The organism is Streptomyces sp. NPDC002306, assembly GCF_053593435.1.
In genome coordinates, this window is the sequence record NZ_JBSFCK010000017.1 from 57,672 (window position 1) to 113,873 (window position 56,202).

General features: G+C 71.0%; 54 protein-coding genes and 1 pseudogene (1 of these 55 cut by a window edge). 32 read left to right on the forward strand and 23 right to left on the reverse strand.

Translation table 11 applies throughout. The annotated features are described in order from the left end of the window. Positions 1-238 precede the first annotated feature (238 nt). Complete coding sequence (locus ACWCQK_RS27725; protein WP_451159415.1) at positions 239-754, forward strand: CGNR zinc finger domain-containing protein; 516 nt, start codon at positions 239-241, stop codon at positions 752-754. An 81-nt stretch (positions 755-835) separates the two neighbouring features. Here the strand turns inward: ACWCQK_RS27725 and ACWCQK_RS27730 are convergent, their stop codons facing one another. Beyond that, positions 836-1,240 carry a TMEM175 family protein gene (locus tag ACWCQK_RS27730; RefSeq protein ID WP_451159417.1) on the reverse strand — a complete coding sequence of 135 codons (405 nt, stop codon included), beginning with the start codon at positions 1,238-1,240 and terminating at the stop codon, positions 836-838. 68 nt (positions 1,241-1,308) lie between these two features. Here ACWCQK_RS27730 and ACWCQK_RS27735 point away from each other — a divergent pair, with 68 nt between their 5' ends. Further along, positions 1,309-1,875: a hypothetical protein gene (locus tag ACWCQK_RS27735; protein ID WP_451159419.1), complete on the forward strand. Its 567-nt coding sequence runs from the start codon at positions 1,309-1,311 to the stop codon at positions 1,873-1,875. A 155-nt stretch (positions 1,876-2,030) separates the two neighbouring features. Here ACWCQK_RS27735 and ACWCQK_RS27740 read toward each other — a convergent pair whose 3' ends face one another. Together ACWCQK_RS27740 and ACWCQK_RS27745 are read right to left on the reverse strand one after the other, a co-directional pair. Beyond that, positions 2,031-2,723, reverse strand: coding sequence for a GAF and ANTAR domain-containing protein (locus ACWCQK_RS27740; protein ID WP_451159421.1), 693 nt, complete (start codon positions 2,721-2,723; stop codon positions 2,031-2,033). Positions 2,724-3,396: 673 nt separating this feature from the next. Beyond that, positions 3,397-4,299, reverse strand: coding sequence for an NmrA family NAD(P)-binding protein (locus ACWCQK_RS27745; RefSeq protein WP_451159423.1), 903 nt, complete (start codon positions 4,297-4,299; stop codon positions 3,397-3,399). A gap of 306 nt (positions 4,300-4,605) precedes the next feature. On the opposite strand from ACWCQK_RS27745, the gene ACWCQK_RS27750 reads away from it, so the two are divergent. After that, on the forward strand, positions 4,606-5,187 hold the full coding sequence (locus ACWCQK_RS27750) for a TetR/AcrR family transcriptional regulator (protein WP_451159425.1): 582 nt from the start codon (positions 4,606-4,608) through the stop codon (positions 5,185-5,187). A 531-nt stretch (positions 5,188-5,718) separates the two neighbouring features. Continuing rightward, entirely contained in the window at positions 5,719-7,353 is a 1,635-nt protein-coding gene (locus ACWCQK_RS27755; RefSeq protein ID WP_451159427.1) for an MFS transporter, read from the forward strand. A 157-nt stretch (positions 7,354-7,510) separates the two neighbouring features. On the opposite strand, the gene ACWCQK_RS27760 is transcribed toward ACWCQK_RS27755, so the two are convergent. Both ACWCQK_RS27760 and ACWCQK_RS27765 read right to left on the reverse strand, forming a co-directional pair. Then, positions 7,511-8,353 (reverse strand): MBL fold metallo-hydrolase, encoded by an 843-nt coding sequence (locus ACWCQK_RS27760; RefSeq protein WP_451159429.1) that lies wholly within the window; start codon positions 8,351-8,353, stop codon positions 7,511-7,513. A 106-nt stretch (positions 8,354-8,459) separates the two neighbouring features. Further along, positions 8,460-9,341: a helix-turn-helix domain-containing protein gene (locus ACWCQK_RS27765; protein ID WP_451159431.1), complete on the reverse strand. Its 882-nt coding sequence runs from the start codon at positions 9,339-9,341 to the stop codon at positions 8,460-8,462. Positions 9,342-9,665: 324 nt separating this feature from the next. Between ACWCQK_RS27765 and ACWCQK_RS27770 the strand changes: the two genes are divergently transcribed. Continuing rightward, complete coding sequence (locus tag ACWCQK_RS27770) at positions 9,666-10,649, forward strand: aldo/keto reductase (protein ID WP_451159545.1); 984 nt, start codon at positions 9,666-9,668, stop codon at positions 10,647-10,649. A gap of 141 nt (positions 10,650-10,790) precedes the next feature. On the opposite strand, the gene ACWCQK_RS27775 is transcribed toward ACWCQK_RS27770, so the two are convergent. After that, complete coding sequence (locus tag ACWCQK_RS27775) at positions 10,791-11,825, reverse strand: NlpC/P60 family protein (protein WP_451159433.1); 1,035 nt, start codon at positions 11,823-11,825, stop codon at positions 10,791-10,793. A gap of 890 nt (positions 11,826-12,715) precedes the next feature. Between ACWCQK_RS27775 and ACWCQK_RS27780 the strand changes: the two genes are divergently transcribed. After that, the gene (locus ACWCQK_RS27780) at positions 12,716-12,907 is read left to right on the forward strand and encodes a hypothetical protein (protein ID WP_451159435.1); all 192 of its coding nucleotides are present in this window, start codon (positions 12,716-12,718) and stop codon (positions 12,905-12,907) included. 50 nt (positions 12,908-12,957) lie between these two features. Then, a complete protein-coding gene (locus ACWCQK_RS27785) occupies positions 12,958-13,491 on the forward strand; it encodes a hypothetical protein (protein WP_451159437.1) in 534 nt (177 codons plus the stop codon). Between the two features lie 87 nt (positions 13,492-13,578). Here ACWCQK_RS27785 and ACWCQK_RS27790 read toward each other — a convergent pair whose 3' ends face one another. The 6 genes from ACWCQK_RS27790 to ACWCQK_RS27815 all read right to left on the reverse strand — a co-directional run bounded on the left by ACWCQK_RS27790 (position 13,579) and on the right by ACWCQK_RS27815 (position 18,034). Then, on the reverse strand, positions 13,579-13,896 hold the full coding sequence (locus ACWCQK_RS27790; RefSeq protein ID WP_451159439.1) for a hypothetical protein: 318 nt from the start codon (positions 13,894-13,896) through the stop codon (positions 13,579-13,581). A 316-nt stretch (positions 13,897-14,212) separates the two neighbouring features. Further along, positions 14,213-15,412, reverse strand: coding sequence for a cytochrome P450 (locus tag ACWCQK_RS27795; protein ID WP_451159441.1), 1,200 nt, complete (start codon positions 15,410-15,412; stop codon positions 14,213-14,215). Then, positions 15,409-16,002 carry a GTP-binding protein gene (locus ACWCQK_RS27800; protein WP_451159443.1) on the reverse strand — a complete coding sequence of 198 codons (594 nt, stop codon included), beginning with the start codon at positions 16,000-16,002 and terminating at the stop codon, positions 15,409-15,411. The genes ACWCQK_RS27795 and ACWCQK_RS27800 overlap by 4 nt, the downstream gene beginning before the upstream one ends. Continuing rightward, entirely contained in the window at positions 15,980-16,333 is a 354-nt protein-coding gene (locus ACWCQK_RS27805; RefSeq protein ID WP_451159445.1) for a DUF742 domain-containing protein, read from the reverse strand. Before ACWCQK_RS27805 ends, ACWCQK_RS27800 begins: the two co-directional genes overlap by 23 nt. Beyond that, positions 16,330-16,743: a roadblock/LC7 domain-containing protein gene (locus tag ACWCQK_RS27810; protein ID WP_451159447.1), complete on the reverse strand. Its 414-nt coding sequence runs from the start codon at positions 16,741-16,743 to the stop codon at positions 16,330-16,332. The genes ACWCQK_RS27805 and ACWCQK_RS27810 overlap by 4 nt, the downstream gene beginning before the upstream one ends. A 16-nt stretch (positions 16,744-16,759) precedes the next feature. Beyond that, positions 16,760-18,034 (reverse strand): ATP-binding protein, encoded by a 1,275-nt coding sequence (locus ACWCQK_RS27815; protein WP_451159449.1) that lies wholly within the window; start codon positions 18,032-18,034, stop codon positions 16,760-16,762. 392 nt (positions 18,035-18,426) lie between these two features. Between ACWCQK_RS27815 and ACWCQK_RS27820 the strand changes: the two genes are divergently transcribed. The 3 genes from ACWCQK_RS27820 (at position 18,427) to ACWCQK_RS27830 (ending at position 20,295) form a co-directional block, all read left to right on the forward strand. Continuing rightward, positions 18,427-18,630 carry a hypothetical protein gene (locus ACWCQK_RS27820; RefSeq protein WP_451159451.1) on the forward strand — a complete coding sequence of 68 codons (204 nt, stop codon included), beginning with the start codon at positions 18,427-18,429 and terminating at the stop codon, positions 18,628-18,630. A gap of 99 nt (positions 18,631-18,729) precedes the next feature. Continuing rightward, positions 18,730-19,470 (forward strand): TetR family transcriptional regulator, encoded by a 741-nt coding sequence (locus ACWCQK_RS27825; RefSeq protein WP_451159453.1) that lies wholly within the window; start codon positions 18,730-18,732, stop codon positions 19,468-19,470. 222 nt (positions 19,471-19,692) lie between these two features. Beyond that, the gene (locus ACWCQK_RS27830) at positions 19,693-20,295 is read left to right on the forward strand and encodes a TetR/AcrR family transcriptional regulator (RefSeq protein ID WP_451159455.1); all 603 of its coding nucleotides are present in this window, start codon (positions 19,693-19,695) and stop codon (positions 20,293-20,295) included. Between the two features lie 382 nt (positions 20,296-20,677). Here the strand turns inward: ACWCQK_RS27830 and ACWCQK_RS27835 are convergent, their stop codons facing one another. Continuing rightward, positions 20,678-21,340, reverse strand: coding sequence for a TetR/AcrR family transcriptional regulator (locus tag ACWCQK_RS27835; RefSeq protein WP_451159457.1), 663 nt, complete (start codon positions 21,338-21,340; stop codon positions 20,678-20,680). Between the two features lie 217 nt (positions 21,341-21,557). Here ACWCQK_RS27835 and ACWCQK_RS27840 point away from each other — a divergent pair, with 217 nt between their 5' ends. The 7 genes from ACWCQK_RS27840 (at position 21,558) to ACWCQK_RS27870 (ending at position 28,674) form a co-directional block, all read left to right on the forward strand. Beyond that, positions 21,558-22,361: a patatin-like phospholipase family protein gene (locus ACWCQK_RS27840; protein ID WP_451159459.1), complete on the forward strand. Its 804-nt coding sequence runs from the start codon at positions 21,558-21,560 to the stop codon at positions 22,359-22,361. A gap of 9 nt (positions 22,362-22,370) precedes the next feature. Next, positions 22,371-23,261 carry a phosphatase PAP2 family protein gene (locus ACWCQK_RS27845; RefSeq protein ID WP_451159461.1) on the forward strand — a complete coding sequence of 297 codons (891 nt, stop codon included), beginning with the start codon at positions 22,371-22,373 and terminating at the stop codon, positions 23,259-23,261. 68 nt (positions 23,262-23,329) lie between these two features. Next, a complete protein-coding gene (locus ACWCQK_RS27850; protein WP_451159463.1) occupies positions 23,330-23,860 on the forward strand; it encodes a hypothetical protein in 531 nt (176 codons plus the stop codon). Between the two features lie 95 nt (positions 23,861-23,955). After that, the gene (locus ACWCQK_RS27855) at positions 23,956-25,032 is read left to right on the forward strand and encodes a lysylphosphatidylglycerol synthase transmembrane domain-containing protein (RefSeq protein WP_451159465.1); all 1,077 of its coding nucleotides are present in this window, start codon (positions 23,956-23,958) and stop codon (positions 25,030-25,032) included. Positions 25,033-25,238: 206 nt separating this feature from the next. After that, positions 25,239-26,564 (forward strand): ABC transporter permease, encoded by a 1,326-nt coding sequence (locus ACWCQK_RS27860; RefSeq protein ID WP_451159467.1) that lies wholly within the window; start codon positions 25,239-25,241, stop codon positions 26,562-26,564. Positions 26,565-26,821: 257 nt separating this feature from the next. Further along, positions 26,822-27,307: a MarR family winged helix-turn-helix transcriptional regulator gene (locus tag ACWCQK_RS27865; protein WP_451159469.1), complete on the forward strand. Its 486-nt coding sequence runs from the start codon at positions 26,822-26,824 to the stop codon at positions 27,305-27,307. 701 nt (positions 27,308-28,008) lie between these two features. Next, complete coding sequence (locus tag ACWCQK_RS27870) at positions 28,009-28,674, forward strand: nitroreductase (protein ID WP_451159471.1); 666 nt, start codon at positions 28,009-28,011, stop codon at positions 28,672-28,674. A 116-nt stretch (positions 28,675-28,790) separates the two neighbouring features. Here ACWCQK_RS27870 and ACWCQK_RS27875 read toward each other — a convergent pair whose 3' ends face one another. Further along, entirely contained in the window at positions 28,791-29,174 is a 384-nt protein-coding gene (locus ACWCQK_RS27875) for a barstar family protein (RefSeq protein ID WP_451159473.1), read from the reverse strand. A 99-nt stretch (positions 29,175-29,273) separates the two neighbouring features. On the opposite strand from ACWCQK_RS27875, the gene ACWCQK_RS27880 reads away from it, so the two are divergent. From ACWCQK_RS27880 to ACWCQK_RS27890, 3 genes are all read left to right on the forward strand, one after another. Then, positions 29,274-30,119, forward strand: coding sequence for a DinB family protein (locus tag ACWCQK_RS27880; protein WP_451159475.1), 846 nt, complete (start codon positions 29,274-29,276; stop codon positions 30,117-30,119). A 378-nt stretch (positions 30,120-30,497) separates the two neighbouring features. After that, positions 30,498-30,677: a hypothetical protein gene (locus tag ACWCQK_RS27885; RefSeq protein ID WP_451159477.1), complete on the forward strand. Its 180-nt coding sequence runs from the start codon at positions 30,498-30,500 to the stop codon at positions 30,675-30,677. Positions 30,678-31,014: 337 nt separating this feature from the next. Continuing rightward, positions 31,015-32,253, forward strand: a complete 1,239-nt coding sequence (locus tag ACWCQK_RS27890; RefSeq protein ID WP_451159479.1) for a hypothetical protein — start codon at positions 31,015-31,017, stop codon at positions 32,251-32,253. Between the two features lie 177 nt (positions 32,254-32,430). Here ACWCQK_RS27890 and ACWCQK_RS27895 read toward each other — a convergent pair. From ACWCQK_RS27895 to kdpB, 5 genes and pseudogenes are all read right to left on the reverse strand, one after another. Next, positions 32,431-33,509 (reverse strand): annotated as a pseudogene (locus ACWCQK_RS27895) (sensor histidine kinase). Next, positions 33,502-34,218, reverse strand: a complete 717-nt coding sequence (locus tag ACWCQK_RS27900; protein ID WP_451159481.1) for a response regulator transcription factor — start codon at positions 34,216-34,218, stop codon at positions 33,502-33,504. Before ACWCQK_RS27900 ends, ACWCQK_RS27895 begins: the two are co-directional and overlap by 8 nt. 9 nt (positions 34,219-34,227) lie before the next feature. Next, positions 34,228-34,902 carry a VanZ family protein gene (locus ACWCQK_RS27905; RefSeq protein ID WP_451159483.1) on the reverse strand — a complete coding sequence of 225 codons (675 nt, stop codon included), beginning with the start codon at positions 34,900-34,902 and terminating at the stop codon, positions 34,228-34,230. Positions 34,903-35,119: 217 nt separating this feature from the next. Continuing rightward, on the reverse strand, positions 35,120-35,662 hold the full coding sequence (locus ACWCQK_RS27910; protein WP_451159485.1) for a GNAT family N-acetyltransferase: 543 nt from the start codon (positions 35,660-35,662) through the stop codon (positions 35,120-35,122). 91 nt (positions 35,663-35,753) lie between these two features. Further along, positions 35,754-37,907: a potassium-transporting ATPase subunit KdpB gene (gene kdpB / locus ACWCQK_RS27915; RefSeq protein ID WP_451159487.1), complete on the reverse strand. Its 2,154-nt coding sequence runs from the start codon at positions 37,905-37,907 to the stop codon at positions 35,754-35,756. Between the two features lie 581 nt (positions 37,908-38,488). On the opposite strand from kdpB, the gene ACWCQK_RS27920 reads away from it, so the two are divergent. Next, positions 38,489-39,004, forward strand: coding sequence for a putative immunity protein (locus ACWCQK_RS27920; RefSeq protein WP_451159489.1), 516 nt, complete (start codon positions 38,489-38,491; stop codon positions 39,002-39,004). 139 nt (positions 39,005-39,143) lie between these two features. Here the strand turns inward: ACWCQK_RS27920 and htpG are convergent, their stop codons facing one another. Continuing rightward, positions 39,144-41,063 carry a molecular chaperone HtpG gene (gene htpG, locus ACWCQK_RS27925; RefSeq protein WP_451159491.1) on the reverse strand — a complete coding sequence of 640 codons (1,920 nt, stop codon included), beginning with the start codon at positions 41,061-41,063 and terminating at the stop codon, positions 39,144-39,146. Positions 41,064-41,353: 290 nt separating this feature from the next. After that, positions 41,354-42,259 (reverse strand): SCO6745 family protein, encoded by a 906-nt coding sequence (locus tag ACWCQK_RS27930; protein WP_451159547.1) that lies wholly within the window; start codon positions 42,257-42,259, stop codon positions 41,354-41,356. Between the two features lie 498 nt (positions 42,260-42,757). On the opposite strand from ACWCQK_RS27930, the gene ACWCQK_RS27935 reads away from it, so the two are divergent. The 6 genes from ACWCQK_RS27935 (at position 42,758) to ACWCQK_RS27960 (ending at position 50,463) form a co-directional block, all read left to right on the forward strand. Then, the gene (locus ACWCQK_RS27935; protein WP_451159493.1) at positions 42,758-43,984 is read left to right on the forward strand and encodes a Glu/Leu/Phe/Val dehydrogenase dimerization domain-containing protein; all 1,227 of its coding nucleotides are present in this window, start codon (positions 42,758-42,760) and stop codon (positions 43,982-43,984) included. Further along, positions 43,981-44,832 carry an EamA family transporter gene (locus tag ACWCQK_RS27940; RefSeq protein ID WP_451159495.1) on the forward strand — a complete coding sequence of 284 codons (852 nt, stop codon included), beginning with the start codon at positions 43,981-43,983 and terminating at the stop codon, positions 44,830-44,832. Before ACWCQK_RS27935 ends, ACWCQK_RS27940 begins: the two co-directional genes overlap by 4 nt. 60 nt (positions 44,833-44,892) lie before the next feature. Further along, positions 44,893-45,420, forward strand: coding sequence for a nuclear transport factor 2 family protein (locus tag ACWCQK_RS27945; protein ID WP_451159497.1), 528 nt, complete (start codon positions 44,893-44,895; stop codon positions 45,418-45,420). 209 nt (positions 45,421-45,629) lie between these two features. Beyond that, the gene (locus tag ACWCQK_RS27950) at positions 45,630-47,885 is read left to right on the forward strand and encodes a hypothetical protein (RefSeq protein ID WP_451159499.1); all 2,256 of its coding nucleotides are present in this window, start codon (positions 45,630-45,632) and stop codon (positions 47,883-47,885) included. Between the two features lie 146 nt (positions 47,886-48,031). Next, positions 48,032-50,143 carry a hypothetical protein gene (locus tag ACWCQK_RS27955; protein WP_451159501.1) on the forward strand — a complete coding sequence of 704 codons (2,112 nt, stop codon included), beginning with the start codon at positions 48,032-48,034 and terminating at the stop codon, positions 50,141-50,143. Between the two features lie 146 nt (positions 50,144-50,289). Then, complete coding sequence (locus ACWCQK_RS27960) at positions 50,290-50,463, forward strand: hypothetical protein (protein WP_451159503.1); 174 nt, start codon at positions 50,290-50,292, stop codon at positions 50,461-50,463. Between the two features lie 331 nt (positions 50,464-50,794). Here ACWCQK_RS27960 and ACWCQK_RS27965 read toward each other — a convergent pair whose 3' ends face one another. Beyond that, on the reverse strand, positions 50,795-51,748 hold the full coding sequence (locus ACWCQK_RS27965; RefSeq protein WP_451159505.1) for a hypothetical protein: 954 nt from the start codon (positions 51,746-51,748) through the stop codon (positions 50,795-50,797). Positions 51,749-52,076: 328 nt separating this feature from the next. Here ACWCQK_RS27965 and ACWCQK_RS27970 point away from each other — a divergent pair, with 328 nt between their 5' ends. The 3 genes from ACWCQK_RS27970 (at position 52,077) to ACWCQK_RS27980 (ending at position 54,306) form a co-directional block, all read left to right on the forward strand. Beyond that, positions 52,077-52,400 (forward strand): WXG100 family type VII secretion target, encoded by a 324-nt coding sequence (locus ACWCQK_RS27970; RefSeq protein WP_451159507.1) that lies wholly within the window; start codon positions 52,077-52,079, stop codon positions 52,398-52,400. A 137-nt stretch (positions 52,401-52,537) separates the two neighbouring features. Then, entirely contained in the window at positions 52,538-52,861 is a 324-nt protein-coding gene (locus ACWCQK_RS27975; RefSeq protein ID WP_451159509.1) for a WXG100 family type VII secretion target, read from the forward strand. Between the two features lie 50 nt (positions 52,862-52,911). After that, positions 52,912-54,306 (forward strand): EsaB/YukD family protein, encoded by a 1,395-nt coding sequence (locus tag ACWCQK_RS27980; RefSeq protein ID WP_451159511.1) that lies wholly within the window; start codon positions 52,912-52,914, stop codon positions 54,304-54,306. 78 nt (positions 54,307-54,384) lie between these two features. On the opposite strand, the gene ACWCQK_RS27985 is transcribed toward ACWCQK_RS27980, so the two are convergent. Further along, positions 54,385-55,074 (reverse strand): LuxR C-terminal-related transcriptional regulator, encoded by a 690-nt coding sequence (locus ACWCQK_RS27985; protein ID WP_451159513.1) that lies wholly within the window; start codon positions 55,072-55,074, stop codon positions 54,385-54,387. Positions 55,075-55,342: 268 nt separating this feature from the next. Between ACWCQK_RS27985 and ACWCQK_RS27990 the strand changes: the two genes are divergently transcribed. Beyond that, on the forward strand, positions 55,343-56,164 hold the full coding sequence (locus ACWCQK_RS27990) for a hypothetical protein (protein WP_451159515.1): 822 nt from the start codon (positions 55,343-55,345) through the stop codon (positions 56,162-56,164). Beyond that, positions 56,161-56,202: the 5' end (the start) of a right-handed parallel beta-helix repeat-containing protein gene (locus tag ACWCQK_RS27995; protein ID WP_451159517.1), read on the forward strand. Its footprint extends 2,679 nt past the window's final position; only the first 42 of its 2,721 coding nucleotides appear in the window; the start codon lies at positions 56,161-56,163; its stop codon lies off the right edge, out of view. Before ACWCQK_RS27990 ends, ACWCQK_RS27995 begins: the two co-directional genes overlap by 4 nt.

Below are 56,202 nucleotides of genomic sequence, written 5' to 3' on the forward strand. Positions count from 1 at the left end.
GAGGGGTCACCAGCCGGCGGGCGTGAGCCCGGTTCGGGTCTTATGGAGGGCGAGGGTCCGGCTCGCGCCGCGCGGGCCGCCGGGGATGTGTGAGCGTGCGGCGCGTTCATCGGCGGGCGTCACGTGCCGGTCGGCCTGAGGGGTGGCCGAAGCTAACCGGGGAAAATTAGCGATCTGGTTAGAATGGGGTCCTTCGGATAACCCGTGAAGTGCGACGGTCCAGTGAGGTGGTGCGAGGGTGGCCGACCGAGAAGGACAGGACACGCTGCTGGAACTCCTCAACAGCACACCGGTGGTCGAGGGCGTCGCCCAGGACCAGCTGGCGGATCCGGAAGCTGCCAGGTCCTGGCTGCTGGCCCACGGCGGCAGCGGAGCCGCGGACGAGATCCGCGGCCTCGTGCGGGCCCGCGACCTACTTCAGGACGTGGTGCGCGGTGACAGTCCCGCCACGGCACTGGCCCCCTTCTTGAAGGGCCTCACCTCGCGACCACGTCTCTCGCCCGAGGGTGTGTCGTGGGAAATGGACGAGATTCCCGCAGGGCGCCGCATGGCGGCGCAAGCCGTGCTGGCCTGGAGCGACGTACGGCAGACGATGCCCGGCCGGCTGCGGCCGTGCGCCAACCCGGACTGCCGGCTGTTCCTCATCGACCGCAGCAAGACCAACAGGGCCCGCTGGTGTTCGATGGCCGTGTGCGGCAACCGGATGAAGGCGCGGCGCCACTACCAGCGCACCCGCGAGGCCACGGCCGAGTAGACCTTCCGGTGGTGGCCTCGCGTCGATGAGCCGACGGGCCCGCGTGCCTGTCGGACGGCCTCGGGCAAGGGGTCGTCGGCCTCATGACCGACGGCCACGACGACGCCGACGTGTCACCCCCGCGAGCTCGCCCGCCATGGGGAGCCAGTAGTAGGGGACGAAGGCGGCGATCACGGCCAGGCCCAGTGCGGGAACGAAAGCGCCGAGAAGCGTTCCGAGGGCGAGCCACACAAGGGCCAGCCGGAAGCGTCGGCTGACGGCCGTCACACCCGCCGCGTCGATCGTGGTGGAGAGCAGCCGACGGTCCCGACGGACGTATCCCCGGATCACCTGGCCGATCAGCATGAAGGTGAGGACGTAGGCCAGGTAGGACGGCCAGAGGGCGGCGAGGCCGTGCAGCAGGTCGCTGGTGTCGCTCGGAGGACGGATCTCCAGGACGAGGAGCGTGATGGCGATGGCGATGACCGCGTCGCTGAACGCGACCACCCGGGAAGGATCGCGCTCCACCCCGAACGACGGCCGTTGAAGGACGGAACGGCTGGGACGATACCCCGGTGAACAACTTCTCGTATCTCAGCATCGGTCCTGGTCATGACCGGCAGCCTCTCGCGGAGCCCAGGCGAGCCGAGCCCGGTCAGTGGCCGAAGCTGGAAGCCGCACTCGCGGTCGTCAATCGCGACCTGATGGCGACCCTGCCGGGTCAGGACGCGCTGGTACTGATGGTTGACCCGCCCAGGCGGCCTTCGCCCCCGAGCGGAATCGACAGGGGGCAGGTCTACGTGGCGATGCCCGACGGCCGTTGGCGCGGCAACTCGGTGAACGCGTGTGACCTGGAGGAGGGTGACCCGCCGGAGCCGGACGATGCGACAACGGTTCTGGCCGCGGTCGCGGACGCGGCGCAGTCGACCATCATGGAGTTGCTCTGGCAGGCCTGGCCGATCTGCTCGGAACACAGGACCGGAATGCACCTCCGTCCCGCAGGGACCACTGACGACCGGTGCCAGGGCGAAACGGACGAGGCCCGCCTACCGGTGTGGTGGTGGTGCCGGGGCCGCCGGGACGGTGACGGCCACGACGTCTCCCTGGTCGGCGAGTTGGCCGCCACCCTGCCGGGAAAGTAGCGTCTCGCACTGCGGCACTGCGGCACTGCGGCACTGCGGCACTGCGGCACGGCGAGCGTCGACGAAACGGCCGCCGATAGCCGCGCGGCCGGACAGCCGTGCATGGCCGCCGGAATCCACCTGTCACCGCCACCCGCGAAGTGCGAATGCAGAGGCTAGTTGAGGCCGCCGTGTGCACAGATGCGGCGGGCGACCTCGCGCAGTTTGGTGTTGGTCTGCTGGGAGTAGCGGCGCAGGACGTCGAAGGCCTGTTCTTCGGTGAGGTGGCGGCTGCCCATGAGGATGCCCATGGCCTCACCGATGACGTGACGCGTGGCGACGGCTTCTTCCATCTGGGCGTGGGTGCGGGCACTGGAGAAGGCCACCGCGGCGTGGGAGGCCAGCAGCCAGCCGGCGAGCTCGCTGGCGTCGGTGAACGCGCCGGGCTCGTGGGAGTAGAGGTTCAGCGCGCCGAGGTCCTCGTCGTCGGTGAACAGCAGGAAGCCCATCATGCTGCCGACACCGAGCGCGCGGGCCTGGGGGGCGTAGGCGGGCCAGCGCTGGTGCTCGCCGGTGAGGTCGGCGATGCGGAAGACGCGCTCGCCCCGCGAGGTGCGGGCGGCGTCGAAGCACGGACCCTCTTCCACCTGTTCTTGCAGGCGGTCACTGTCGACGACCAGCTGATGGGTGGGAGCGAGGCTCTCCACCTGCTTGCCGTGCAGTACGAGAATGCCGGCCGCGTCACAGCCCTCGACCAGCTCCGTGGCGGAAGCGGTGATCCGTTCCAGCGTGGCGTTCACCGAATCCTGCGCGAGCAGATCGCGTGCCATCGACGCCATCTGCTGCGCGAACCGACCCCAGTCCACCATCACTCCTCCACTCGATGTGCCTGGATCACTCTCATACCCCGCACGGCCTCATACCCCGCACGGCGCGAACACGCGCACCCGCGCTCTGGCCTGCCGCGCGCTGGACCGTCGTGGTCGGACCCATGGGGGGCGGGCCCGGGTCGCTGCGGTTCGGCTCCGCACGTCAAGAGAGGCGGGCCCGCGACACCCGTTCGGCAGGCACCACGTCGTGGACGCCGGGGACGAGCAGGGCTTCGCCCACGTGTCGGCCACCACGGTCGATGACACGGTGATCACCGCTCCCGTGGCGCACACGACGGCCGCCCCGCCGCGGAGGCGGGGCGGCCACGGGCTCCGGGGCCGTCCCCTGGCGCCCGGAATCGCCGGGTGACGCGGCATGCCCCACCTGGTCACCCGGCTGCTCGCAGGGGGCTGATGGGCCCCCTGATTCAGGCCGCCACAGCTGCGCCTGCCGGTGAGCGGCGCCCGCTGTGGCGCGATCGCTGCGACTGGGCCGACTGCGGCCGTGATGGCGTCGGCGACCCGCCGCCTCGACCGGGGCGATGCGCCGACCGCTCAGCGGGCCGCGCGGCGGCCGAGCGGCGGTCGACCATTGAGCCGATCAGCGGGCCGAGCCGCGGCCGATCAGAGCGTCGGCCGGAACCCGAGTCGCCCGGAGCCGAACCGGGGCGGCTCAGCCCAGGTAGAAGTCCTTGCGGGCGGCGACGAACTCCTCGATCGACTGGGCGGGGGTGCCCGTCACGCGCTGGACGCCGTCGGCGGTGCGGTGGTAGCGGTCGTCCCGGTGCAGCTGGGCCATGGTGGCGACGTGCTGTGCGAGATGCGGCGGCATTCCCAGCTTCGGGAGCTGGGCCTCCCACCGCTCGGGAGGCATGTCGACGTAGGTGACCGTTCGTCCCAGCGCCCGAGAGAACTCCTCGGCCAGCTCCTTCATGTCGACCGAGCGGGGCCCGGTCAGCTCGTAGACCTGCCCGAGATGCGGAGCGGGGTCGCGGAGCACGGTGGCGACGGCGCGGGCGACATCGTCCACGGCCACCGGTGAGGTGCGTCCGGAGCCGAAGGGCAGCGTGATCGTGCCGTTCTCCTGAATCGACCGCGCCGCCAGCGCCGTGAACAGTGGAGTGTCAAGGAACGCCGTCGGCCGGATGTGCACCACGGGCAGGCCGGACCAGTCGAAGACCTGCTCGGCCAGCCAGTGCAGCCGCTGCTGGTCCGACTCCTCGGTGCTGGTGGCCGTCATCTGCGACACCGTCATCTGCGACAGGTCGACCAAGGCCTCCAGCTTTCCGTACTCCTTCGCCACGGAGGCCACGACGGTCGCCGCCAGCAGGTGGTCCGGCGACACGCGCATCGCGAAGTACATCCGCGTCACGCCCCGCAACGCGGCCGCGACCGTCTCGGGCCGGGTCAGGTCGCCGATGACGACCTCCGCGCCGAGCGACCGCAGTTCGGCAGCGCGGTCGTCCTCGCGACGGACCATGAAACGCACCGGCACGTCCTGAGCGCGCAAGTGCTCGAAGACGGCGCGGCCTACGCCGCCGCCACCGGGGATGAGGACAAGGTTGCTGGCGACCATCATTGATCTCCTTCGGGTAAGGGAACGGCTGAGTTGTGTGCGCAGAGCACCGGCGGAGCGGTCGGCGAGACGTCCGCCCCGGCGATGCCGCCGAGGATCCCGGTGGCGATGGCACTGGGATCTCCAGCGCTGTGGGTGTTCGTGCGACGGCCGGGCGGCGGCCGGCGGCCCTCGGACCAGGGGAGGCGGAGCGAACTGCCGTCTGACCTGTCGGGTGATCGCACCGGACTCGAATAGATGCTGACACCAATCTAAACAGAGGCTAGGATAGATGGCAAGCGACATCCAACTGAGGGGAGTGACTCCATGGGCCGCGTGTCCCAGGCGCAAGCACAGGAGAACCGGAAGCGCGTGGTGGCGACCGCCTCCCGGATGTTCCGGGAGAAGGGCACCGCGGTCAGCGTCGCCGACCTGATGAAGGCCGCCGGGCTCACTCATGGCGGGTTCTACAAGCAGTTCGCGTCCAAGGAGGACCTGGTCGACGAGGCCATCGCCCATGCCTTCGAGGAGCAGGCGCCGCACTCGGCGGCGCCGCTCGACGAGCATGCCGAGGACCATGAGACCGCCCGCCGGAAGCTGATCGAGGCCTACCTGTCGCTCTGGCACCGCGACCACGAGGGCGAGGGCTGTCCCGTCTCCGGATTCGCCGCGGATCTGGGACGCGAGCCCGACCAGGCCGCCCGCGCCCAGCACGTCTACGTCAACGGGGTGCGCAACCGCGCCGCCCGGCTGGCCACCGGCGACGACGACGGCCTGGCCCAGCTCTGCACCATGGTCGGCGCTCTCGTCCTGGCCCGCGCCACCCGGGGCAACCCGATCTCCGAAGAACTGCTGGAGTCCGCGCGGACGGCTCTCACCGCGAGCGACGCGGGGCGGTCGGAACCGTAGCGGGGCACGCACCGACCGGGGGGTCGGCGGCCGGCGCCGCCCCCACCGTGACCACCCGTCTCTTCGCGGCTGTCATGTCGCCGCACTCTCCAGGCGGATCGCCGGCGTGTGCGCCGCCGGGCCGCGCCACCCGCCGCCTCCGCCGTCGGCGTCGGACTCACGCCGGATTCGACGCGGCTCAACTCTGCTTGACCGGACGGTAGTTATCGCACTCCGGCTCGCTGGACCCGTCCGGTCCTCGGTGATGCCGTACCTCATCGGTGGCGCCGTTCCTCGTCGGCGGCCCTGGTGCTCGTCGCCGGTCATGGACTCCCGTGTTGAACTCCCGGTTCGGCTGACCCGGGGGTCCACGCCTTCTCAATAGATGTCGCTTGACATCTATCTCGTTCCTCGTTTAGATTGTCATCATCATCTATTTTCGGCGGATGAGACCACCCGCCGGATCGGGCGGGGACCGGCGCTGCCTCCCGTAGCGAGGCCGACGGCCTCCGCCCGGCCATCGCTCGACCACCGACAGCACTGGAGACCCCTGTGGCATCACCACCCACCCCCACCGAGTCCTCCTCGCCCGGGGCGTCCACGCCACCCGCGCCGCCCGCTCAGCGACGGGGAGTGTCCGAGGCGGTCCACCGTCGGCGCTGGGCCGTCCTGACCGTGCTCTCGTGCAGTCTCCTGGTGGTGATGCTCGACAACTCGATCCTCAACGTGGCGATGAAGACGATCGCCCAGCCCGCCCCCACCGGACTCGGCTCGTCCCAGAGCCAGTTGGAGTGGGCGGTGAACTCCTACACGCTGGTCTTCGCCGGACTGCTCTTCACCGCGGGCCTGCTCGGTGACCGACTCGGCCGCAAGAAGGTGCTGCTCTTCGGCATGCTGGTGCTCGGCGTGGGATCCGTGCTGTCCGCGCTGTCGGACTCCTCCGGGCAACTCATCGTCTTCCGCGCCGTGATGGGCTTCGGCGGGGCCTTCATCCTGCCCGCGACCCTCGCGATCATCATGAACGTCTTCGAGCCCAAGGAGCAGCCCAAGGCCATCGGCATCTGGACCGGTGTGGTCGGGTTCGCCATCGCCGCCGGCCCCATAGCCGGCGGCCTCCTGCTGCAGCACTTCTGGTGGGGTTCGGTCTTCCTGGTCAATGTGCCGATCGTGGTCGCCGCGATGGCCGCGATGGTGGCGATCGTCCCCGACTCCAAGGATCCCAGGCCCGGCCGACTCGACCCGTTCGGCGTGCTGCTGTCGATCGTCGGTCTGGCGCTGCTGGTCTACGGCATCATCAAGGGCGGCCAGTTGGGCGACTTCACCCGGCCCGAGTCCTGGGCGACGATCCTCGGCGGCCTGGCCGTCCTCGCCGTCTTCGTCCGGTACGAGGCACGCAGCGATCACCCGGCCCTCGACGTCACCTATTTCCGCAACCGGCGGTTCTCCGCGTCCGTCGCCGCCATCGGCCTGGTCTTCTTCGCCCTCATGGGCGTCACGTTCTTCAGCGTCTTCTACAACCAGAGCGTGCGCGGCTACAGCGTCCTGGAGTCCGGTCTGCTGGTGCTGCCGCTGGCCGCCTCCCAGATGTTCTTCGCCCCGCGGGCCCGGCTGGTCGTGGACCGCTTCGGCGCCCGAGCCGTGTGCGCCGGCGGACTCGTCCTGACCGGCGTCGCCTTCGCCGGATTCCTGCTGCTCGGCCAGAACACCCCGATCTGGGTGCTGGAGGTGCTGTTCTTCCTGATGGGCACGGGAATGGCCCATGTGATGCCGCCCGCCACCGTCATGATCATGTCGTCGTTGCCGCGGGAGAAGGCCGGCTCCGGATCCGCGGTCAACAACACCTTCCGGCAGGTCGGCGGGGCCATGGGGGTCGCCGTGCTGGGATCACTGCTGTCCACCACCTACCGCGACGGCATCGACGACCACCTGGGCGCCCTGCCCGCCCCCGCCCGGCACACGGCGGGGGAATCCGTCCAGGCGACTCTGGCCCTCGCCGAGAAGCTGGGGCCGGCCGGCAGAGCTCTGGTGCAGCCCGCGCACGATGCCTTCCTCCACGCCATGCACATCACCGCGATAGGGTCGGCGGCCGTCGCCTTGCTCGGCGCGGTCGTCGTGCTGCTGTTCCTGCCGGGCAAGAACCCCGCCCCGGCCGCCGGTGGTGACAGGCCACAGCGCCGGACCAGCTGATCCGGACCACGTGCTCCGGCCCGCGCCGCTGACGGTGCGGGCCGGTCGGACGGGACTCCGCCGTACTTCGTCGCTCTCCGGCGTACTCCACCACTTTCCGCCGTACTCCGCCGCACTTCGTCGTACTCCGCCGCGCGACATCGTGCTGACGGGCGGATCAGGCCATGACGGATTTCGCGGAGTTCCACAGGGCGCCGCGGTTCACCCTTCGGGGATAGAGGGCGACCATCGCCTCGTAGAGGTCGGCGAAGCCGTCGGCCTTCTCGGCCGCGGCGGTGAAGTCCTCGATGTATCGGCGGGTTTTTGTGATGTCGTCCGGGCTGTCCGCGTCGCCGTCCCGCTTGTGACCGGAGACCACCGCGCGTGGCCGCAGCAGCTCCAGGACGTCCAAGGCGCGCAGCCACTCCCGTCGGCCGCTTCCTGCCGACTCGGCCAGGTACAGGTGGACGTCGCCGTACACCGCGTCACCCGCCACGACCAGTCCGATGGAGGGCACGTGCAGAGCGCTGGTGCCGTCCGTGTCGGTGTGACCCAGTTCGACGGCGTGGAGCTGGTGTCCTTCCAGGTCGATCAGACCGTCGGTCAAGGGTTCTGCCGTGACCCGCCGGTCGGAGATCTGGCCGGGGAAGCGGGGCACCCAGAATCCGTCGAACCAGCGAGGGCCCCGCTGCGCGTCCATGTGCGCGGCGACGCCCGGGGTGGCCACGATCCGGGCGTCCGGAAAGCGTTCGAGCACGGCGGGAGCACCGAAGAAGTGATCGCCGTGTGCGTGGGTGACGAAGACGGTGGTCACGTTCCTGGCCCGCGCGGCCACCCAGTCCACCAGAGCCTCTGACTCGGCCATGGTCAACAGCGGATCCACCAGGACCGCGTCGCGCGCGCCCTGGATGAGCGTCGACGAGGTGGGGGACCACATCCGCCGGTCCTCACCTGGAGGGACATCGTCCGACACCACGGGCTTCGACGGGGCTATGAAGACGGAGTATTCCAGCTCAGCCATGTCCCACTCACTCCTGTGGTCTGCGGGGAGCAGGCACCGCTTCCGACGCTAGCAGCGGCGTAGCGCATACGCCTCTTTCGGGCGGGTCCGCCTACGGCGCCGCTGGTCAGGTGAGGCGCGAGCGGGGGTCGGCTTCCTGCTGGTCCTGGGTGGCGGCCCAGGCGGACAGGAGGCGGAGGGCGTCGGCGCCGGGGGTGCCTGGAGCGGCGGTGTAGATCACGAGCGTGAGGGCGGGGTCGGAGGCCAGTGACATGGTTTCGCAGTTCAGTTCGAGGTCCCCGACGGCAGGATGGCGCAGCTTCTTGAGCGCGGTGCGGTGGTGGCGGACGTTGTGGTCGGCCCAGCGCTTCCGGAAGATCTCACTGCGGGTGGACAGTTCCCCGATGAGGTCGGTGAGGTCTTTGGCGTAGGAGTTTCGGGCGGCTTCGCCACGGAGCATCGCGGCGACGTCGTCGGCGGCCCTGTCCCAGTCGGGGAGGAACGCGCGAGCGGCTGGGTCGAGGTAGATGAACCTGGCGAGGTTGGCCGGGCGGCGCGGGTCGGCGAGAAGGGGTGCGTACAGGGCGCGGGCCAGGTGGTTCGTGGCCAGCAGGTCGTGGCGGTCGTTGTGGATGAAGGCGGGCGCGTCGCTGATGGCGTCCAGCATGTACTGCAGGGCGGGCCGCAGACGTCCGGCGGGGGCGCGCCGGCGCCCCGCCGCGGGGGCAGGGGCGCGGCGGGCGAGATCGAACAAGTACCGGCGTTCGGCGTCGTCGAGGTGCAGGGCGCGGGCCACGCCGTCCAGGACGCTGTCGGAGGCCCCTGAGAGGTTTCCGCGTTCCAGGCGCACGTAGTAGTCGACCGAGACGCCGGCCAGCATCGCGACCTCCTCACGGCGCAGCCCCTTGACCCGCCTGCGGCCGCCGTAGGTGGGCAGGCCGGCCTGCTCGGGGGTGATGCGGGCCCGGCGGGAGGCGAGGAACTCCTTGATCTCGGCGCGGTCGTCCATGGTCTTCACGGTAGGCGAGCGTCCCCGGATGAGGCAGGTACTGGCGTTACCTGGAAGCTCAGGCACTGCCTCCGGCCGGCCGGACCACGTTTGCTGGGGATGGGCCGATCAGGACGGCCGTGCCACCTGGGCGACGTATCCCAGGTGAGGCACCCCGGTGGGCAGCGACGGCGACATGCGGCACAGCTCTACGGCGCCGACGTGGCGCACAGCACTACGACGCCGACATCGAGCACAGCGCTACGGCGCCGACATCGTCCGGCGATGTCGTCCACCCCCGAGTCGCGAGCCGCGACGACCACCTCCGACCATGAGAAGGCGAGCATGAAGCACACGACACTGGGAGATCTGGAAGTCTCCCGCATCGGCCTGGGCACGATGGGCATGTCCTCCTACTACACCGGCGCCCGCAGCGACGACGCCGAGTCCGTCCGCACGATTCAGCGGGCGGTCGACCTGGGGGTCACACTGATCGACACCGCCGAGGTCTACGGGCCGTACGTCAACGAGGAACTCGTCGGCAGGGCCCTGGCGGGCCGCCGTGACGAGGTCGTGCTGGCGACCAAGTTCGGTTTGGTCTCGCACGCGGACGCGGACGGCGGCGTGTACGTCCTCGACAGCGGACCGGCCAACATCCGCGCCGCCGTCGAAGGCTCGCTCAAGCGGCTCGGGACCGACCACATCGACCTGTACTACCAGCACCGCGTCGACCCGGACACGCCGATCGAGGACGTGGCCGGCACGGTGGCGGAGCTGGTGCGGGAGGGCAAGGTCCGGTATCTCGGCCTGTCCGAGGCCGGCCCTGACACGATCCGCCGGGCCCATGCCGTGCACCCGGTGACGGCGGTCCAGTCGTCGTACTCACTGTGGAACCGCGAGGTCGAGGAGCGGGTGCTGCCCACGCTGCACGAGCTCGGTATCGGCTTCGTGCCGTACTCTCCGCTCGGCCACGGCTTCCTCACCGGCACGCTCCGCTCTCCCGAGGAGTTCGACGAAGGCGACTGGCGCCGGACCAGCCCCCGCTTCCAGGGCGAGAACTTCCAGCGCAACCTGGCCCTTGCCGACGAGGTGCGGGCCCTCGCCGACGAGGCCGGCGGCACACCGGCTCAGGTCGCTCTGGCCTGGCTGCTGGCCAAGGGCGAGCACATCGTCCCGATCCCCGGCACCAAGCGGGTCACCCGCGTGGAGGAGAACACCGCCGCCGACACCCTCGGGCTGACCGCCGAGCAGCTGACCAAGCTCGACAGCCTGCCCCCGGCCGCCGGCTCCGACGAGAACGAGGAGGCGAGGCGGCGGATCGAGCGCTGACGCTCCCGTCCGCGGGAACCGGCGATGCCGGAGGCGGCGCGTATTGCGCGTGGCGGGCGGCCGACCGTCCGCCACGTACGTCCTGACCTGTCTCACCACGAGTTCGCCGGCTGTGGTCGGCCGGCCCGCCGGCGGTACGGATCAGATCCGCACCCCGAACTGGAAGGGCATGTTGCCGATCGACTCGTAGCGCACGTACGCGCCGCTGTGCGGGGCGTGCAGCACCTGGCCGCCGCCCGCGTACAGGCCGACGTGGTGCTGGTCGCCGTAGAAGATGACCAGGTCGCCGACCTGCAGAGCGCTCTGCGAGTAGATGCGGGTGCCCGCGTTGGCCTGGGCCTCCGAGGTGCGCGGTATCGCGACGTCGGCCTGGGCGTAGGCCCAGGAGGTGAGGCCTGAGCAGTCGAAGGTGCTGGGGCCCGCGTGACCGTAGTCGTACGGGGCGTCGATCACGCTCTGCGCGGCGGCGAACGCGGCGGCGGCCCGCCCGGAGGCAGCCTTGGTGTTGCCGAGATCGACGCGCTCAGCGGCACGGGTGGCGCGCTCCTTCTCCTGGGACGCGAGGGCCGCCTTCTCCTTGGCCGTCAGCGAGTTCAGCAGTTCGCGCGCGGTACCCAGCTTGCTCTGGACCTCCTTCTTCTGCCTGGCGTAATCGGCCCGCACGTCCGCGAGGTCCTTGAGCTTCCCGGAGGCCTCGGAACGCTGTTGAGCGAGCTCGCGCTGCTTCTCCTGGACCTTCTTCAGCGCCTCGACCTGCTGACCGCTCAGATGGTCCATCGCGGACGCCTGGTCCAGATAGTCGTCCGGGTCCGAGGAGAGGAACAGTGCCACGGAGGGGTCGATGCCGCCGGTGCGGTACTGGGCGCTGGCCATCGAACCGAGGCTGTCGCGCAGCGCGTTGAGGTCTTCCTGGCCGCGGGCCACGCGGTCCTGCAGGGTGCTGATCTGCTTCTCCAGCTTGTGCTGCTGTTCCTGGGCCCCGTTCAGCTTCTCGGTGGCCTTCTCCGCCTGTTCGTACAGTGCGTCCACCTTCGCCTTGACCTCGTCCTTGCCCGGCTTCTCGCCGGGCGCGGCGTTGGCGGCGTTGGCGCTGAGCACCACGGCCGCCGCGGCGGCGGTGGTGAGCACGGTGACACGAGTGCGGCTCGGTTGCTTGGGTCGACGGTGGGACGCCATGAAGGCGGGCTCCTCTTCCTCAGCCGCCTGCCAGGACGCCCACAAGCGGTAACCCTCCGCCGTCACTCCCAACGAGCGAACACCCGCGCAAAGGTTCGGATGCCGACTCTAGTGATCAAGTCGTGATCTGAGCAAGTGACGCTGTGGCGAACAGCGTTGGGCGGCGAGGGTGAGTGTTTCGCGGGGCTGGGAGCGCGGTCACCGGGGCCGCCGCTCCACCCGCTTGCACCGGTCATGGCGGCCGCCCAGTGTCTCGTCGCCTGTAGTCCTCCGGTTGCGGGTGTCGTAGTGCCGGACGAGAGTGGAAGGGGTGCGCGATGGCGGCCGTACACGGCGCAGACGGCGCCGGTGATGCGTCCGCTGCCCCAACTCCCGCCTGCGGCGGCCCTGCGGGGCCGACCGTGCCGTCGCCGACATGACTACGGGTCCGGGTGGCCGACCCGGTACCAGTTCCCTGACCGGGGCGCTGTGCGGCCGCCGGGCTCGACCGGCGAATCAGAGCTCCATGGCACCACGGCCGTGGCGTCGACGCGTCTGCGCGAGGTGACCAGAACATGAGACTGTCCACCGAAACAGTCCCCGTGAACGCCGACGCCACAACCCCGGGCAGTCGTCGGCCTATGCGGCGCAGGTTCCGGTCCTCGCCCTTCGTGCGGCGCGACCGGTGGGTGTGCGCTGTCGCCGGCGTCGTGCTGGCTGTTCCGCTGGCGGGGGCGGGGTTGGCTCACGCACCCGGAGCCTCCGGCCCCGTGCGGCAGGCCGCGGCGGCACCCGCCGCCGACAGCGCCCCGTACACGTGCAACGTCCACCCCGGCCCCTTCGACCGCTGTGACCGGGTCTACGCGAGTCCGGGCGAAACGGTGAGCGTCAGGGTCAATGAGTCAGGGACCGTGACTCAAGGCGACTTCCAGGGTGTCAACCGCAGCACCGGAGAGGTGCTCGGCACGGTCCGCGACGTGACGCCGTCATCGGGCGCCGCCGTCATCTGGAGGAACGACACCGACGCCACCGTCGTCGTGGACCTGTTGGCCACCTCCGCGGACAGCGGCTCGATCCACGGGCTCATGGTCGCCGAAGGCTGACGCACATCGTGCTCGGATCGAGAATCCCCGGAAGGACCCACTCTGCTGTGATGAACGGCTTCCTGCGCAAGGCCGTCTTCGCCGGCGCCGCGATCACCACCGGAGTGCTGATGACGGTATGTCAGAACGGCACCGCCGCCAGCTCGTTCGGCAGGAGCGGAGCGGGAGCGGCGGCGGTCGCGGAGAAGGCGTCGGACGCCAAGGTGCTCATCGATCACGCCCGGGGCAATGACTTCGGCTCCGCCTCCGCCTCTGCCTCAGCCTCCGCCTCCGGCGAGACCGTCATCGATGGCATCAACAAGGGCAACGGTGTCAACGGCACCTGGTTCGGGAACGTTTCCTACCTGGCCCCCGGCACGTACACCGTGTCCGACATGAAGGGTGTCGAGCAGCAATTCCTCATCTCTGAGGACACCAAGATCTGGGGGTACGGCGATATCTGCGGTGACACGAACACGGAGGAAGGCGGGCAGGGCGGCACCCAGTGCACCGAGGCCGAACTGGAGCGAGCCGCCCAGAAGGGCTTCACCGCCGAAGTCGTGATCAGCAACGGCATCGCGAGCACCATCCGGGACGACCACTGAGCCGGTGGTGACCGCGCATTGCGGCACCCGGCGCCTGGGCTCGCCGCTTGCGCAGCCTTCGCGGCCGCGGGAGCGAGCCAGGGATGCCTACGAACCCTCGATGGGCAGCGCCGCCACGAATTCCGAAAGGCCGGATGCCTGAGGCGGCGTCCGGCCGGGCAGGTACCGGCGGTAGTGGTCGGCGACCAGACGACGCAGCTCTGCCTCGGCCGAGCCGTCACCGCTGAGTTCGAGGGTGACCTGATGAGGCTCGCCCTTCATGCGCAAGGGCCTGGCCAGCGCGTCGAATCCGCAGGTGTACTCGTCCGGCATCTCCCACCATGCCTCAGCGAACGCGCGATCCTTCAGCACGTACATGTGGAAGTCGTCATCGAAGAGGATCACCGGGCCGGTCTCTGCAGTCACCTCGGAAGTATGGCGCAGACCGAGCCCCCGTGTCCGCGTCCAGCAGCAGTTTCAGGTGGTGCTCGAAGTACCGTTCGTCGTCCCCGACGAGCTGAGCCGGCACCTCCGGAGCCGACGGCGTGGACTCGGCACGCAGCCGGACCCACTCGTCGGCGCCGGTGCAGGAGACCGTCACATGTGATTCGTAGAGGGAAGCTGACATTCGCGGATCGTGCCAGACCACGGCCACTCGGGGCATCCGGGTTTTCCCGGGCGGTGACCCACCGTTCGCGAGACGGGGTGGGGTCCGTCGATGGCCGAGCCGTGGACGGGGTTCTCAGCCTCGGGTGACGGCGGGGAAGGTCACGGGCAGGCGGGTGAGGGCCCGGTGGAAGGGTCCCGGGCGCCAGGTGAGGTCGTGCGCCGGGCACGCGAGGGTCATCGTGGGCAGCGCGTCCAGGATGTGGGTGATGGCGGTCTCGGCGATGAGGTAGGCGATCGGCCGGGCGGGGCACGCGTGCGGACCGGTGCTCCAGGCCAGGTGGGCGCGGTCGCCGGAGGCGCTCGCCGGCCCGCCCAGGGCGGGGTCGTTGTTGCAGCCGGTCATGGAGATGACCACCGGCTCGCGGGCGGGCAGGAGATAGCCGTCGATCTCCACCGGGTAGGGCGGATAGCTGAAGCAGTAGTTGGCCAGCGGCGGGTCCCGGTACAGGACGATGTCCAGGGCCTCGCGCACGGACGCGCCGCCGGCGTGGACGTCGCCGGAGACCACGGGGTCGGTCAGCAGCTTCAGGAGCGCGTTGGTGATCAGGTTGACCACGGGCTCGATGCCCGCCCCGTACAGGGTGACGACCTGGTGACTCATCTCCGTGTCGGTCAGCCGTGCGGGGTGTTCGAGCAGCCGTGAGGTGATGTCGTATCCGGGCTGGTGCTGCTTGAGCGTGACGAGTTCGGCGACCGCTCGGCCCAGGGTGATGTTGCCGCGGACGGCGTTAACGCCGTCGAACAGTTCGAGCATGCCTTCGGCGATGCGCTGCCCGATGTCGTCGGGGCAGCCCAGGAGTTCGGACAGGGCCTGGAAGGTGACCTGTTGGGCGTACTGGTGCAGCAGGTCGGCCTGGCCGTCGGGAAGGAACTGCTCGATGGCGCGGTCGCAGACCCGCTCGACGAGGGTCCGCAGCCAGTGCTGGTTGACCGTCTGCAGGGCGCTGACGTTCGCTCCCCGGTACCGGGCGTGCTCCTGCCCTTGGGAGCGGATCGCGTTGGGTCGCCACTCCAGCATCGGCTTGACCGGGCAGGAGTCGGGCACCGAGTCCTGCCACTGCCGCGGATCGGCCGGGAAACGGTCCGGGTCATTGAGGATGCGTACGGCCTGGGCGTAGCCGATGACGAGCGTCGCGGGCACGCCCGGGGTCAGCTCGACGGGGACCAGGGGGCCGTAGACGGAGCGCATCTGGGCGTACGCGCGGTGCGGGTCGGCGGCGAAATCCTCACCCCACAGCGGGACATGGGCGGAGGAGAGCAGTGGGTGCGTCACGGCTGGAGCTCCAGGTGAGATGAGGACAGGTGCTCGATGAGGTCGATCAGAGCGGTCAGAGAGGAGACCCGGTCGCGCGCGTCGCACTCGGTGAGCGGTACGTCGTCGGCCAGCGCGAGGGCGCGGCGGATCTCCTCCACCGCATACCTGGGCGCGGTGTCGAAGAGGTTGACCGCGACGCCGTAGGGCACGCCGAGTTCTTCCACCAGGTCCAGGACCTCGTGGGAATCGTCCAGGCTGCGCGTGTCGGCCAGGACGAGCACGCACAGCGCGCCCTCGGTCAGGCTCTTCCACAGCCATCGCCAGCGGGCTTGCCCCGGGGTGCCGAACACGTAGAGCACGAGGTCGTCGTTGATGTGGACGCGCCCGAAGTCCATGGCGACGGTCGTGGTGGTCTTCGCCGGGGTGCGGCGCAGGTCGTCCACGCCGGTGCTGGCCTCGGTGATCTGCTCGTCCATGCGCAGCGGCTCGACCTCGGAGACGGACTCCACCATGGTGGTCTTGCCCACCCCGAACCCACCTGCGATGACGATCTTCGCCGACCGTGTGGCGGTCGTCGGGGCCGGGTCAGAGCTTTGCGCGGAGACCACGCAGCACCTCCTGCAGGATGTTGATGGCGGGCTGGTCGGAGCGGGCACTGACGGGCGTGTCCAGGTGGTGGCTGTCGATCAGGTCGGCCACGAGGATGCGCGCCGTGGACAGGGGCAGGTCCAGGACCGCGGCGATGTCGGCGACCGCGAGCGCGCCCCGCACGCCGCCCACCAGGTCCAGCACCCGGCGCGCGTCGTGGGACAGCGCGCCGGACGCGACGGTGGCGGCGCGTACCAGGGTCTCCAGCCGGACGGTCGCCGGCGGCCGGTCCCGCCCACCGGTACGGACGAACGGCCGCACCAGGTCGGGATCGCGCTGCGGACCGATCATGGCCGCCGGTCGGCGATGCTCAGGTGCTCACCCACGCGCTTCGCGAGCATCTCCATCTGCCCGGCGATGATGGCGACATCGGCGTCGGGGCCGGCCGTCTCCACCAGCAGCAGCATGTTGACTCCGGCCTGACCGAGCAGGCAGAGACGGTTCTCCAGCTCCATCAGGACCTGCCGGCATCCGCCGCCCTCGGAGACGGCCCCGTACTCCCGGGCGATCGCGAGCAGTCCCGAGCCCATGGCCGCGCGCTTCTCCGCCGACTCCTGCGCCAGCGACCGGGTGCGGGAGTGCAGCAGGCCGTCGGCACTGATCAGCACGGCGTGCCGCACGTCACGGAGGCTGCCCAACTGCTCGTCGAGAAGCCATCCGAGAGCATTGGCGTGGCTGGTGGTGTTCGTGAAACGGTCCATGATCACGGTTCCCTCGTCAGTTGTCGTCGCCGGCGTCCCGGCGTCCCTGGCCGATCCCCTGTGCCCAGGCCGCGGCCACGCTCGCCCGGCCCGGCCGGACCGACTCACGCTCGTCCCACCCGGCTTCGGCGGTCGCGCCGTGCCCGGCCGGCCGACGTGGCCTGCGCACCGTCAGGCCGTTCTCGGTGGTGACCGCCGGTCCCGACGCCTCCGACACCGATCCCGCGGAGACGTCCTCGGACGTCGTCAGGATCGCCTTCGGCAGGAACAGCAGAGCCCGGGTCCCGTGCTGGCTGTTGGGCGCCTGCACGTCGGCCTGGAATCCGTAAGCCTTGCCCAGTGCCGCCACCACACGGAAGCCGACACGCGGTTGCGCCTCCAGCGCGATGTCGACCTCCTGCGCGGCCGCCAGCACGTCACGGCCCTCCTTCAACTGCTCCGGACTCATGCAGATCCCGGCGTCGTCGATGGTCACCGTCACGCCGTGGTAACCCTCGTTGAGGCGGACCTCCACACGTGCGGTCGGCGGCGAGTAGCGCAAGGCGTTGTCGAGGAGCAGCGCCAGCGCGTGGATGACCGGGCCCACGGCCCTCGCGGTCACCGCTACACGGCACTCCTCGTGCACGATCCGCTCGAAGCCGTCCAGGTAGCCCATCGCCGCACGCACCACGTCGGTCAGCGTCGAGTCCGGCCACCGCCGCGACAACTTCCCCCCGCTGAGGATCAGATACGACTGGGCCGCGAGCAGCAGCTGCTGGGACTGCCGGTCGATCGCCATCAGCGACGCGTACACCTCGTCATCGGCGTGCTCGCGAACCGCCGTACTGACCTGCCGGTTCAGCCGGGACGCGACGGCGACCATCGAGGAGGCGACGCCGCGTACCACCGCCCGGGTCGCCTCCTGGGCCGCCGCGTGCGCCTCGGCCACCCGCGCGCTCGCGCTCTCGGCTTCCTCGGCCCGAACCTGCTCGACGGCGTAACCCAGCCCCTGCGCCACGGCCGTGAGCCGTTCGGCGAGGGCGGTGCCCTCCAGCGGGATCGGTACCAGTCCCGGAAATCGCATACGGGTCGCGGGGACCGTCCGGGCCGCGACGCCGGGTATGATCTCGTCGGCCAGGCGGCCCAGTGCGACCGCCACCGCCTCCAGCTCCGCGGCGCCCGCGTCGCGCTCCCCGGTCGCCCGCGTCATCCGGCGCTCGTGCTGTTTCGCGCTGCGCCGGTAGTACACCGCCGCCGCCACGGACGCCGCGAGCGGCACTCCCGTGGCACCTGCCTGTATCCAAAGGCTCATCCGCGTCCTCTCGTCGGTCTCAGGCCGTGACGTGGACCGTCCCGCACAGGTCCTGCCCGCGAACCCGGCAACAGACCAGTGGGTCTCCCAAGATCGAGTGCCGCCAGGTAGCGAGCTGCGTCGCCAAGCCTCACAGCTCGGGGCCCAACAGGCGTACAGGCCAGCAATTCCGGGGGAGATCGCACGCGCGCCCACTGGTGCCCGAGCGCGCAGCCCGGCCTGTGCCGAGTCTCGCGAACCTCGCCGGAGAGACCTCCTGGTCTGTCCTCGCGAGGTTTAGTCTGTGACTCACATCACTTTGAGGTCAAGCTCAGGGCGACCACAACAGCACCGAGAGCCACGGTTGTTACCGGACCCGGACATGCGGGGCTGTGGGGAGGAGACGCGAGTCCATGAACGAAGCCAGGACACAGGCCGCAGACCGTACCAAGACGCCTGTCGGCAGGCTCCTGCTCGCCTACAGCGTCTGCGCCGACTGCGGTGGCTGCGATTTCCCGGGGTGGCTGACCGAGGCCGAACTCCCCACTCCGGCACCATGCCTGGAAGGATGCGGGGGCGATCTTGAGTGGGTGGTACTCCGCGATGTCCTGCTCTGATCCCGGGGCGCCCTCGGTCCTGCCGCGATGAGGGAACCGTCAAGTCCCGGGCGCCCGGGCGGCGTTGCCGCGGCAGACGACGAAAGGGTGAGGATGGCGGTGGCAGAACGCGAGCAGCCCGAACCGTCGGCCGCGGCACGCGCCAGGACGACGCGGCAGAGGCTCCTCGACGCGGCCGGCCGGGAGTTCGAGACCGTGGGGTACGAAGGGGCTTCCGTCAACCGCATCATCGCGGCCGCGGGCGCCACCAAGGGTGCCTTCTACCACCACTTCACCTCGAAGCAGCATGTGGCGGCCACCCTGCTGAGGGAGACGCTCGAAGTCGCCCTTCCGCCGCATGACCTCGCTCTCCAGATGATCGTCGACACCGGCATGGTCCTGGCCTACCGCATCACCCGTGAGCCGGCCCTGCGTGCCGCCCTGCGTCTGTCCGTCGCCTACAACGCGCCCGCCACCTACGGCACTCCGTGGCCCGACTGGATCCGCCTGAACCAGCGGCAGTTGAACGACGCCAAAGAGGCGGGGGAGTTGGAGTCCTACACCGACACCGGCATGGCGGCGCACCAGATCGCCGGTGCCTGGGCCGGACTCGCGCTCATCGCGCACGCGGTCGACCAGAGCCTCGAACACTTCGAGACGCGCGTCAGCGCGATGTACAAGAACCTGCTGACGGCGGTCGCGAGGCCCCGGTACGTCCTTCAGGTCGACTTCTCGCGCGATCGCGGACGGTGGCTGTACGAGGCGGTCATGGCCGCGCCGCCCGCGGCCGAGGAGGGGCCGGCCTTCGAGGTCCTGGAGCCGATGGAGCGCGAACCGTCCCGGTCCCCTCAAGCCGGCTGACGGCGGCGGCTCGGGGGAGTGGTCCATGGGTGTCGAGGTGCGACGGGTGCCCTTGGCGCTGTTCGCTCCCGGCCGGGTGCACGCGCCGACCGCCGCGAGGTCGTCACCTGCCCTCATGGCGACGGCCGAGAAGTCACGCAGGGCGAGGAGTGATGACTCTCCTTGACCGTCAGCGTGCTAAATTAACCTGAAGGTTCATTTTTTAGGGTACAGGACGGATCCATGCCGAAGGTCACCCAGCAGTACATGGATGCCCGCCGTGCGCAGATCTTGGACGCGGCCCGGCGCTGCTTCCTGCGGGACGGATTCCATTCGACATCCATGCAGGACCTGTTCGCGGAGTCCGGCCTCTCGGCGGGTGCGGTGTACCGGCACTTCGCGAGCAAGGACGAGATGATCACGGCGATCGTCGAGGAGAACATGCGTGAGGTCCTGAAAATGGTCCACGCCGTCGCCGCGCAGCGGCCCAGCAGCTCCGTCGGCGACACGATGGCCGGCGTCCTCGACATCGTGAAGGTCAAGACCGCCGAGGAGGACATCGCCGGACTGTCCGTACTGGCCTGGTCCGAATCACTGCGAAACCCCTCGCTGGCCGCGAAGTTCAAAGACCTGCTGGCCCAGATGCGGGCCGATCTCTCCGAAGTGATCCGCGAGCACCAGCAGGTCGGCACCCTGCCGAGCGAGGTGTCTCCCGAGGCGATCGCCGCCACACTCCTGTGCATCCTGCCCGGCTACATTCTCCAGTTGGCCATGCGTGACTCCGAGGCTCTGGAGGGTGTGCCCGACGCCCTGCGGGCGCTCTGGCCCGACCTCGCCGCGTCCTGAGACCGGAGGGGGGCCGCCGACGGGCCGACGGCCCGGGCCGGCGCACCGAACGGGCCTGACGGCCGCCCTGGGGTGAGGGCCTCTGTCATTCATGTCTCCTCGCGCGGAACGCGCCCTGACTGAAGGCCGGTTGGCGGCAGCCGCCTGTTCACCGCGCGCCCTGACCGAACTGCCGGTCCGCTTGCGGCCGCAGCCGTGCCCGTAGCCGCATCCGTAGCTATAGCCATGACGGTGGCCGGAAAGCCCGGTGCTCGTCGGTCGGCGCACCGCCCTGCGCGTGCCTGATGGAGACGGCATGCCGCAGGGCACGCCACAGGTCGCCGCGCTACGGCGGCCACAGACGTTCGGGGGCGCGAGTCAGGTTCGGCGACAGCCTCGCGGGTCACTGGTCGGGATCGGCGAGGTGATCCCCTTGAGCGGCGGAGGCGTCGCCGTGCGTTCCCTCGCTGTCGGGGTGAGGCCACAGGGCGTGCAGAGCCTCGGCGAAACCGACCATCGTCTGCGGCCCGAGCAGGGCTCGTTGGAGGATGTAGCCGGGCAGGATGCTGACGAGGACGTCCGCCAGGGCGGTGGCCGGGACATCGGGGGGCAGATGCCTGTCGTCCTGGTGGTCGCGCACGATGGCGGCGACCTCGGCTCGGGTCTGCGTCAGCATGTGTCTGTACTGGCGGCCCAGCCGGGGGTTTCGCAGAGCCTCGGCCCAGACCTGGACGCTCAGTTCGGCCAGGCCCTCGTTCTCGGCCTTGGTGAGCACCAGGTCGGCAGCCGCCGCCAGCGCGGCGCCGACGGCCCCACCGCTCTGCTCGTCGGCCACAGTCCTGATCATGTCGATGACCTCGCGGATGTTGTTCTCCGCTATCGCGAGGATCATGTCGTCCTTGCTCGAGAAGTAGCGGTAGACCGCGCCCGAGGACAGGCCTGACTCGGCGAATATGTCCTGCATCGAGGTCGCCTGGAAGCCGCCGTTGCGCAGGAAGCAGCGCCGGGCGGCCTCCAGGATGTGCCGGCGCCGGTCGACGAGGTACTGCTCCGTGACTTTTGGCATGAGGCCACCCTACAAGGAAAACGAATGTTCGTCTTGACGTGTTGATGATCTGTGGCACAGGATGAGCGCGCAAAAAAGAACGGTCGTTCCCAGAAAGAGAGGCGGCGACATGGACACCCCGCTGACGAGAGAGCCGGCAAGGATCCCGGGCCAGGCGCCACGCGATGCCGCGGCGCCGGCCGGACCCGCGACGACCGGGGCGACGCCGCGGGAGACCGTGGCGTTCGTGCTGCAGGGCGGTGGCAGTCTGTGTGCTCCGCAGGTCGGCATGTTGCGGGCCCTCACGCAGGCGGGGATCAGGCCCGATCTGGTCGTGGGGTCCTCGGCCGGCGCGCTCAACGGCGCCGCCTTCGCCGCCGACCCCAGCAACGAGGGCATCGACCGGCTGGAAGCGCTGTGGCTCCACCTCAAGCGCCGGAACATCGCGCCGATATCACCGCGGACCCTGATCAAGGCAGCGGTGGGCCGGGGGGAGGCGGCGGTCCCCAGCACGGCACTGGAGCAACTGTTGCGTTCCGGGGTCGGCGTCGCGCGACTCGAGGACACCGTCGTGCCGGTGCACGCCGTGGCGACCGACTTCGAGACCGGTGCCGCGGTCGTCCTTTCCCGAGGCGACGCCGTGACAGCGCTGCTGGCGTCCGCGGCCTTCCCGGGGCTGTACTCGCCGGTGTCCGTGGGGGAGCGCCGCCTGGTCGACGGCGGCGTCTCGGCGGACACTCCCGTGCTCCAGGCGGAGGCGCTCGGCGCGACCACCATCTACGTACTGCCCGCCGCGGTGACACATCAGGCGGACGGTCAGGCGCACGCGGCGCTGCTCGCCGCCTACCGGGCACTGGGCCAGATCATGGAGGAACGCGAGCGGCGGGACCTGGCCACGGTCCGCGGGTCGGTTCTCCGGCTGCCGGCCGTCGCCACCCCGGTGGGCAGCCTCATCGACTTCCGCGACACCGCGCGGCTGGTCAAGGACGGCTACCTGCTCACCCGGAACTGGCTCACCCAGCACGCCGCGACTGCCGGCTGAGGACGCCTCATGGTCAACCTCGTCTCCTTCGCGCGACGCAAGCCCCTGTCTCACTCGCCCGCACCCGACGGGCGCACGCTGCCGCACTGGGGGGCCGAGCTGCTCCTGCTGGGGCTGCTCTACGCGGTGTACGAGACCACCCGGGGGCTGCAGCGGGGCTGGAGTCCCGCGGCGGATCGCAACGGCAGGAGCATCCAGGGCTGGGAGGACGCCCTGAATCTGGCGCCGGAGCAGTCGCTCAACCAGGTACTCCACGACCTGCCGGTTCTGGCCGTGCTCGCCGCGTACTTCTACGCCACCCTCCACTTCATCGTCACGCCGGCGGTTCTGATCTGGCTCTACCGGAAGCGTCCCGGGCACTATCGCGCGGCTCGCACCTGGCTCGCTGTAGCCACGTTGAGCGCGCTCGTCGGATTCTGGCGGTTCCCGACCACACCGCCCCGGCTGCTTCCCCGCGCGGGGATCCACGACACTGTCGCCGATATCGAGCAGTGGGGGTGGTGGAGCGGACACACAAGCGCGCCGGAGGGACTTGGCGGCCTCATCAACGAGTACGCGGCCATGCCGTCACTCCACGTGGGCTGGGCCGTGTGGTCGGGATGGCTCATCTTCCGGCACGCCCGGCGCAGGGCGCTGAGAACCCTCGGTCTCCTGTATCCCGCTCTGACGACGCTGGTCGTCGTCGCGACCGGCAACCACTATTTCGCGGATGCCGTCGCGGGAGCGCTCTGCGTCCTGTTGTTCGGAGTGCTCGTAGGCCGCGTCCCCGTCATCGGCGGACCCGCCATCGGGCGGCGAGCCCGGCCCGGCTCGGCCACGGGCGTCGCCCGCGACGCCGTCGCCGCTTCCCGGGCGGACCGGCCGAGTTCCCAGAAACGTCTCCCAGGTGGCTCATCATGATCTACTCCGTCCCGCCTCCATTCCCGGGCGAGGGTTCCCCTCCGGGGAGCGGCCCACAGCCATCAGAGATGCGACACGACAGGGGCGGCGATAACGGCGAGAGCTGGCTGAGCAGTCGGCGGCGCGGCCGGGTTTCCACGCGCCTGTCCTTGCGTCTGGTGGACGCCTTCCTCGTCAGCGATGATGCCGAGGGACCGGCTGCGGGGCTGGTTCGTTTCAGCGCACCCGACACCGGCAACGCCGTTCGTGCGCGGCGGTCTTGGCGGCGCCGGGCGCCCCTGGAGCGTCAACTCGCGCAGTCCGGCGGGGAGCTGCGGCTGCTCCGCGACCGCCTCGCCGACGAGACCGGCGCCGGATCCTCCCCCCTCGTTGTGCTCACGCTCAACGGCGTCACCGACATCGCCACGCTGGAGCGGCTGAACGTAGGCGACCCGTCTCCGCTGATCCCGGGGAAGAAGTCCGGCCATGTGGCGGCGGTGGGCGTTGACGTACGGTTCCTCGCGAGCCTGTGGGGCCTGGCCGTACCGAAGCACACACGGTGCCGGCTGCACCTGGAGGGCCTGGTCCGCCTGAGGCCCGACTGGCCGGTGCCGCGATGAGAAGCTCGCACGTGGCCGGAGTACGCGGCGAATCGGCAGCCCCGGGGACGCGGGTCCGGGTGGAGCGCAGCCGTCGAACGGGCCGATCCACGCCCATGCCGCGCCGCAGGCGCCGGCTCGCGGTGCTGCTGGGTGGGGCCGTGGTGGTGGTACTGAGTACCGAACTGGTGCTGGTCGGGCCCTACGTGCGCCGCGCGGCGGGGGAGTTGACCCACGTCCAACCCGTGTGGCTGCTGTCGGCCCTTGCCGCCGAAATGGCATCCATGATGGCGTTCGCCCGTCTGCAGCGACTGGCGCTCGGCACCGGTGGCCTGCGCGTCAGGCTGGGCTCTGCCGTCTCCACGGTGTTCGCCGGGAACGCGCTCGGCGCGACCTTGCCCGGTGGCAGCCTCGTCTCGATCACCTACCGGACGCGCCGCATGCGCTCCTGGGGCGCCAGCTTCTCCCAGATCGGTTTCACGCATGCGGCCACCGGTGTCCTGAGCACGATCGCCCTCGTGGTGCTGGCCGGCGTGGGCCGGACTCTCGCCGGGGACGGCTCGCAACTCGTCCGGGTCGCCGTGCACGTCGCCGCGGTCTGTGCCCTCACCGGCGCCGCGCTTGTGCTGCTCCACCATGCCGCCGCGCTGCGCCGGCCCGTGAACGCCCTGCTGCGCGTCGTGAGCAGGCGGCGGCACGGTGCCGGGGGGCAGACGGCCGCCGACCGGCTGCTCGAGGAGTTGGCCCTGGTGCGCCCGCCCGCGCGTTTCTGGGCGCGGGGGTTCGCCTTCTCCCTGTCCAACTGGGCGGCGGACTGTCTGTGTCTGCTGACCGTGTGTTACGCGGTGGGTACGCCACCGGCGTTGAGTACGGTCATGCTCGCCTACGTCGCCGGGGTGTCGGCCGCGTCCGCCATGCCGTTTCTGCCCGCGGGCATCGGCATACTCGACGCGGCCCTCGTCCTCACTCTGCACCACGGTGGGATGTCCACCAGCGCCGCCACCGCCGTCGATCTTCTCTACCGGACGATCACACCCGGGCTCGTCAGCCTCGCGGGCTGGATCCTGCTCCTCCAGCAGCGCCGAGCGTCGGCACGTGGGCCGGGCCTGCTTCAGCACGGACAGGACATCCGCGCCGTGGCCGCGCCACCGTCCCCGAGCCCTGCCGTGAGCGGGGCGGGCCGCCCGACGTAGCCGGGCGTGAGGGAGATCACCGCCGTGGTGAGGTCCTGCGTGCGTCGCCGCTCCCGCACCGCTTCCGGGCGACCGGGGTGAGGGGAAACCGCGTGGTGTCGCCCGGTACATTTAAGAAAACGAACATTCGGATTTGACACTGTCAGGCAGCCGTAGCAGGCTGGTGACAGAAAACGGAATGATCATTCGCCTTTGGAGGCGCGACCGTGAAGAAACTGTTGCCGGGGTTCCTGGCATGGCGTCAGCTCATCATCATGACCGTGGGGTTGCCGCTGGTGGTCTCGGTGGCCGTGATGGCGTACGCCTGGCCCGCGTCGCGCATCGCGCCGCGCGACCTGCCGGTGGGAATCGTGGGAACGAGCACCGCCAGCCAGAATGCCGTCGAAGGTCTCGCGCGCAGCAAGCCGGACGGTTTCGACTTCCACCTGTACCCGAACGAGGCGTCCGCGCGCACCGCGATCGAGCACCGCGAGGTCTACGGCGCCTTCGTCATCACCCCGGGCAACCTCACCGTGCTGGAGACCACCGCCGGCAGTACGACCGTGGCCCAGTTGCTCAACACGTCCGGTCAGCAACTCGCCGCCCGGGCATCCGCGTCGGCCGCGAAGGAGGCTGCGAAGGAGGCCGCCAAGGAGGCTGCCAAGGAAGCAGCGAAGGAGGCGGCGAAGAAGCCGGCGAAGAAGCCCGCGAAGAAGCCCGGGCTGTCCCCTCATGGCACGTCCGTGAAGCCGGGAACCGGCAAGGCCGTCGCCAAGGCGCCGACGCAGGTTCAGGTACGGATCGTGGATGTCGTCCCGAGCTCCGCGGACGACCCTCGTGGGGTGGTCTTCAGCTCGTCGATGCTCCCGCTCACCATCTGTAGCGTGATCATCGCACTCAGTGTCATGTCGGTGGTCCGCAAGCCCGGCTGGCGCCGGCTCGTCGCTCTGGTCGGCGCGTGCGCCGCGACCGGCTTCGGTGTCTACCTGGTCGCCCAGGGGCTTTTCGGCGCACTGCCGCACGATCATGTGGCCACGTGGGCATCTCTGTCCTTCACGATGCTCGCCATCAGCGCGACCAGCGCCGGTCTGATCTCGCTCATCGGCCCTGCCGGGATCGGTGTCAGCGCCGCGCTGATGGTCTTCGTGGGCAATCCGTTCTCGGGCAGCACGTCCGCTCCCGAACTGCTGCCCAAGGCTGTGATGGACATCGGCCAGTGGCTGCCTCCGGGCGCCGGTGCGAATCTCGTGCGCGGAGTGGCGTACTTCGACGGCAACGCCTCCGGGAGCCACATCGCCGTTCTCGCGCTGTGGAGCCTGCTCGGGCTGACGGCCGTCACCCTCAAGCGCCGGGGGCCGGGCGTGACGAACGACGCCCCCGGGGAAGCGCCCGACCCCGTCGATGACGCGCTGCCGGAACGCGAGCCCGCGAGCGTCGGCGCGCAGCCCGTCCTGCGGTCGGACCCCGAGGGATACTTCCAGCCGCCCACGGCGGCGCAGGGGGAGAACCGGCCCCACGTCCACGCCCACGCCCGGCACGCGGCAGACCACTGAGAAGTCCTCGCCGAGTCAGGAGGGCGGGAGGAGGAGGCTCTGTCTGAGGTCGGCCCGATCGCCGACAGCTCAAGACGATCGATCTGCGCGCCTCGGTGGCTACGCCCACTCCGACGGCGCCAGATCATGCCGGCGGCCATGCTCCGCGGAGGGTGATGCGACGGCCGCCCAGAAGGAAGAGATCTACGCAGACGTGTCGTTCGTGACAGTCTCGAATGAGAACGTATTGAACGGACAGATGGCGGTAATGTGTCTTCATGACCGCTGACGACCCTCACAGACCCGCTGCCGCGCGCGTGACCGACCGGCCCGGCGATGTCTCACCCTTCGCGCTCGGCTTACTGCTGCGCAGGGCGCACTGGCGCGCCGCCGCGGTGATGGAGGAGGCGCTTCGGCCGCTCGGTATCGGGTTGCGGCATTTCGCGGTGCTGATCGTGCTGGTCGACCGTGGGTCCACGGTGCAGCGCGACCTGGCCGCCGCGACGGGGACGGACAAGGCGGGAATCATGCGGGTCGTGGACGACCTGGAGCGTAAGGGACTGGCCGTGCGCAAGTCCGTTCCCGGGGACCGACGGGTGCGGGCGGTGGAGATCACGCCTCTGGGCGTCGAGCTCTTCGACGCGGCACATGTGGCCGCGGAGCCGCGGGCCGAGCTTCTGGTCGCCGGCCTCGCGCCCGGCGAGGCCGAGCAGTTGACGGATCTGCTGACCCGTCTCGCCCATCCCGTCGAGGGAGAGGCCTGAGCGCGCGGGCCCGCCGGCCGCGCACCGCGCGGGCGCGCTTCGCCTAGCGCGGCCTCCGCGCCGGCCTCGGGCGATGAGAAGCCGGCCTCGGGCCATGAAGAGGTGCGCGCGCCCCTGCCCGTGCCGGTCCTCGTCGCGGGTGTGAGGGCCGGTGCCCTGCCGCCGACGAGGAAGGCCGCCCGTGTCGGCGCGCCACCCCCGCCCACGCGCAGGTTGGAGCGCCCATCGGAGCCGTCGCTCGCGGGGTCCGCGCGACGAGGAAGCGGTGTGACATGCCCGAGGCGATGTCACACCGCTTTCGTGTCCTCGGCCGCTCCGCGGCCAGGCGCTTCGCGAGTCGCATGGCCTTGCTGACCGCCTCCCCGCGCGAGGAGGCCTCGTGGCGCGGGATCAGCGCCGACATGGCCGGATTGCGCCGGGCCCTCGTGAGCTTCGGTAGATGACCACACCCCCGGGATGCTGCTCCTCCCAGGCCGTACGGAAGATGCCCGCGACCGACCTGGACGAGGACGCCTCGCCCGGGAACACGGGCGAGGCGATGTGCAGCAATGTGGTGATCGGCGCTGTCCAGGCGGTGATGTCCGAGGCGGGAAGCCGGAGCCGAGGATCAGGTCTTTGCGATAGTTAAGCATCAGATGGTATCGAGTGATACAGTCGCAAGTGTAACGGAGATGGTTCGAGCAGCTGGGAGTCTGTACGACATGGACGTCTATGAGGCGGTTATGAGTCGACGGGCAGTGCGCGGATTCACCGACCGGCCCGTACCGAGAGAGGTACTGGAACGTGTCCTGTCCTCCGCGGGATGGGCGCCATCGGGGTCGAACCTCCAGTCCTGGAATGCCTACGTGGTCACCGGCGGGCCGCTGGCCGAACTCAAGAAGCGCGTCGGCGCACGGCTGGCCGCCGATGACCCGTGGGACGAACCTGAGTACGAGCAGTACCCGCTCACGCTGAAGTCCCCCTACCGGGAACGCCGGTCCGCCTTCGGCGAGCAGCGTTACGGCAGCCTGGGAATCTCGCGCGGGGACCTGGAGGCGCGACAGCGGGCCGCCTCCGCGAACTGGGACTGTTTCGGCGCGCCCGCGGCCCTGTTCTGCTACATCGATCGCGACCTGGGCCGCCCCCAATGGTCCGACGTCGGCATGTACCTGCAGACCGTCATGCTGCTGCTCCGCGCCGAAGGGCTGCACAGCTGCCCACAGATGGCCTGGGCGAAGTTCCACAGGGCCGTCGCGGAGACCGTCTCGCCCCCGGACGAGCTCATGCTCTTCTGCGGCATGTCCATCGGCTACGAGGACGTCACCGTGGATTACGCCCGTACGGGGCGGGCGCCGCTCGCCGAAACGGTCACGTTCATCGACGCGTAGCCATCGCGAGCCCCCTTGCGGCCTCCGCCCCATTGTGGGCCCTCGGGCCACCCTGATCCATGTCGCCGACCACATGGACGAGGGTCATCCGCCGGCTCCGTGACCAGTCCGCCTGGCTAATGAAGGCGCAGGCCCCCTGACAGTTCTTCTTCGATGATCTCGACCAGCCAGTCGAAGGCCGTCGGGCCACGTCCAGCGCGGGCTTCCGCCAGCTTGGCGGCCACGCGTGCCTTGTTCGTCGGATGACAGCGGGCGAGCCGCATCTCGAGCTGCCGAGCGGTCTCCGGGTATCCCAGATGCCGGCGGGAGGCTTCGTGATCACGCCACTCGATCGTGAAGTCGCCGTCGTCCGGTGTCCCGAAGCCGCCGCGGAGGCAGTCGGCGAAGGCATCAAGGTTCCGGCCGAAGTAGCCGCCGCAGCCGATGCTTTCGCCGGCGACCCGCCAGAAGTCCTCCAGCGTCTTGACCTGACTGCCGTCCAACACGTATCTCACGGTCACAGCCCGCAGACTACGTCCGGCCCGGCGGCCTGCCTATCCGGCTTGGAACTCGTGCCGTTCTGGCAGCACTTCGCACGGGTTCGCCGGAACATGTGCGCTGTGGAGAAGGATTCGTCGGGGGCGATCGCGACGCCGGTGCGTTCTTCGCGCTCGGTCAGGACCTGGAAGGGGCCGGAGCAAGCCGGGCATGCCGGCTTGTCAGTGCTCGGACCTACTATGCGGAGCATGACGCGCTACGTTGACGAGGATCTGCACGGTGCGGAGTTCCGCGAGTGCGATTTGACCAAAGCACGCCTGATCGGCGTGGTCATGCAGGATGCCGTGATCGACGGGCTCGTCACCAACCTTGTGGTGAACGGTGTCGAGGTCACCGAGTACGTCGAGGCGGAGCTCGACCGGCGTCATCCGGTGCGGGTGCTGATCCGCTCCGAGGACCTCGCCGATCTGCGCGAGGCGTCGCGTCAGCTCCATGCCGGCTGGGCCGCGACGATCGAGCGGATCCGCCGTACGCCCGGCATCGAGCACCGCGGCGTGAACGACGAGTGGTCGGCGGTGCAGACGATGCGCCACCTGATCTTCGTCCACGACTCGTGGTTCCGCCGCTGCTGCCTGGGCTCGACGGAGCTGTTCACGCCGATGGGCATGGGGACGACCGTCGAGCCCTACCGTGGAGCGCACGGGCTTGACCTCTCGCTCGATCCGGCTCTCGACGAGATCGTGAGCGTGCGTGACGCACAGGCCGCCGAGCTCGAGGCCTGGCTCGACGAGGTCACCGCTGTGCGGCTCGCGGCGCGAGCGCCGGTGCCCGACGACGATGTCTGGCCGCCGTACGCCCGGGGCCGCTCGGTGCGGCAGTGCCTCGGCACGGTGCTCAACGAGACCTTCGAGCACCACGGCTTCTGCGTCCGCGACCTCGACCTGATCGAGGCACAGGACGCCGAGTAGGGCCGGGTACGGACTCGGCACCTTGCGGACGCGGGCATCGCTGACCGTCTGCGCGGTGCCGGGCTGCAGGGCACCGAGCGGGACGCGGGTACCTCCAGGTGGGGGCAGATCAAGCCGCTCAAGTCGGCTATCCCCTCAGACGCAGGCAGCACCGCTCGCATCAAGTCGATCTTGCTGAGATCACCTCATTGGGCCCCGTGGAAATCGACGGGCCGTCATAAACGGCGGAGATGGTTAGCGATCCGTCAAAGGGTGTCCTGGCGCGACAGGGACGCGACAAGACGACTTCAGAACGGTGGAAGCGGCTGTAAAGATTCCCTCGCGGTCATCACCGCAGCTCGTCGTCCGAGCCAATGCTCGGCTATGCAAGAGGTGTACATGGAACTCCCCGAGGCTCTCAAGAACGTTTCCACCGCGAAGCGTGTCGCTGTCACGCTCGCGGCCGCTGCCGTGGTCGGTGGCGCCCTGCTCGCCCCCGCCGCGTCGGCCCAGCCCGAGCAGAAGACCGAGGCCGGCTACTGCTCGGCCGTCGACGGCTGCCAGCTGCACTACCTCTGATCGGCGCTTCTCTGATCGAGGGTGCCCGCCGATCCGGCGGTCGGCGGGCACCGGCCCGGTACGGCAGGACCGTCGTACGACGGGCGCCGACGGCTGAAAGACGTCGCGAAGAGCGCGCAGGGGCAACTGCCCGGACGGGGCTCTCGCGGCGCACTCGGATATCAGGCGAGAAGCACCCCGCGCAGCCGGTGAGGGGTGCCCTCGTGTGAAATCCGCACAGTGTTCTTGATATTGACCGTAAGTCCGCGAAATCGTGCGGCCATTGTCGTGACGGCGGCTCCGTCGTGCGGTTGCAGGGGGTTTTCGGCCGCCCCATGGTGAATGAAGGCGTCAAGTGATGGTGGAATTCGAACTCCCCGCGTACCGCGTCGTGGAGGACGGCCCGACGCTCAGCCGGAGGCTGCTGGCACTCACGGAAGCAGGGCGGCCGGCCGCTTGTCCGGTCCATGTCGGCCTCGGTGATCCGGTTCCGCTGTCCGACAACGACGCGCACGTCACCCACGCCATCGCGCGGCATCTGGCCGAGCGGACGACCGACGCGCTTCCCCCCTTCAACAGCGTGCCGCACCCGGCGCTGCGCGTACTGAACGCGGCCAGCCGGGATCGCGTGGACGCCATGACCGCCGACTTCGCCGACATGCCGGCGGATCTGCGGAGCGATCTGTGGGCCCGGGTGGACGAGGTCTGCCGCCGCGGTGCGTCACTGTCTCCCGCCGAGCGCGGTATCGCGGCCGAACTCCTGCTGCGCCTGGGATATCCGCTCAGGGCCGCCGAGATCCTCGGCCTTCTCGACGCGGACATCGCCACGCACACCTTCCGGCCGGGCATGGTCCGCGCCGAACTCCAGGTGCTCATGCGACTGCGTCCGCAGGCGCGGCCCGTCCTGGAGGAACGGGCCCTGCACGCGGCGGCCGACCCTGGTCTGGTGCCGGCCGTGCGCCTCCGGCTCGCCAACTACATCGTCGTACTCGACGGCAAACGCGGTCGCGCGACACCCGCGTTCCACCGGGCCGTGGATCTCGCTCGCCGAGCGACGGAGGAGATGTCGGAGACCGGGCTGGTACGCCACCTGGCCGAGCACACCCTCTACCGTGCGATCGCCTTCGAACCGTATCTGCGGGGGGACAGGGAGGGGACCATGGAGTTCCTCGGCCTGGCCGCTCACGCTCTGGAGACGGCCCGTCCCGGCTCCGACTCGGTGGACTTCCTGTCGTGGAGCGACCACGCCTTCCCCATGTTCGAGACGCTGTCCAAGACCCTCCTGGCGTACGGACGGATCCCGCAGGCGCTGGATTCCACCGCGAGGCTCGTGGAGATCAACCCGAACGACCACCGGGCATGGGCCGTGCGTGGTCGCGCGCTGGCCCACGCCGGTGATCTCAATGCCGCCGTCGAGGCCTGGGAGCGGATCCTCCCGCTGGGCGGACTGCCCGTCGCGGCCGCGGGATTCTTCCTCGGCTGGGCTCACGAGGAACTCGGCGAGGCGGACCGCGCTCGCGAGTACTACCGCCTCTCGTACGCGGTCGACCCGACCCCTGAGGCGATCGCCGGCAAGGTGGTCGGCGCGGGGGTGTAGCGGCGGCTGCCGGTGAAGGCGCCGGAGACGCGGTGCTTGAGACGTGGTGCTCGAGACGCGGTGCTTGAGACGCGGGCGCTACCGGCGAAGGCCACTGACCGGTCGCTGCCACAGGTCGGCCTGGCGCGCACCGAGCCAGGAGTCGACGACTCGGTCGGTCCCGCGACGGGATGCCGACTACGGCGTGCTGGGCAGCCGGACCGTGACGAGGAGACCGCCGCGGGGCGGGGGACGAGGTCGAGGGTCCCGTCGTGGGCCCGGACGACGCTGTGCACGATGGCCAGGCCGAGGCCGACACCGGCGTACTCGTCGGTGCGTACCCGTTCCGTTCCGCGCCGGAAGGGTTCGGTGAGGGTCGGCACCAGTTCCGGTGGGAGCCGGCGGCCCGTGTTCTCGACCCACAGCACGCTCGTGTGACCGTGCGTCTCGGTGTGGACCGTCACGCTGCCGCCGTCGGCGAGATTGTGGAGGACGGCGTTCTGGACGAGGTTCGTCACCATCCGCAGCAGGAGCTCCGCGGAGCCATGAGTTGGGGCCGCTCCACCGGTGACGTCGAGCGTGATCCGGCGCTGTTCGGCGAGGGGGAGCAGCGTTTCGGCGGCCTCCTCGGCGAGGAGGGAGAGGTCGACGCTCTCGCGGGTGAAGGTTCCGCGGTCGCCGCGGCTGAGCAGCAGAAGGGCCTCGGTGAGATCGATCGCCCGCGTGTTGACGACGTGGAGGCGTTCGATGAGTTCGCCGCGGTCCCGCGTGGGGTCCTTGCGGGCGACGTCGAGGAGCGTCCGCGAGATCGCCAAGGGGGTGCGCAGTTCGTGGGAGGCGTTCGCGGCGAACCGCTGTTGCTCGGCGACGTGGGACTCGAGTTGGTCGAGCATCGAGTCGAACGCGTCGGAGAGTTCGCGGAATTCGTCGTGGCGGCCCTTCATACGGATCCGGTGGGACAGCGACGCGTTCCCGGCCAGCCGTGCCGCATCCCTGATCTGGGTGAGGGGTGCGAGCATCCGGCCGGCGAGGATCCATCCTCCCAGGAGCCCGAACACGAGCAGGAAGACCATCGCCACGGCCGCGGCGGGGGCGAAGGTGTGCACAAGGAGATAGCGGTTGGGTGACACCCCGAGAAGTCCCCGTGAGTTGTCGGGTACGTAGCGCAGCAGGAACACCCACACCACCGTCAGCAGGAGAGCGCCGGCGACGGCGAGGAATCCGGCATAGCTGAGGGCGAGTTTCAGCCGGGCGCTGAGCCCCGGGCGTCTACGCATGCGTACGTCCGGGGCCGGCCGCGTTCCCGCCGGGGCCAGTGGTGTCCGGGCCGATGTCGATCCGGTAGCCGACGCCGGGCACGGTGGCGATGATCCATGGTTCGCCGAGCCGCTTGCGCAGTGCGGAGACGGTGATGCGCACGGCGTTGGTGAGGGGGTCGGCGTTCTCGTCCCAGGCCCGTTCCAGCAGCTCTTCGGCGCTGACGACCCCGCCCTCGGCGGCGACGAGGACTTCGAGGACGGCGAACTGTTTGCGGGTGAGCGCGACGTACCGTCCGTCGCGGAAGACCTCCCGGCGGAAGGGGTCGAGCCGCAGGCCCGCGAGCTCGCGGACCGGGGGCCGGGCGTACGCGCGTCTGCGGTCGAGCGCCCTCAGCCGCAGGACCAGCTCCCGCAGCTCGAACGGTTTGGTGAGGTAGTCGTCGGCGCCGAGCCCGAACCCGGAGGCCTTGTCGTCGATCCGGTCGGCGGCGGTGAGCATGAGGATCGGGATGCCGCTGCCGGAGGCGACGATGCGCCGGGCCACCTCGTCGCCGGAGGGCCCGGGGATGTCGCGGTCGAGGACCGCCAGGTCGTAGGAGTTGACGCTGAGCAGTTCCAGGGCGGAGTCGCCGTCGCCCGCGATGTCGGCGGCGATCGCCTCCAGCCGCAGACCGTCACGCACGGCTTCCGCCAGGTAGGGCTCGTCCTCCACGATCAGTACGCGCATGTCCGAAGCCTAAGCAGCCGGTGTCCGCGCCGTGGTGCGCCACCAGCGGCGCGACGCCAGCGCGGCCAGCGCGGCGCCGGCGGCGTTGACCAGAACGTCGTCCACGGAGGACACCCGGTCCAGCCGCAGCACGTACTGCGCGGTTTCCACCAGGACCGAGCAACTCGCCCCGAGTGCCAGGATCCGCGGGACGGACGCCAGCGACGCGAACCGTATCGGGGCGAAGAATCCCAGCGCCGCGAAGACGAGCAGGTTGCCCACGATCCCGCCCGGCCCCATCGTGACCAGGTCCCGCAGCGGGACCAGGCTCACCCGGGCGGGCGCGGTGCCGGGCTCGGCACCCGGCATCATGGTCATCCACACGAACGGCACCGTCCCGTGGACCATGCCCACCTCGGCCAGCGACATCCGCCACGCCGATGCGGCACCCGAGGCACGCCGAAGACGAGCCGACGCCCACGCCACCAGCACGGCCAACGGCAGCGTGACCAACGTCATCAGCACCACGCCGTTGAACGTGTCGAAGCAGCCGTGCCACCGCCCGGCCACGCACATCGGAGCGGACATCATGAGCGGCCGCCGCACGACGTACGCGGCGCTCGCCAGAATGAGGGCCGCCAGGCCGAGGAGCACGATCCCGCGCGTGCGGCGGGGCGGCGCTGACAGGGACACGTTGTGGCTCATGCCCCCATTGGAGACGCGGGGCCGTTGCGGTGGCGTATGCGATTTTCGATACGTCCGCGATACACGGCCCCCGCCGAGCGTCCCGGAGGACCTCGCCGTCCGGCCCGCACAGCCGGCCTCGACCAGGTGCGGGACAGGGCGTGCTCGACGCGGGTGTGGCCGGGCGTGGCGCGTGCTGTGCGGTGACCCTTGTTCGCACACCGACCGCGGGACAGGCTCAGGCCCGCGTGTTCCGCTTCCAGTCCTGGGCGAGGAGCCCGAGGATCACCTCGTCCAGGAACTCGCCCATCACCCAGGACGCGGAGCGCAGCACGCCCTCGCGGACGAAGCCGTTGTGTTCGGCGGAGCGCAGCATCGCGGTGTTGTCGGCCAGCGTCTCGATCTGTAGCCGCTGCAAGCCGCGCACGACGAATCCGTAGTGGCACAGCACCGCGACCACGTCGGTGCCGTAGCCCTTGCCGCGGGAGGACGGCAGCAGCCCCATGCCGATGTGCGCGGACCGGTTGTGGTTGTCGATGTCCCACAGCACCGCGTTGCCGACCAGTGTGCCGCCGTCCAGCTCCACCACGGAGAACGGGACGTGCCGCTCCTCCTTGTCGTCGACCTCGAGCCGCGACTCCTTCGAGCCGGGCGTGATCGGCCGCCACGGCCTGACTTCGGACCGCGAGTAGGTGACCACGTCGTCGTGGAGTCCGGCCCGCAGGATGGGGATGTCGTCCTCGTGCCGGGCCCGGAGCCCGACCTTGCTGCCCGTTAGCATGCACGCTTCCTACCCGACCGGGCGGCTCGGTGTCACATACATTTCGGTCGGCGGGTTCCACGCCCGGCGCGCCCCTGAACGGGCCCGGTGATCAACCCAGTCCAGGGATCTCGGAGATCAGCAGGTCGATGAGTTTGATGCCGAGGAAGGGGAGGACGAGCCCACCGAGCCCGTAGAGCATCAGGTTGCGCCGCAGCAGGTCGTGCGCCGACGACGGGGTGTACCGCACCCCGCGCAGGGCCAGCGGGATGAGCGCGACGATGATCAGCGCGTTGAAGATGATGGCGGAGGTGATGGCCGAGGTCGGGCTGTGCAGACCCATGATGTTGAGCGTCTCCAGGCCCGGGTAGGCGCCCGCGAACATCGCCGGGATGATCGCGAAGTACTTCGCCACATCGTTCGTGATGGAGAAAGTCGTCAACGCGCCACGCGTGATGAGGAGTTGCTTGCCGATCTTGACGATCTCGATGAGCTTGGTCGGATTGGAGTCGAGGTCCACCATGTTCCCGGCCTCCTTGGCGGCCGAGGTACCCGTGTTCATGGCCACGCCGACATCGGCCTGGGCCAGCGCGGGCGCGTCGTTCGTGCCGTCGCCGGTCATCGCGACGAGCTTGCCGCCTTCCTGCTCCTGTCTGATCAGCGCGAGCTTGTCCTCGGGCGTCGCCTCGGCGAGATAGTCGTCGACGCCCGCCTCCTCGGCGATGGCACGGGCGGTCAGCGGGTTGTCTCCGGTGATCATGACCGTTCGGATGCCCATGCGGCGCAGCTCCGCGAAACGTTCGCGGATGCCGTCCTTGACGACGTCCTTCAGATGGATCAGGCCCAGCACGCGCGGGCCGTCCCAGTCGTGCACGGCCACCAGCAGGGGCGTGCCGCCCGAGGCGGCCACGGAATCCGCGGACCACCGTGCCTCGGACGGGACGTGGCCGCCGTAACTCTCCACCCACGCGATGATCTGCTGGGCCGCGCCCTTGCGGATGGCCGACACCGCGCCGTTGTCCCAGCGCAGGTCGACGCCGCTCATCCTGGTCTGAGCGGTGAACTTCACCCACCGGGCGTGGCTCAGTTCCCCCGCCGCGGGTGCCCGCAGGCCGTACCGCTCCTTCGCCAGTACGACGACCGAGCGGCCCTCGGGAGTCTCGTCGGCCAAGGACGACAGCTGGGCGGCGGTGGCGAGCCCCGTCTCGTCCACACCGGACAGCGGTACGAAGGCGGCGGCCTCGCGGTTGCCGAGCGTGATGGTGCCGGTCTTGTCGAGGAGCAGGGTGTTCACGTCCCCGGCGGCCTCGACCGCGCGGCCGGACATGGCGAGGACGTTGCGCTGCACGAGGCGGTCCATGCCCGCGATGCCGATCGCCGACAGCAGGGCGCCGATCGTCGTGGGGATGAGCGTGACGAGGAGGGCGACCAGCACGGTGGTGGACTGGGTGGCATCCGCGTACGCCGCCATCGGCTGGAGCGCGACGACGACCAGGACGAAGATGATCGTCAGCGCGGCCAGCAGGATGTTCAGCGCGATCTCGTTCGGGGTCTTCTGCCGGGTGGCGCCTTCGACGAGCGCGATCATCCGGTCGAGGAAGGAGTGGCCCGGGCGGGCGCTGACACGGACGACGACACGGTCGGAGAGGACGGTCGTACCGCCGGTGACCCCGCTGCGGTCACCGCCCGACTCGCGGATGACCGGCGCCGATTCCCCGGTGACCGCCGACTCGTCGACCGCCGCGACGCCGTCGATGACATCGCCGTCCGCCGGGATCACCTCGCCCGCCTCGACCAGGACGACATCGAGCGGTTTGAGGTCGGTGGCGGAGACGGGCTCGGTCTCGGCGTGCCGCAGGTCGGCTCCGTAACCCCAGTGGCGCAGCCGCCGCGCGACCGTGTCCGTGCGCGCTCTGCGCAGCGACGCGGCCTGCGCCTTGCCGCGTCCTTCGGCGACGGCCTCCGCGAGGTTCGCGAAGATGACCGTCAGCCACAGCCAGGCGCTGATCACCCAGGTGAACACGGCGGGATGGAAGACAGCGGAGACGGTGGTGAGGACGGCTCCGACGGAGACGACGAACAGCACCGGGTTCTTGACCAGGACCCGCGGGTGCAGTTTGCGCAGCGCGTCGGGCAACGACTGGACGAGTTGCGCGGGTTCGAACAGTCCGCTCGGTGCCCGGCGGTTCGCCCCCGCTTTCGCACCGGGCCCGGGGGAGGGCTGAGGGTCGGACGGCGGGGCTTGCTGAGGAGCGGCGGAGAACATGGGACCTTCGTGCCTCGGTGGGGAACCGGACCCACGCGCACAGAGGCACGCCGGCTGCCGGTCGGGCTGACAGAGCGTGTGGCGGCCACCAGGTTCCGTGCTGCCGGGATCCCGGCAGCACGGAACCGCGCACGCGCGCCGGCGGCGTGATGACGACCAGGACGCCGCCACGTGCTCGGCCGCCCTGGGGGAAGCTTTCGGTGAATGCTCCCGGAGGCGAGTCGTCATGCCGCTGACGTCTGCGCCCCCTGCGACGGCCGACGTGAAATCTAGCCCGCCCGGATGCCCGAACTATGCGCTTGAACAGGTATTTTGCGCCTTCCTTACGGCGGATCGGACAGCGGCGTCAACTGCCCGTCAAGGTCGGCGGCCCACACGTCAGGAGCGCGTCAAGGCTCGACGTTCACGGCCGCGACCGGTCGGGGGCTTCCCGACGGAGAGGTCGTACGCTTGCAGACCGCCGGAGCCCATTGCCGGCCGTCGCCGCGGGGCACGCCACCGGGTGTACACCCTCGGGCGATCGGGTCCACCCTCGGGCGCGGGCTGATGCCGGCGGAAGGAGTGCGGAAGGAGTGCCGACCATGATTCTCCCTGGAGTCAGGGACCCTCGCTTCGTGACGATCCGCCGCGGCGGGACCCTCACCGACGCGGATCACCATCTCCTCGCTCTCTGGGCGGCGTCCTGCGCGGAGCACGTCCTCGGCCTTTTCGAGGCGGTGCGGCCTGAGGACCCACGGCCGCGCCAGGCGATCGAGCAGGGCCGCGCCTGGGTGCGCGGAGAGGTCAAGATGATGCAGGCGCGCGCGGCGGGCGGCCACGCCATGGGCGCGGCGCGCGATCTGCGGGGCGCGGCACGGCATGCCGCGTACGCCGCCGGCCAGGCGGGGGCCGTCGCCCACGTCGCCGCGCACGAACTCGGGGCGGCCGCCTACGCGATCAAGGCCGTACGCGCCGCCGCACCGAAGGGAGAGAGCGAGGCCGCGGGCCGACTCGAATGCCAGTGGCAGCGCGACCGGCTTCCGGAGGCGATTCGCGCCCTCGTCCTCGACGACCAGCGACTGCGGAACGACATCTGCTGGTCGGTGTTCGACTGCTGAGTCCGCGTCGGCGCCGCGCCGCCCACCGACGTGATCACGCCGGCGGAGCGCGCACGGGAGACTCCCGTACGACGGCTCGCCTCCGGCTTCGACCGGGAGACGCCCTCGTGGCGCCTCCCGGCCTTTCGGCAAGACAGCGTTACAGCGCGCGCTCGAGTCGGTCCGCCATCAGTTTGACGAACCGGGACGGCTCCTTGGGCTGGCCGCCCTCGGCGAGGACCGCGAGGCCGTGCAGGAGTTCGGCCGTCTCGGCCAACTCCGTGCGGTCCTCACGTTCGTTGTAGGCCTGGTTCAGGCCCTTGACCAACTGGTGGGCCGGGTTGAGTTCCAGAATCCGCTTGGCGCGGGGCACCTCCTGGCCCATCGAGCGGTACAGGTTCTCCAGAGCGGGCGTCAGGTCCTGGGCGTCGGAGACGACACAGGCCGGCGAGACGGTGAGACGCGAGGACAGGCGCACCTCCTTGATGTCCTCGTCCAGCTGCTCCTTCATCCAGCTGAGCAATCCGGCGAACTCCTCGGTCCGCTTCTCCCGCTCGTCCTCGGAGGTGTCGTCGTCCTTGGCGTCGAGGTCGATCCGGCCCTTGGCGACGGATCGCAGCTTCTTGCCCTCGTACTCGCCGACGGCGTCGGCCCACACCTCGTCGACGGGGTCGGTGAGCAGCAGCACCTCGATGCCGCGCTCCCGGAACGCCTCCATGTGCGGGGAGTTCTCGATGCTCTGCCGGGACTCGCCCGTCAGGTAGTAGATGTCCTGCCGGCCTTCCCCCATCCGCTCGACGTACTGCTTGAGCGTGGTCGGCTCGGAGTCGTCGTGCGTGCTCGCGAACGACGCGACGGCGAGGATGGCGTCGCGGTTCTCCGCGTCGGTGATCAGGCCCTCCTTGAGGACCGTGCCGAACTCCCGCCAGAAGGTGGCGTACCGGTCCTGATGCCTGGCCATCAAGTCCTTGACCGTGGACAGTACCTTCTTCGTCAGCCGTCGCCGCATCATCTCGATGTGACGGTCCTGCTGAAGGATCTCGCGGGACACGTTGAGCGAGAGGTCCGCCGCGTCGACGACGCCCTTGACGAAGCGCAGGTACGGCGGCAGCAGGGCCTCGCAGTCGTCCATGATGAACACCCGCTTGACGTACAGCTGCACACCGCGCTTGAAGTCGCGGGTGAACAGGTCGTGGGGCGCGTGTTCGGGGAGGAACAGCAGGGCCTGGTACTCGAAGGTGCCCTCCGCCTGGAGCCGGATCGTCTCCAGCGGGTCGCGCCAGTCGTGGGCGATGTGCTTGTACAGCTCGTGGTACTCGTCCTCGGAGACCTCGTCGCGGGGCCGTGCCCACAGCGCCTTCATCGAGTTGAGCGTCTCAGGCGCGGGCCGCTCCTCGCCCTGGTCGCCCTCGGCGGCCGCCTCGGACGCTTCGGGCACCATCCGGATCGGCCAGGTGATGAAGTCCGAGTACCGCTTGACGATCTCCCTGATCTTCCACGGGGAGGTGTAGTCGTGGAGCTGGTTCTCCGGGTCGGCGGGCTTGAGGTGGAGGGTGACCGACGTGCCCTGCGGCGCGTCCTCGACCGAATCCAGTGTGTAGGTGCCCTCGCCGCGCGACGTCCAGCGGGTGCCCTGGCTCTCGCCGGCTCGGCGGGTCAGGAGAGTGACCTCGTCCGCCACCATGAAACCGGAGTAGAACCCGACGCCGAACTGGCCGATGAGTCCTTCCTCCCCGGCCGTGTCCTTGGCCTCCCGCAGCTCCTGGAGGAACTTGGCGGTGCCCGAGTTGGCGATCGTGCCGATGAGCTGCCCGACCTCGTCGTACGACATCCCGATGCCGTTGTCCCGCACGGTGAGGGTACGGGCTTCCTTGTCGACGTCGATCTCGATGTGCGGGTCGGACACGTCGGCGCCGAGCGAGTCGTCCCACAGTTTCTCCAGGCGCAGCTTGTCCAGCGCGTCGGACGCGTTGGAGACGAGCTCCCGCAGGAAGACGTCCTTGTTCGAGTACACCGAGTGGATCATCAGCTGGAGCAGCTGACGGGCCTCCACCTGAAACTCAAACGTCTCGGTAGACATGTTCGCGAATACCTCACAGGTCCTGTCGGCTGGAACTGGCGGCAGCCACTGTAAAACACCACGTCAGCCTGGTGGCCGAAAGAGGGGGCGATGGCTGGATCCGTGCCGTCCGTCGCCGTCCGCTGCTGTGCGGTGCCGTGCGGCCGGGCAAGGACAGCCGAAAGCCGCTGACGCCATGCCCGCACGTCCGTGGCGGGCTCGGGTGGACGTGCTCCGTTCCAGGCCGACGGTACGGACCGACTCCTCGGCCGACGCGCCCGGACCGCCTCCGGCCAGGTCCGGTGCCGGTGTCAGCCGCGGAGGCCGCCCGCCAGCCAGGGGAGCAGGGCTTCGGCGACAGCCAGGCTGTAGGGGCGGACCAGGCGGGAGAGTTCGGCGCATTTCTCGGGGCCGATCGCGACGTACGGCAGCGCGGCCAGCTCGTCGGTCGTCTGCTCCACCGCCTCGCGCCGCCCGCGGCCCTCCGGGGTGAGTACGAGGTCGGGGCCCTCCTCCAGCCAGCCGCGGTCGCGGAGCCGCTGGACGGCCTGGGCCCACTCCTCCTTGGACCAGGCGCGTGTCGTGCGCAGGGCCTCGGAGGTGACCGGGCCCGCGGCGGCGTGCGTCACGAGCGCCTCGATCCCGTCCAGCCCGGCACCGACCAGCGCCGCGATGTGGCCGTCCCCGCGGAACTCACGCAGCAGCGTCTGCGCGTGCCAGAGCACCAGGTGCGGCTCGTCGGGCCAGGGCAGCGCGCAGTGCGCGGCGAAGAGCGGGCGGCCCTGAGGACGCGGGAGTGCCGCTCGGGCGGCCTCCCGTGCGAGTGCCGCCGCGCGCTCCATCTCCGGGGACTCGACGGCGGAGCCCAGGACACGGCGCAGTGTGGCGTCGACGGCCTCCAGCCGGGCCGCCAGGAGACTTTCCGGCGACGCGGTCTTCCATACCGCGGGCACCACGCTGCGTACGAGCTCCGGGTTGAAGTTGCAGAAGGTCGCGATCACGAGTTCGGCGGATGCCGGGCCGAGGGCAGCGGCACGCGAGCCGAAGTAGCCCGCCCTGCCTTCCACTCCGAGCTCCGCGTACCTCGCCTGCGCCTCCGGCGCGAAGTACACGCCTCCGTGCACCGGCTCGACGGCCTTCCATGTCGTACGCACGTAGGAACGATCGACGTGCTCTTCGTTCTCGGCCTTCTCGGGCTTCTCGGTCTTGTCAGGCACGGTGGGCATGGGGATGACCTCTTCGAGGTTCTCCTGGGCCCGAAGGCACAGGAACGGAGGACCGGTTCGGGACGAGCCGGTGCGGTCGGCGCGGCTTCTCGGGCGTGGGGGAGGCGCGTGGTCCGGGGGCGCGTACCGGGGTGTGGTGGTGGTGACCGGCGGCTGCGCGGCCGCGTGCGGCGTGCGCAACTCATCCGGATCGGCGCCCGTTCGGGGTCCGCTCGATCTTGCTCCGCCCTCCGGGGGGCGTCAAGGGTTCTGCACGGCGGCGGTCCGGCCGCGCGCCGGCCACGCCGTACGGCCGGTAAGCCCCACCCAGTTGGGCCCCCGGTCCCTCAAGAGGGGGACAGGGCTTGACCCAGGAATGGGGACTGCCCGGCGGGCGAGGGGCGCAACTACCGTCGAAGCGTGCGCGAGTGGCCGCTCCGGGACCCCCGTCGACCGCCATCGCGCGCTCCTCGGCCCGTCCTCATCGGCTTTCGCTAGGAGCCCACTGCTGTGAACAGCGGTCTACTCGTCCCGCCCGCGGTCCGTGCCGACGGCCTGTCGTCCCGGCCCCCCGAGGCCTCCCTCACCTGGACCGACCCCGTCACGGGACGGCAGGGCTTCCTCGTCATCGACCGGCTCGTCCGGGGTCTCGCCAGCGGCGGCCTGCGCATGCGCGAAGGCTGCTGCGAGGAGGAGGTCAGGGGACTGGCGGAGGCGATGAGCGTCAAGGAGGCACTGCACTACGACCCCGCCAACCGCTATCTGCCGATGGGCGGCGCCAAGGGCGGCATCGACTGCGACCCGCTCAGCGACGAGGCACGCGGTGTGCTCTCCCGCTTCCTGGCCTTCATCCGGCCCTATGTGGCCCAGCACTGGGCGACGGGCGACGACCTCGGCACCACCACGGAACTCATCGACGAACTGCTCGGCGAACTGGGCGTGGAGGGCTGCATCGCCCCGGTGGTGCGGACGCTCGACGACCCGGAGGCGGCGCGGAAGAGGTTCGCCGAGGCGTTCGCCGCCGAGGTGGACGGCATCGGGCTCGCCGAACTCGTCGGCGGCTGCGGGGTCGCGGAGGCCGCGCTCACCGCTCTGGACCGGGACGGCAGGCCCCGGTCCTCCGCCACCGCCGTCGTCCAGGGCTTCGGCGCCATGGGCGGCTCCACCGCCCGCTTCCTTCACGCGGCCGGAGTCCGCGTGGTGGCCGTCTCGGACGTGCACGGCACCGTCGCCAATCCGCACGGTCTCGCGATCGAGGAACTGCTGCGCCACCGCCAGGCGTTCGGCATCATCGACCGCGGCCGGCTCGGCCCCGCCGACGTCCTCCTGGACCGGGACGACTGCCTGACACTCCGGGCCGACGTCCTGGTCCCGGCCGCGACCTCCTACACCATCCACGAGGCGAACCAGGACCGCGTCGTGGCCCGCTACGTCGTGGAGGCGGCGAACCTGCCCGTGACGGCGGCCGCGGAGGAGGAACTGCGCCGACGCGGCTGCGTCGTCGTGCCCGACGTCGTCGCCAATTCCGGTACCAACGCCTGGTGGTGGTGGACGCTCTACGGCGACGTCGCACCCGACGCCGCGTCGTCCCTGGCCAAGGTGCGGCAAGCGCTCCGTGCCCTGGTGACCGAGACACTGGACCTCGCCGACGCCACGGAGTGCACGCCCCGCCATGCGGCGCGCCGTCTGGCCGAGGCCAGGCGGGAGGCCCTCCTGCGCAGGCAGGACGCCACGTGATCACCACGCTGATGGCCACGGTGGCGGCGATGGGCTGGGGCGCGGCGGACTACTGCGGCGCCAGAGCGTCCCGGCACATGTCGGCCGCCCGGGTCGTGTTCCTCTCCCAGTTGCTGTCCCTCCCGGTGATCGCCGTCTGGCTGACGGCGACCGCCGGACCCGGACCCGGGCCCGACCCGGGCGCCCTCGCCTGGGGGTTCGCGGCCGGTGCCTTCGGACTGCTGGGTATGGTCCTGCTCTACCGGACGCTGGCCTCCGAGGGAATCGTGCTGGTCGCACCCGTCACGGCGGTGACGGCGGCTGTCGTACCGCTGGCGGCCGGTCTGGTCGTCCAGTCGGCTCCCGGCCCGATCGCGCTGTGCGGCGTCGGCTGCGCCCTGTTCTCGGTCGCGCTGGTGAGCCAGGTGGGGCGGATCCGGGAAGCCACCGTCGCGCTGCGCACGCTGCTGCTCGCCCTGGCGACCGGCGCGGCGCTCGGACTCCAACTCGTCCTCCTCTCACACCCGGGCCCGGATGCCGGCCTGTGGCCGCTGGTCGGAGCCCGTGCCGCCTCCCTGCTGTGCGTGGCCCCACGCGCGCTGCGCCGACGGCCGTCGACGGGTGGCGAGGGCGACGCACGGGTGCCATGGGCCGCGGTCGTGCCGGCCGGGGTTCTCGACACGTGCGCCTTCGCCTTCTACCTGTTCGCGACGGACCACGGCCTGCTCAGCGTGGTCGGACCGATCGTCTCGCTCTACCCCGTGGCCACCGTCCTCCTCGCGCTGGCTCTCGACGGCGAACGCGTGTCGGTCCACCAGGCACTCGGGCTCTTCCTCGGGGCCGGAGCGCTGCTCCTGGTCGCCGTCTAGGGGCCGCCGCCGCCCCCGCACCCTCCCGCCGATCTCTCCCCCTTCTGGAGCGTCTCCGACATGAGCAACCAGCAGTCACGCAAAGCTGAACGGGAACATGAACCGGCCCACGATCACGATCACAAACACGACCACGACCACGACCACGAACTCGAACTCGAACAGCGAAGGGTGCTCCAGGCCGCCGACGATCTTGTGGCCGCCTTCGGAGAGGAGCGCCTGAGCGACTACTTCCAGGCTTTCGCCCCGGACGCGACCTTCGTCTTCCACACCACCGAGCGGCGTGTCGAGTCAGTCGCCGAGTACCGGCGTCTGTGGGCGCGTTGGGTGGCCGACGACGACCTCCGGGTGCTGAAGTGCCTCTCCACCGACCGCAAGGTGCAGCTCTGGCACGACACCGCGGTGTTCACCCACACCGTCGAGACGGACATCGCGACGCTCGCGGGCACACAGACCCTCCAGGAACGGGAGACCATCGTCTTCCGCCGCGAGGCGGACGGCCGCTGGACCGCCGTCCACGAGCACCTCTCACCCGCCGTCGCCTTCCCGTCCGACGACCCGGCACGGCCGAGTCCGATCCCCGGATGACCGGCCGTCGGCGCTCGCGGCGAACCGACCTCGGCGGCCATCCGTAGCTGTAGGTGAGGCCGGTTCGACGCCGGTGCCACGGACCCCGACCGCGCGGCCGGCCCGGTGAAACCTCGAAGGCGCGGGGTGCCGGTCAGCCGGAGGGACGGACGGAAGCCCGTCCACCGACGTACGCCCGCGAGGGCGTGCCGTCACGGAAGGAGCAGTTCATGTCCCGCTGGGGGACCCTCTTCACGCGTCTGTCGCCGGGCAGGGGCGATCAGCCCGGCGCCCCGTCGGGGGAGCACGAACACCCCGTCCTCGTCGAGGAGTACGACGGCCTGACCCTGCTGCGTCCCACCGAGCAGGCGGCTCCCGGCCCGGACGACGTGGCGGAACTCGCGCGAACCCTGGCCGCCGAAGCGGGGCAGACCGTCGCCACCGTCGTGGTCGGCGTGGACGGCCCGGTGCCGCCCGCGCTGTGGACCCGGTTGGGCGATGTGCTCGACACCCTGCGCGAGAACGGCACGACCACTGTCCGCCTCGTGGTCTCCGGGGCGGGCGGCGGCGACGCGGACCGGCCCGCGCTGGCCCAGCGGATCGCCGACGTCTGGGGCCTGGGCGTGACCGCCCCGGAGGGCACCGCGCTGCTCGTACCCGGCGGCACCCTCTTCGTCCCCGACGCCCCTGAGCCGTCCGGCGGCTGGCGGCTCTTCCAGCCCGGCACGGAACCCACACCGCTCGGTGCCCGGCATCCGGCTCCCGGCTGGCAGTCGGCCTTCGCGGAGCTGCCCGCCCGCACCGCCGGGGGACACGCCGTGTACCCGATCCCCGCCGGCGTCCTGCTCCAGCCCCCGGGCTCGCCGCCCCCCGCCCCCGGCGCCCTCTGCTACGCCGTGCCCGTCGACGCCGCTCACCCGACGCTGCTGATCGGCGTCCCGGGCCCCGGCGGCGGCGCCCGGATCCCCGCCGACGACCTGGCCGCGCTGCTCACCGCACTGCCGGCGTCGGTGCGTTCGCGAGTCCGCGTGGCGCCCGGCGCCGAGGGCGACCTGCTGCCCACCGTCCAGCAGGTGGCCGACGCGCTGGACATCGAGGTGGAGGTGCTGACCGGCCCGCCGCTCGCCGCCCCGCCGACGGCCCGGTCCGAGGAGGCCGCCGCCCCCGGTCCGGTCCTCGTCGACGGCACAGGCCGCCCGACCTGGCGGCCGTACGCGGAGGCCGTGGTCTGCCGTCCCGCCGCGGCCGCAGCCGCAGCGGTCGACGGTGAGGGCGATGGCGATGGGCGCGGCGTCGGGGGCGGGGAAGGCGACGAGAGCGCGACCGAGACCGCCCCCCGGCTGCTGCGCTGGCGCTCCCCGGTGCCCGATGCCGAGACACCGGACGCCGGAGTGGTCCGCCTGTCGGAGCGGTGGCAGGTCACCGTCACCCGTTCGGGGCTCGCTCTGGGACCCGTGGGACAGCGGCTTCCGCTCGCCGGACGCCCCGTGCGCGCGGACCGACTCGTCGTCGAGATCGCCCCGTCGGACCGGCCGCTCGACGAGTCCTGCTGGTCCGGGCTGTCCCATGTGCTCGACCACCTCGACGCCGAGGCACGCGAGTGCGCCGTCCTGCACGCGCCCGGCCGCACGGTCGAGGAGTGCCGCATGCTGCGCCGCCTGGCCGTGCAGCACGAGGTGCGGATGCTCTGCCCGGAGACCGCGGGCGCCGACCCGGACGCCCTGCCCGTGCCGGTGACCGGGCAGCCGCCCGCCGCACCCGCACCCGAGGCACCGTCTACCGCGGCGGACGGCTTCACCCTCTACCGCGACCGGATCGGACGTATCGTCCAGGCCGCCAACGCGGGCCGGTACGAGGACGCCACGGTCCTCGCCACCTCGCTCGAACGCGAGGTGTTCGTCGCCCACGGCCCGGAGCATCCCACTTCGCTGCAGATCCGCCAGATCAGAGCCCATGTGATGCGGCTGGCCGGGCACCAGGCCCTCGCGGCGGACCTCTACCGGCGCGTGGCGGTCAGCCTGTTGGTCACCGCCGGCCTGGACAGTGTCGACGCCGAGCAGGCCGCCGCCAACGCGGACGCCTGCTGGCGTGACACCGGGGACATCGCGCTCGCGCTGCGCCTCGCGCCGTCGATCGTCGCCCTGCGGCAGAAGCTGCCCGGCCCGGACGGCCGTTGGCTGCGGGCGGCGGAGAGCTATCGGGCCCAACTCGTCGCCGCGCACGCCGCTCCCGGCGCGCCGGACCTGCCGTCAGTCGTGCCGGTGCCGGTGCCGTCACCTGCGGCTGACCCGTCGGTCCCCCCGGCGGCGCTGGCACCGGGCGCCGCCGTACAGCGGGTACGGAGACCGGCCGTGCAGCGCGAACTCGTGCCCGCCACGCCTTCCCGGACCTCGAAGATCACCGGGATTCTCTCCGCACAGCCCTCGGCCGTCGGCCGGGTCCCCGAGGCCGCGGCACCCACCTCGTGCTCGGCCGTGGCGGGGTGACCGTAGAGCACGACAGGGCCCGTCAGAGCGTCAGGGCGTCAGGGCGTCAGGGCAGGCCCGGGCACGTCAAGGCACGTCCCTGCGCGTCAGGAAACGACGACGCCCCCTTCACCGCACCCCGAACAACGACCCGAGAGCGAGCGGGGATGGCACAGGCAAGCACCGGGACGTCCAGCGTGGTCGGCACGAACGGCGCGGACGGTGGATCGCTACGCGTCGAGGAGTACGGCTGCCTGGTGCTCCTCCGCTCCGCCGACAGTCCGGCCCCCGCCGCGGAACTCCAGAGCCTCGCCGCCACGCTCCGGTCGGCCGGGGACCTGACGGTGACGCTGCTCTCGGATCCGCGGGCGACGGCGGAGCCCGACTTCTGGCCCCGCCTGGGCGGACTGCTCGACTCCCTGCGCGCGTCCGGGCACACGGTGGTGCGCCTCGTCATGACCGGCGCGGGCGCGGACCAGACGGGCCAGCCACCGCCGGCCCGGCGGATCGCCGACCACTGGGCCATCGCCGTGGAGGCACCCGCGGGCCCGGTCCTCGTGGCCGCCGGGGGGAGCCTGTACGCGCCTGTCGGTCCCGACGGCCGCGGTGGTTGGCTGGGGTTCGCCCCCGGAGCGATGCCGGTGCGGCTCGGCACGCGGTGCCCCAAGCCCGTATGGCAGTCCGCGCTCGACGCCCTTCCGGGCGGCCCGGTGGGCGGGTACGCGCTCGAGCAGCTCCCCGCCGGGGTGCTGCTGCGCCCCGGGCGGTCGGCCGCCACCGCACCCGCCGCCGACCGGTACCACGCCGTCCCGGTGGATCCGCTCCGGCTCTCCGTCGTGGCGGACGGCCCGTCGGGGGACGCGTCGCTCTGGCCGGCCCTGGAGGTCGTCCTCGACTCACTGCCGGCGCAGGTGCGGGCGAGCACCCTACTGCTGGTGCACGCAACCGCCGTATTGCCGAACGGAGTTCATACCCCCAACGAGCTGGCGACCCGCTACGGCCTGGGTGGTGTCCAGCTCCTTCCCGCTCCGCCCGACACGGACGACGCCCACCGCACCCCCGCCGCACCGCGCCCCGGTCACGAGCTCGTCCCGCAGAACCGTTCGGCTCCCGCCGCACCGCACGCGGATCACGAGCTCGTCCCGTACGGGCGTTCCACCCCGGCCACGCCACCCCCCGGCCAGGAGGTCGTCCCCTACGCCCCTGCGAACGCCCCCGCGCCCGCACCACCGCCCCCGCGCACCGCGGCCGGTCCGCTCGCCGCGCCGGACCTGTCAGCGGCGTGGGAACACCTAGGCCGGGGACGGGAGCCGATCGCGGCCCCCGGCGAGTCGCAGGCCCCCGATCCGCCCCCTGGACCGGATCTCGAGGTGGCCTGGGAGTACCTGAGCCGCCGCCCCGGCACGGGGGCGGACGCCCTGGACGAGCCGGCCACCCGGTCCGGCTCGGCCCACCCGGACGACCCTGCCGAACCGGCGGTACGGCCTGCGTCCACGCGTGCCGCCCTGCGCGCCGGCTACCGCAGCGGCCCCGCGGAGCACGCCGCCCTGCGGCTGCTCGCGGGGCCGGCCTGGGAACGCCACGCACCGGCCGTAGCCCACGCGCTCGGTCGGCTGCCGGCCATGGCGGACACCGAACGGGAGTCGGTGGAGGCGGAACTGACGGCCCTTCGGCTCTACCTCGACGACGCCGACGGCCTGCTCGACCACCGCGCTCTGGCGGCGGCCTGCCACGGCCGCGACGACCGGCTCCTGCCCTTCGCCGCCTGTCTCGTGTCGGCGTTGCGCCGACTGCCGACACACCGCGGGGCGGTGCTGCGCGGCGCGGGCTCCGCCCTGCCGCCGGAGGAGAACCCGGAGACCGACCCGCTGCGCCCCGGCACCGTGCTGCGCGACCGTGCCCCGCTGAGCGGCGTCGCCGCCACCGGAGGCGAGGGCCGGCCGCGCGGCCCGCGCTACGCCATCTGGTCGGTCACCGGACGGCTGGCCCGCCGGCTCTTCGACGAACCCGCCGAGGAAGTGGTGTTCGCCCCCGGCACGCCCTTCATGGTCCTCGACGTACGGCGCTCCGGTCCGTCCCCGGTCGTGCTGCTCCGCGAACTGCCCGCCTCGGGCGGGGCACCGGCACGCTTCGCGGCGAAGGGCTCGCACGCCGAACTGGGCGAGGCGGACCGGGCCGCGCTCGCCGGTCTGGACGAGGCGCTCCGCGGCCGCAGCATCCCGGGCGGCGGCGGAGGCTGGCCGGAGCGTTGCGCGGGACCGGTGGGCTCGGGCCCCTGAGGGTTGTCCCGTGCCGGTGTCGCCCCGCCCGGCGTAGGGTCTGCGAGGCGGTGCGTTCAGCGTGGTCGGTTCGGTCACGGGGGAGTGGGGCCAGTGGAATGACACACAACCTTGGGGATCCGGACGGGATCACGACGGAGATGGCCATGCAGATCCGTGCGTGGCGCGTCGACGAGGACTTCAGCTGGCGCGCCGTCGCCCAGGCCGCGTCGGAACTCTGGGGCTCCGCGTACGGCAGCAACCAGCTCTACGGCGAGGATCTTTGCGCGGCCGCCGCGCGCCTCCTGGGCGAGAACCCCTCCAGGGAACCCTGGAATTGACACCCGTCAGGACGGGGGACGGCGGACGGACAACGGTCGGCCGCCAGGCGAGCAGCGCGAACCCGTCCCGCGCAGCCGGTCGCCCGATAGCGTGGCGGCGCCGTGACGGGAAGTGCCACCGATCGGGGCGGGTTGCGGACATCACGCGGGGTAGCTTCGGCAGGACGTACGCCTCGTCGCAGCCGCCCGGGGCGTGAACCCGGTTCAGGCGCTCACCGCCCGCGATCACACACCGGCCACGGTGGGTCGGCGCATGGCCGCGCCGCACACGTGACGGCTCGGTGTGCGGCTCTCCCGCACCCGGTGGGGGCACCCGTCCATGACTCACGGCTCAGCACCCGCGGTCGTAGAGCGCCCGCAGCCACGGTTCCCGGACGGCGGGCATGCGCGCCAGCGTGTGGCGGAACGCGGCGCGGGACGGCCGGAACGGCGCGTGCGGTGGCAGCGGATCGTCCCGCTCCACACCCTCCGGCAGTCCGCCGACCACCGGCAGCCGTGTCCGTAGCGGTGGGAAGGCCAGTTCGGCCCAGAGCGCGGCCTCGACGGGTACGGCCACCGCGCCGCCGCTCGGCTGCCACACCTCTCCGGTCTGCGGATGGACCGGCACCAGCACCAGCCCGGCGGCCGGCTCGGCCAGCCCCGGGCCCGCCAGGTCCAGCCGCCGCGCACCCTCTCCGGAGGGCAGCAGCGCGGCGAGGGTTCGGCCGAGGAGGTCGGCGACCGGGCCGGGCGCCACTTCGACCGGCCCGCCCTCGGCGGCCACCACCATGTGGGCGAGGGCCGCGCCCGCAGGGATGTCCTGGTACTCGCTCAGCCCGTGCCACAGCGCACCGTCGGCCGGCAGCTCCGCCCAGTCCATGACCGGCCGTTCCGGCGGGGCGGGCAGCCGCGTCACCGCCCGCGGGAGGAGCCGGACCACCTGCCACTGCCCGCAGTCGTCGATCCGCGATCCGACCGCTGATCCGCAGCCCAGGCAAGCGAGGTTCGGGCCGCCACTGCCGTTGATCCCTAAGCAGTAGCCCTCGGTCCGCTCCGCGATCAGCCCGACGCCACGCAGGTCGCCGGGCGCGAGCAGGACGGTGTCCGCCGGTCCGTAGGACAGGGAGGCGAACGGCGCGAAGAGCCCCCGTGCCGCGGCCTCCCGCGCTCCGACCTCTTCCCACGGCCGCCAGGGCGGTCCGTACGGCTCGGGGTCGACGGCGTAGGTTCCCGGCTCCAGGACCGGCGGGTGCAGCGACTCCCAGTGGGCGTCACGCAGGTGGATCGGCAGTGCCGTTCTCGACACCGGTGCCGTCAGTGCCGCACCGCAGCCCGCACACCCGAACACCGCCAAGCCGTCCCCTCCCGCCGCCGAAGCCCTCGCATCCCACCAGGCCGGCGTGCGGGCGGCAAGGGATTTTCGGCGACGCTGACCGACCGTCGGGCGCGGTGAGGTGAGGCCACTCGGCGTCCCACGTCCCGCACCAATTCGTCACGGGGACGGGACACCCCTTTCCTACGAGGCGACCCCTCAACGCCCGCACGGGGACACCGGAATGGGGATCTGTCCGTCCCCCGCCGGCCGCTGCGACGCTGGCCTGACTGGCAACACACCGCCGGAGAGGAGCAGTACGGTGAACGACTTCAAGGTGACACCGGAGATGGTGTCGCAGGCGGCGACCTCGTGCGACACCACGGCGGGAGAGATCCAGGGACAGCTCGCGGATCTCAAGAGCTACGTGGTCAACCTGGAGGGCTGGTGGCAGGGCATCGCCCAGGACACCTTCCAGGCCCTCATGCAGGAGTACGACATCTACTCCCGCATGCTCCACGACGCGCTCACCGACATCGCCAGCGGCCTGCGCGGCAACTACGTCAACTACACCGACGCCGAGCAGCAGAACATCGCCTCGATCAACGCCATCGAGGCCGGTCTCGGCAGCGCCAAGCTCAACTGACCGAGCGTCACCTCAGCGAGTCGGCGAGTCGGCGAGTCGGCGAGTCGCGATCCGGGACTCCGACCCCTGAGTGATTCGACGCTTCAGCGACACAGCGATTCCCGACCCCCCGACCCCCAGCACGACAGGGAGTGATCATGGCAGGAAATGTCGACGGCGCGAACCTGATGGTCAAGGAGCAACTCGCCGGCGCGGGCACGCACATCAACCTCGTCGCCCAGACCATCGCGGACGAGCTGCACACGCTCATCACCAAGCTCCAGCCGGTGCTCGCCGGCGGGGACTGGAACGGCGCCGCGCAGCAGTACTTCGAAGGCCTGGAGGCGGAGTGGAACTACGCCGCCAACGGCCTCTTCGGCCCGGAGGGCGTGCTCGGCGAGATCGCCCACGCGATGCACGTCAACTGGAGCAACTACTCCGAGGCCGAGTGGGCCAACTCCCGTACCTGGCAGCACCGGTGAGCCGTCGCTCCGGCGGCGGAACACCCTGATCCCCCCGAGGAATCGTCACCGTGGACGAGCACTGCCGTATCACTGTCGTCGGAGAGCGCCGGAAGGTGGACCTCGCGGTCCCGGCCGGCGCCCCGATCGTGAGCTATGCCGACACCCTGGCGCGTCTGTGCGAGCAGGACGCGGCCGACATCATGCCGGCGGCCTGGACCCTGGGCGCGGCGACCGGGAGCGCCTTCTCCCCGGAGTGGTCCCTCTCGGAGCTGGGCATCACCGACGGGCAGGTCCTGTACCTGCGTGATGCCGCGGACGACGGGCTGGACGACCCGGTCGTGCACGATGTCGCCGAGCGTGTGGCCGAGGCCTCCGACGGCCCCCTGAACCGCCGATGGGACGCCCGTTCCCGCACGTACGCCCTGACGGCGCTCGCCCTGGGCTGGCTCGTCGCCACCCTGTTGGTGCTCGCGGCCCGGCGATGGACCGGCTTGGGTGTCCTGTTCGACCTCTCGCTCGGCGCCGGACTGGCGCTGCCCGTGCTGGCGTGGACCGCGACGGAGCGGAACTGGTCCGTCCCGGCGGGGCTGCGCATGACGATGGCCCTGTGCACGGTGCCCGCGCTGGCGCTGTGCGCCTGGTCCGCCGCCCCCGCCTACGGGGTCGGCGGGCTCGGTCTGGACGGCATCATGACCGACACGGGACTCGCCGTCTCGGCGTCCGCCGTGGGCGCGCTGCTCGGCGCGTTCCTCGCCGCCGTGGCCGCGCCGGGGGTGACCACCTCCGCGACCCAGTTCACGGCCGTGCTGGTGGCGCTGCTCTGCATCGGCCTCGCCGTCCTGGGGGCCGGCGCCGTCCAGGCGGCCTGCGTGGTCGCGGTGGTCGCGTTCGGGCTGCTGACCGTCGTACCGGGGGCCGTGAGCCGCACCGTCGCGCACACCTGGCGGCGGGTCCGGATGCGGGCGCAGGAGGAGCCGCGTGACGACGACGTCGCCGACGCCGTACGCGCCGCCACCGTGCTGCTGGCCACGTGGAGCGGACTGCTGTGCCTGGGGCTGGCCGGCGCGCTGGTGGTCATGGCCGCCTCCGCCTCGCCGTACGCCGACGCGGCGGCCGGGCTGCTGGGGCTCGCGGTGATCCTGCGCGCCGGGTCGGCCCGGTTGGTCGCCGAGGTGGTGCCGCAGCTCCTCGCCGGTGCGGCCGGGCTCTTCACCCTGCTGATCACCGCCCCGGAACGGTTCGGTGGGGTGAGCTGGGCGGCCCCCGCGTGCAGCGCGCTGACCGCGGTCGTCCTACTGGTCTACGGCTTCCGGCGCATGCTGCGCCGACCGGAACTGCCGGCGATGGCGCGGCCGAGGTGGCTCGCCGGCTTCGGTTCGGTACTGGCCGGAGGCAGTGCCGCGCTGGCGGTGGCGACGTTCGGCGCGTTCGGCGCGCTGGTCGATCTCGGACGCCACATCTGAGTGCCGGGCGGCCGACGTCATCGCGCCGCGTACCCACCGGCCGGCACCACGGCGGGCAGGAGGGGACGCGGCGCGATGTCAGGCGGCGGGGGAGTACCCGGCGGCGAGCACGGAGGAAGTGCCGTGGAACTCGTTCTCCTGGAGCAGTCCGAGCTCGATCGCCTTGCGTGTCAGATCGGCCTTGTTGCGCACGTTGAGCTTGTTCCTGATCCGCTTCACGTACGTGCTGACCGTGGCCTCCGTCAGGCCCATCCGGCGGGCGATCTGGCCGTGCGTCAGGCCCGTGGCGAGCAGCCGCAGGGCCTCCCGCTCGCGGTGCGCGAGCGCCGGCGCGGGGGTGCCGGCGGGCCGCTGGAGCTCGCGGTGGAGCCGGGTGGCGAGGCCGGGCGCCACGTGCAGGCCGCCGAGGGCGACCGTCTCGACCGCGCGCAGCAGTTCCTGCTCGCCCGCCTGCTTGCTGACGCAGCCGTAGGCACCGGCGCGCAGCGCGTCGGTCACCGGCTGCCAGCCCGCGAAGTCCGCGACGACCAGCACCCGGCCGTGCGCGGTGAGCGCGTCGACGGCCCTGGCGAGTTCGGCTCCGGTCTGCGCCGGGGCGCCGTAGACGATGACGTCGAGGCGCTGTGCGGCCGGGTCCGGCAGCTGCCCGGGGTCCGCGGCCAGCGCGGCCACCCGCAGCAGGGAGCTGCCGGAGAGCAGGGTCTTGAGCCCCAGGCGCACGAGGCTGTGCTGCTCGACGACGGCGATCTGAGACAACTGGGGGGACATGGCGCTCCTGCCATTCTCATTTCCGGTGAGTTCCTCAGCAAGAACGTAGCCCGCCCGTCAGGCCCTTTCCCGGCCCCGGACGCGGTGAAAGAAATCACGTGAACCTGCCCGTGACCTCCTACGTAACTCAAGTTGGGTGCCATGCGGCCGGGTTGCCGACCACCCGTGCGTCGCGGGTCGGACACTCGTCCCGCCATCCCCATTCCGGAATTCCCCGGACACCAGACGTTCATCCGGTTCCAGAAAACAATGAGGAGTGCTTTCTCGCATGATTGATGAGGACTGGCGCGAGTTCACCTCCGCATTCGCCGAATCCGTACGGCCGGAGGACCCGAGGGGCCGGACCGGCAAACGCATGCTCGTGGTGGGCGTCTCGGTCGTCCTGGCCGTCGCCCTGGGAGCGCTGGTCTACGGCGCGCTCGGCGGCCCGGCGTTCGCGCTGCCCAGCGAGGTCCAGGCGATCCCCCCGAGCCCCGACGCCACTCCCTACCAGGCGGGCGGCCAGAGCTCCGGTCAGGTCTGGAAGGCCATCGCCGGCCCCGACTGCGCCGCCAGCAGCGACGGCTCGACCGGCTTCGCCGCGTACGGCTACTCCACCGGCACCGACGCCGACGGCACCACCGCCTGGACCAACTCGCCGACCGGCGGCTACACCGGCGAGGCGTGCACCGGCGGCTACCTCTCCATGCCGGTCTCCGGCAAGTCCGACGGCTACGACGCCACCCGCTACGCGCTGTGGAAGTACGACTTCAGCTCCCACTTCACGGTCGCCTCCTGCCGCGTCTCCAGCTACGTCCCCACCAACTCCTCCCGCACCCAAGTGGGCGGCTCACCCGCCTACTTCTACTACTTCGGCGACGACCACGCCTTCGGCACGAGCGCGGACAAGGAGCCCAAGCCGCTGGGCGGCTTCCTGGTCGACCAGGTCGGCAAGGACCACCAGGGCCGCTGGCTCACCTCCCCCGCGTTCACGGTGCGGACCGGGCAGGTGACGGTCAAGCTCGTGAACGCCGGAGCGGAGAGCCCCGACGTCGCCGCGGGCGTCCATGTCGCCGCCGCCCAGCTCCGGCTCACCTGCACCTCGACATGACGGCCGGACTGCGCGTCGCCCCGCGCGGCTGGGGGACG

Bases quoted from the DNA above. Each gene is read 5' to 3' on its own strand.
- ACWCQK_RS27910 (WP_451159485.1), bottom strand. From the start codon at position 35,662: ATGCTAACGGGCAGCAAGGTCGGGCTCCGGGCCCGGCACGAGGACGAC.
- htpG (WP_451159491.1), bottom strand. From the start codon at position 41,063: ATGTCTACCGAGACGTTTGAGTTTCAGGTGGAGGCCCGTCAGCTGCTC.
- ACWCQK_RS27750 (WP_451159425.1), top strand. From the start codon at position 4,606: ATGGGCCGCGTGTCCCAGGCGCAAGCACAGGAGAACCGGAAGCGCGTG.
- ACWCQK_RS27850 (WP_451159463.1), top strand. From the start codon at position 23,330: ATGCGACACGACAGGGGCGGCGATAACGGCGAGAGCTGGCTGAGCAGT.
- ACWCQK_RS27870 (WP_451159471.1), top strand. From the start codon at position 28,009: ATGGACGTCTATGAGGCGGTTATGAGTCGACGGGCAGTGCGCGGATTC.
- ACWCQK_RS27955 (WP_451159501.1), top strand. From the start codon at position 48,032: ATGGCACAGGCAAGCACCGGGACGTCCAGCGTGGTCGGCACGAACGGC.
- ACWCQK_RS27805 (WP_451159445.1), bottom strand. From the start codon at position 16,333: ATGATCGGTCCGCAGCGCGATCCCGACCTGGTGCGGCCGTTCGTCCGT.
- ACWCQK_RS27810 (WP_451159447.1), bottom strand. From the start codon at position 16,743: ATGGACCGTTTCACGAACACCACCAGCCACGCCAATGCTCTCGGATGG.
- ACWCQK_RS27945 (WP_451159497.1), top strand. From the start codon at position 44,893: ATGAGCAACCAGCAGTCACGCAAAGCTGAACGGGAACATGAACCGGCC.
- ACWCQK_RS27975 (WP_451159509.1), top strand. From the start codon at position 52,538: ATGGCAGGAAATGTCGACGGCGCGAACCTGATGGTCAAGGAGCAACTC.
- ACWCQK_RS27760 (WP_451159429.1), bottom strand. From the start codon at position 8,353: ATGGCTGAGCTGGAATACTCCGTCTTCATAGCCCCGTCGAAGCCCGTG.
- ACWCQK_RS27845 (WP_451159461.1), top strand. From the start codon at position 22,371: ATGGTCAACCTCGTCTCCTTCGCGCGACGCAAGCCCCTGTCTCACTCG.
- ACWCQK_RS27815 (WP_451159449.1), bottom strand. From the start codon at position 18,034: ATGAGCCTTTGGATACAGGCAGGTGCCACGGGAGTGCCGCTCGCGGCG.
- ACWCQK_RS27885 (WP_451159477.1), top strand. From the start codon at position 30,498: ATGGAACTCCCCGAGGCTCTCAAGAACGTTTCCACCGCGAAGCGTGTC.
- ACWCQK_RS27985 (WP_451159513.1), bottom strand. From the start codon at position 55,074: ATGTCCCCCCAGTTGTCTCAGATCGCCGTCGTCGAGCAGCACAGCCTC.
- ACWCQK_RS27765 (WP_451159431.1), bottom strand. From the start codon at position 9,341: ATGGACGACCGCGCCGAGATCAAGGAGTTCCTCGCCTCCCGCCGGGCC.
- ACWCQK_RS27865 (WP_451159469.1), top strand. From the start codon at position 26,822: ATGACCGCTGACGACCCTCACAGACCCGCTGCCGCGCGCGTGACCGAC.
- ACWCQK_RS27835 (WP_451159457.1), bottom strand. From the start codon at position 21,340: ATGCCAAAAGTCACGGAGCAGTACCTCGTCGACCGGCGCCGGCACATC.
- ACWCQK_RS27990 (WP_451159515.1), top strand. From the start codon at position 55,343: ATGATTGATGAGGACTGGCGCGAGTTCACCTCCGCATTCGCCGAATCC.
- ACWCQK_RS27920 (WP_451159489.1), top strand. From the start codon at position 38,489: ATGATTCTCCCTGGAGTCAGGGACCCTCGCTTCGTGACGATCCGCCGC.
- ACWCQK_RS27745 (WP_451159423.1), bottom strand. From the start codon at position 4,299: ATGGTCGCCAGCAACCTTGTCCTCATCCCCGGTGGCGGCGGCGTAGGC.
- ACWCQK_RS27905 (WP_451159483.1), bottom strand. From the start codon at position 34,902: ATGAGCCACAACGTGTCCCTGTCAGCGCCGCCCCGCCGCACGCGCGGG.
- ACWCQK_RS27900 (WP_451159481.1), bottom strand. From the start codon at position 34,218: ATGCGCGTACTGATCGTGGAGGACGAGCCCTACCTGGCGGAAGCCGTG.
- ACWCQK_RS27785 (WP_451159437.1), top strand. From the start codon at position 12,958: ATGAACGGCTTCCTGCGCAAGGCCGTCTTCGCCGGCGCCGCGATCACC.
- ACWCQK_RS27770 (WP_451159545.1), top strand. From the start codon at position 9,666: ATGAAGCACACGACACTGGGAGATCTGGAAGTCTCCCGCATCGGCCTG.
- ACWCQK_RS27855 (WP_451159465.1), top strand. From the start codon at position 23,956: ATGCCGCGCCGCAGGCGCCGGCTCGCGGTGCTGCTGGGTGGGGCCGTG.
- ACWCQK_RS27890 (WP_451159479.1), top strand. From the start codon at position 31,015: ATGGTGGAATTCGAACTCCCCGCGTACCGCGTCGTGGAGGACGGCCCG.
- ACWCQK_RS27820 (WP_451159451.1), top strand. From the start codon at position 18,427: ATGAACGAAGCCAGGACACAGGCCGCAGACCGTACCAAGACGCCTGTC.
- ACWCQK_RS27950 (WP_451159499.1), top strand. From the start codon at position 45,630: ATGTCCCGCTGGGGGACCCTCTTCACGCGTCTGTCGCCGGGCAGGGGC.
- ACWCQK_RS27775 (WP_451159433.1), bottom strand. From the start codon at position 11,825: ATGGCGTCCCACCGTCGACCCAAGCAACCGAGCCGCACTCGTGTCACC.
- ACWCQK_RS27830 (WP_451159455.1), top strand. From the start codon at position 19,693: ATGCCGAAGGTCACCCAGCAGTACATGGATGCCCGCCGTGCGCAGATC.
- ACWCQK_RS27740 (WP_451159421.1), bottom strand. From the start codon at position 2,723: ATGGTGGACTGGGGTCGGTTCGCGCAGCAGATGGCGTCGATGGCACGC.
- ACWCQK_RS27960 (WP_451159503.1), top strand. From the start codon at position 50,290: ATGCAGATCCGTGCGTGGCGCGTCGACGAGGACTTCAGCTGGCGCGCC.
- kdpB (WP_451159487.1), bottom strand. From the start codon at position 37,907: ATGTTCTCCGCCGCTCCTCAGCAAGCCCCGCCGTCCGACCCTCAGCCC.